A 55,682-nucleotide genomic window follows, 5' to 3' on the forward strand; every position below is an offset into this window, starting at 1 on the left:
GCGAGCCCCAGTTCTGGTGATGGGGTTGTAGTTAAAGGAGGAGAGAGCGCCTTGATCGTCGATGTTGTAGTAGAGGAATTTCTTGGTTGAACTGCGTTTGCCATTGCTGCCGGCAAGGTTGAGGTTTGGCGCAACGGTGGCAAGGTTGAGGTTGATGTTGAATTCTGTTTGTTGCTTGGATTCATCAAGTGTCTGATCAAGTGTGACTAGTTTGCTGGCAGCAGAAATGTCTTGTTTGGTTAATGCTGTGAGTTGCGAACTGGAGAGATTGTTGGCACTGAGTGTAAGAGAGGCAAGGGCCTTGATTTTGTTGAGCTTGACCTGGATATAGAGAATGAGATCTTCTGGTGCTGGAATGCTGGAGGTGTTGGTACCTGTTGCGCTGTTCAAGTTGGAGGCATCATTGCCGGCTACGTCTTGGATAGCGTTGGCGTCGTCACCATCGGTTGGGTCGCTGTAAGCAACAGTGACTGATTCTTCTTTGTAGATGGTGTTGGCGAGTGTGAGTTCAACAGTGGAACCGTAGATTGCTACAGAGGTGACAGCATTCGCGGTGCCATCGGTTGTGACGGCAAAGTCGGATGTGGCAGCAGTTGTGGAAGAGAGTTCCTCGTTGTAGGTGAGGATGATTTTGGTTCCGTCTGTTGATGTAGAAGCCGAGGTGAATGTTGGTGCTGTGTTGTCGTAAATGTCGTTTGTGAATGGATTAGCAAAGCCAACAACGCCGGAGGAGAGAGAGGCTGAAACGGAGGATGAATCACCGCCAGCGCTTGCAGCCCCCCAGGTAATAACGGAGCCGTCGTCTTTGAGAGCCGCGAAGGCGGGGCTACTGCCGAAGATTTTGCTGACGCCGGAGGTGAGTGAGGAGGCGACGGAGGATGAATCACCGCCGTAGTCTGAGTTGCCCCAAGTAATGACGGAGCCGTCGTCTTTGAGAGCAGCAAAAGCCCCGTCAATGCCCAAGATTTGGCTAACGCCAGAGGAGAGTGAGGAGGAAACGGAGGAGGAATCACCGCCGTAGTCTGAGGCACCCCATGTGATGACAGAGCCGTCTTCCTTGAGAGCAGCGAAGGCGCTAATAGTTGTAAAGATTTGGCTAACGCCAGAGGTGAGCGAGGAGGCGACGGAGGAGGAATCACCGCCACTATCTGACCATCCCCATGTGATGACAGAGCCGTCTTCCTTGAGAGCAGCGAAGGCTGTGTGGTGGGAGAAGATTTGGCTAACGCCAGAGGAAAGGTCGACGCCGGATAAATCAGCTCCGTAATCGGAGTCACCCCAGGTAATAACGGAGCCGTCGTCTTTGAGAGCCGCAAAGGCCATTCCGGCCGAGACGATCTGACTAACACCAGAGGAGATTGAGGAGGAAACGGAGGAGGAATCACCGCCATGGCTGGAGTTTCCCCATGTAATGACGGAGCCGTCGTCTTTCAGTGCTGCAAAGGCTCTGGAATTGGAGAAGATTTGGCTAACGCCAGATGAGAGGTCGACGCCGGATGAATCACCGCCGTAGTCTGAGGCACCCCATGTGATGACAGAGCCGTCTTCCTTGAGAGCCGCGAAGGCACTATTAGACGCAAAGATTTGGCTAACGCCAGAGGAGAGTGAGGAGGCGACGGAGGAGGAATCACCGCCGCTGCTCGAGGTGCCCCAGGTGACGACAGAACCGTCTTCCTTGAGAGCCGCATAGTCTGTGTAGGTGGAGGAGATTTGGCTAACGCCAGAGGAGAGTGAGGAGGAGACGGAGGAGGAATCACCGCCCCAGGGAGCGCCTCCCCAAGTAACAACGGAGCCGTCTTCCTTGAGAGCCGCAAAGCTTAAGTAATTGGAGAAGATTTGGCTAACGCCAGAGGAGAGTGAGGAGGCGACGGAGGATGAATCACCGCCGTAGTCTGAGTTGCCCCAAGTAATGACGGAGCCGTCTTCCTTGAGAGCCGCAAAGGCCCATGGATTCTTTGTTTCTTTATTTGTCCTTGTACTGCTCGCACTTGGGGCGATTGGTGTGTAAGTTCTGAACCCACCAAGTTGGTGATTCCAGGCCGCTTTTTGGTTGGTAGGGATCGGTAAATCTGGAGCTGATTTTGTTGCTTTTCTTTGGTTTGAGCCTGTGAGCTTCCACGACCTGCTGCCGTCTTTCAGTTGGCCAAGGGTTTGATCACTGGCCCAAATTTTTGCACCGCTGAGTTCTTCTAAAACACTGATGAAGTCTTGGTCTGCACCGGTTGAGCAACTCCAAAGGGCGATTGTGTTGAGTTGCCAGGATCCGAGCTGCTGCTGGGCTTGGAGCAGGGCCTTGGTGTTGATCGTTGTCTTGCCAACAAAAAGAGTTCCTGGCGCACCGTGGCTGACCCAATGCAGGGTGTGAATTGGTGTTCCGTTGGCTCTGCGTTCCGCTAGGGCGTCCCTGAGCGCGATTAGGGGGTCTTTGTGGCTATCAAGCCACAGGACCGGCACTTGGCTCGTGGCCAGCAGTTCGCGGATCTTGGGGCAAGTTCCATCGGCGACAACCAGCTCACTGAGAGCAATGCCGGTGGAGTTGACCATGCCTTTTTGCTGAATTTCTTGCTCACAGGTTCGATGGGATTGACTGGCTTGGCACGGATGGACAAGCCAACGCTGCAAGTGTCTGAAAGCAGACGAGTTGCCCTAGTTGAGAGAGTGCAGCGCTGATGGGCTTGGGTGCGGGAGATACGAGTAGGCGTGTCGATCAAGCGTTGGTGAGTAGCGGCTCGGCAGACTGTCGGAACTGAGTTCTGTGGTTGGTGAGGAGAAGCGGCGCTCAACCTGCTGATCAGCGCTGGCCCTGGTGGCCGCTGCTGCCGTTGTATCCGTACGGTCGCCGTGCCACTCACTTTGAAGAGCTGATCCCCGGGCAGGTCTGGAGCCTGGAGCAGCTTCAGGGTGTGTATTACGTGGCGGTGCCGATCCGGCTCACTGTGGTGAAGGTTCCCGGCGGTTTGATGCTGGTGAATCCCCTGCCACCTACGGGTGAGTTGCGAACGGCCATTGCTGAACTCGAGCAGCTGCATGGGCGGGTGCAAACGATCGTGTTGCCAACGGCTTCTGGCCTGGAGCACAAGCTGCCGCTCGCTCCATTGGCACGCGCTTTTCCTGATGCCGAAGTGTGGCTGAGCCCAGGTCAGTGGAGCTTCCCCGTGCAGCTTCCCCTTGGTTGGCTAGGCATTCCCTCCGGGCGCACAAGGGTCCTGCTCGACGATGGCGTGCCTCACGCTGACGTTTGTGCATGGATTTCACTTGGCCCCCTCGATCTCGGCGTAGGTCGTTTCCAAGAAATCAGCTGCTTCCATCGGCCGTCTGGGGCCTTGCTTGTCACCGATGCCCTTGTCGGGATTGCCGCTGAACCGCCGCTTGTGTTCAACAGCGACCCTGCGCCGTTGTTGTTCCATGCCCGTGAGCGGGGCGATCAAGCTCTGGACGACACGCCTGCCAATCGCCGTCGAGGCTGGGCTCGGCTTGTGCTGTTTGCCTCCTATCTGCGGCCTGAACCGCTGGAGGTTCCCGGCACGTTAGAGGTGCTTCGCCATGCGCTTCGGCCTGGATGTCGTTCGCCGCGTAGTCATTTCGGCATTTATCCCTTTGCTTGGAAACAGGGATGGGAGGAGGCTGCTGCTGCGCTGATGGGTGACCAGCTCCCCCGGCTGCAGGTGGCCCCGGTGCTGGAGAGGCTGGTCTTGCCTCGGGCTCGTCAGACCCTTATGGAGTGGCTAACCCGAGTGGAGCAGCAGGTTGGTTTGCGTTGGTTGGTTCCTGCTCACTATTCCGCCCCTCTGCATTTCAGTCCGGACGTTGTGGCGGAGCTGAAACAGCAACTGGAACAACGCCAGTGGGCTCCCAGTGCTGGCAACTGGCAGTTCCTCGGCAGCATCGACAAACGCCTACTTGAGCTTGGCGTAGTGCCTGAAAACCCCTGTTCAAGCCCTTAGCCCTGACTCAGGCGTTGAAGTCGTCATCGGGGTTGACTGCCATCTGATCATCAGCAAACAGGGTTTCCTCGAGTTCCTTGCGCTGCTCCATCTGGCGCAAGAAATAGCCCGTCATCATCGCTGATGCCAACAGATTGGCGAGGTTGTCGCGGTTGGCCGTGACCTTCACATCGAAATGCTCACCAGGGAGCATGCCCAGCAAACCCTGCACGTTGTGGCGAATGATGTCCTGAATATCGTTACTTGCTGATTTCGCGACCCGTTGAAGAACGTCTGGTGATTGATCCTGCAGGTACTGAATCAGTCCGTTGACGGGTTGGCCGTCTTGGCTGTCGGTGGTTAGGAACTCTGGATTAAACATTCCGCCCGCTCGCCGTCAAGACACTGACCCTAACGCAGCTTCCGGCGCAGGCCCCGCCTGCGCTTGGGGGGGGAACCGTATCGGACCGAACCGATTCAGGGGCCAATAACGCCATACCGCAGTGCCGATCACCCGATCCTGCGGCAGCGGTCCCCAGAGGTGGGAATCGAGGCTTGCATTGCGGTTGTCACCGAGAACCCAAAGGTCACCGTCTGGCACTGTCTGGGCGGGCATTGCATAGCCGATCGGTTCACTCAGCCAGGCCTCATGTACGCCAATCCCATTGCGGAACAGCACGCCATCGCGCACCTCCACCTGATCGCCAGGGCCAGCCACGACCCGTTTGATCAGGGCTGAGTTGGGGTCGTACCCCGCTTCAATCAACGGGTCGGGTACGGCAAACACCACGACACGGCCAATGGACAGCGCCTGATGCCTCTGGTGCGCCAGTTTGGGCCGGATCTTCTCCACCAGGATTCGATCCTGCAGTTCCAGCGTGGGCAGCATCGAACCGGAGGGGATCCATCGGGGCTCGATCACCAGCCAACGCAACATCAGTGCCAGAAGCACCCACAGCAGCACATCCCGCCAACCCTGCCTCTGGCTGGTCTTGCCTTCGCTTGCCATGGCCTCATGCTTGTACAACGAGGATCGCATCAGTGCTGTTCTCTTGCCCTGCTCCCAGGCGCTGCTTCTGCTGTGACCCGTCCTCTTGCCAATCTGCAGGCCGCCGTCGTGTTGCTGCAAGGCCTGCATCGCCAGGGGCTGGAACGGGTTGTGCTCTGTCCTGGCAGTCGTTCCGGTCCATTGGCCCTGGCGGCCGGTGGCCTCGTCCGGGCGGGTCTCCTCAAGCTCACGACAGCCCTGGACGAGCGGTCTGCTGCTTTTCTGGCTGTTGGCTCAGCCACCGCCAGCGGGCGGGCTACAGCGGTGATCACCACCTCAGGAACGGCGGTGGCCAACCTCTTGCCAGCCGCTGTGGAAGCCGATCGTTCCTCTCAGCCACTGCTGCTTTTAACCGCCGATCGCCCCATCCGCCTGAAGCACTGCGGTGCCAACCAGACGGTGAATCAGGAGCAGTTCCTCCAGCCCGTCTGCCGTTGGTGTGCGAGTGGCCCAGACGTCGGCCTGGATGCGGCATCCCCTCCGCAGTTGCTGCAGCTTGCCAAGCAGGCCTGGCACCAAGCGCACCACTGGCCTGGGCCCGTGCATCTCAATCTTCCATTTGAAGAGCCACTGCATCCCTCCGCCGAGCAGCAGGCTGCGTTTTGGAGCGACTGGTCCCCCGTGCAGGAGTCGATTGATTGCCTGGAGTCCCCACCGGCCGGCTCGGCATCCATGGCCGTCGCATCGCTGCCAGTGCCCCTCGCTCCTGAGCTTGAGCTGGACCCGGATCGTCCCGGTGTTGTTGTGGCCGGCCCTTGGCGCGGACTCGCGGATCAGCGGCCTGCGTTTGAAGCTGCGCTGCACCGCTGGCAGCAACGCAGCGGTTGGCCCGTGCTTGTCGATCCGCTGGCGGCGGTGCCCGCCACGTTGGCTGGACAGGTGCGCAGCTGGGATCTGTTGCTTCCTGATCAACTGCCACTCCCCGCTGGGGTTGCAGTCAATGAGCTGCAGCTGTTGCGGCTTGGCCCAATGCCAGCCAGCCGGCGCTTGGAGGCCTGGTTGCAACGCTGCACCGGCCCCCACCTGTTGATTACTGAGGGCGAGGAGCGATCCCTTGATCCTCTCCAGTGCGCTTGCCAGTGGAGTGGTGGCTTGGCGCGTTGGCCGCAGATCCAGTTGAAGGCCAACGAAGCCTGTTTGCCGTTCCCGCCTGTGGAGCCAGAGCCCGAGGCTGACAACGCCTGGTCTGCCCTTTGGCAGCAACGTGACCGCCGCATCGCGGCTTGGCTTGAGCAACGCCTTCCCGTCCGCGGCGGCATCAGCGAACCAGCCCTGATGTTTGCGTTGTCTCGCCTGCTGCCGCCTGGGCTGCCGTTGATGCTCGCCGCTAGCAGTCCCGTGCGGGATTGGCAGGCCTTCGCCGTTGCAGATCGAGATCTTCGTCCCTGCTTCAGTTTCCGGGGTGCATCCGGCATTGATGGCACCCTTTCGCTCGGTTTGGGCTTGGCGGCGGTGCTCGGTCGCAGCCTCTTGATCACGGGTGATCTCGCCTTGCTGCATGACAGCAATGGTTGGTTGCAGGCTGGTCAGGCTTCCGGTTCTGGTCCGCTGCTGATCCTGCTGATCGACAATGCTGGCGGTGGCATCTTTCAGCAGTTGCCCGTGCCAGCTGCACCGGCTGAAGCCTTTGAGCAGCTGTTTGCCATGCCGCAGCAGACCGATCCCCTTGCTCTCGCCGCCGCCCACGGCATTGCCACCAGGCAGATTGCCTGCCTGGATGACCTCGCCTCGGCCTTGGAATGGGGGTTGTCCCAATCGGGCCCTGCGCTGCTGAGGGTCTGCACCGATCGGCAGGGTGACGCTGCTTTGCGGACCGAGCTCCGCCGGGAGGTGCTGGAGATCACAATGGCTCCAGCATTGGAGTCCTCTTGATGAGCGCCCCTCAGCCCCGCCAGGTTTTGCCCGGTGACTCAGGCACGTTGTGGCAGCCCTGGGGTGACTACCAAGACATTCTTGTGGATCGCAGCGGCGATGGCATTGCCCGCGTGGCAATTAATCGACCCTTCCGCCGCAATGCCTTCCGACCCCGCACCGTGGTGGAACTGTGCGATGCCTTCACCCGCATTCGCGATGACAGCAGCATCGGTGTTGTGCTGTTCACCGGTGTTGGCCCGGCCGAGGATGGGGGCTATGCCTTCTGCGCTGGCGGCGATCAGAGCGTGCGCGGGGATGGGGGTTATGTCGATGAGGCGGGCATGCCGCGCCTCAATGTGCTTGATCTGCAGCGTCTGATCCGCAGCTTGCCCAAGGTGGTGATCGCGTTGGTGGCTGGCTACGCCATCGGCGGCGGCCAGGTGTTGCATCTGCTTTGTGATCTCAGCCTCGCTGCAGACAATGCCGTGTTCGGTCAGACCGGCCCACGGGTCGGCAGTTTTGATGGCGGTTTTGGTGCTGGTTACCTCGCCCGCGTGGTGGGCCAGCGCAAAGCTCGAGAAATCTGGTTTCTTTGCCGTCGTTACGGTGCCCAGGAAGCGCTGTCGATGGGCCTGGTGAACGCAGTGGTGCCCTTGTCGGCGCTGGAGCGAGAAGGTGTGCGCTGGGCGCGGCAGGTGCTGCAGCACAGTCCTACGGCGATTCGTTGCCTCAAGGCGGCGTTCAATGCCGAAACCGATGGCATGGCGGGTCTGCAGGAATTGGCCGGACAAGCCACCCACCTCTTCTATCGAACCGAGGAGGGGCAGGAGGGCCGCAATGCATTTTTGGAGAAGCGTGATCCTGACTTTTCTGACTCTCCTTGGCTGCCGTAGCTAGTACTGGGGCAGCTTGTTCCCTCCTTCGGATTCGTTGTGATGCTCCTACGCCTCACTGCCGCCGTCGCTGCTGTTGCACTCCTGGCTGGTCCGGCCGGCGCCACCAATACGTCACGCCCCAAGCGGCCTGCGGATCCGATTCCGCCGATGGCAGAACCCATTTCCCTGGAGGCCTCCTTGGCGCGGGTGCCAACCGACCTGCGTCAGCGCCTTGGCCTGCAGCTGGTGCTCGATCGCACCCATCGTCAGCTGCTGGTGCTTCGCGATGGTGAAATCCGTAGCCGCTATCCAGCGGCTGTGGGCACCGAAGGATGGGAGACGCCAGCTGGTCAGCATCGGGTTTTGGAGAAGGTGCGTCAACCGGTCTGGACCCATCCTGTGAATGGCAAGAAAATCGCTCCAGGGGAGAAGAATCCCTTGGGCTCCCGCTGGATTGGCTTCTATCGCGACTGCAAGGGCAGAAATGGCTGGGACGGTGAGCAATACCTTGATATCGATGGCTGCACCGTGGCCGGCTTCCATGGCACGCCTCACCGCTGGACGGTCGGTCGAGCCGTCTCCCACGGTTGCGTTCGTCTGTATGAAGAGAACGTCCAGGAAGTGTTTGAGCTTGTGCGGGTCGGTACGCCGGTGACGGTGCTGCCCTGAGCCGGACCCTGCCGGCCATTTCGGTTTCGGGTTTTGTGGTGATGACAACCTAAAGTCGCGGCGCCTTCTTGAGCTCCCACGACCATGCGCGTGCTTTTTGCTGCCGCCGAGTGCGCACCGATGGTCAAGGTGGGTGGCATGGGTGATGTGGTCGGTTCCCTGCCTCCGGCCTTGAGCGAGCTGGGCCATGACGTTCGCTTGATCATGCCCGGCTACAGCCGCCTCTGGAGCAAGCTCGAGATTCCGGCAGAACCCATCTGGCGAGCCCAGACGATGGGCACGGAGTTCGCTGTCTATGAAACCCGCCATCCCAGCAACGGCCTAACCATTTATCTGGTTGGCCATCCCGTGTTTGATCCGGAGCGCATTTATGGCGGCGAGGATGAAGATTGGCGCTTCACCTTCTTTGCCAGTGCCACGGCTGAATTTGCCTGGAACATGTGGAAGCCCCAGGTGCTGCATTGCCATGACTGGCACACCGGGATGATTCCGGTGTGGATGCATCAGGACCCCGAAATCAGCACGGTGTTCACCATCCACAACCTCAAATACCAGGGGCCTTGGCGCTGGAAGCTCGACCGCATCACCTGGTGCCCTTGGTACATGCAAGGGGATCACACCATGGCGGCGGCGCTGCTGTATGCCGATCGGGTCAACGCCGTTTCGCCTACCTATGCCCAGGAGATTCGAACCGCTGAATATGGCGAGCAGCTGGATGGCTTGCTCAACTACATCTCCGGCAAGCTCTGGGGAATCCTCAATGGCCTGGATCTAGAGGCCTGGGACCCAGCAACCGATCAGGCCCTGGCCGGTAATTTCAGTGCTGACGATCTCTCCGGGCGTGCCGCGAACAAGCGCGAGCTGCAGCAGCGCATGGGTCTGGATGTCAATCCAGACACCTTCCTGCTTGGCATGGTCAGTCGGCTCGTGGATCAGAAGGGCGTTGATCTGCTGCTCCAAGTGGCCGACCGTTTGCTCGCGTACACCGACACGCAGATCGTGGTGCTCGGCACCGGTGATCGAGGTCTGGAGTCGGGCCTGTGGCAATTGGCGTCGCGTTACCCGGGCCGGGTGGCCGTCTTCCTGACCTACGACGATGCCTTGTCGCGGTTGATCTATGCAGGCAGCGACGCTTTCCTGATGCCCAGCCGTTTCGAGCCCTGCGGGATTAGCCAGCTGATGGCCATGCGTTATGGCTGCGTTCCGGTAGTGCGCAAGGTTGGTGGCTTGGTTGATACCGTGCCGCCCCACGATCCAGGCCGAAACAGTGGCACGGGTTTCTGCTTCGATCGCTTTGATCCGGTTGATTTTTATACCGCCTTGGTGCGCGCCTGGGAGGCCTATCGCCATAAGGACAGCTGGAAGGATCTCCAGTTGCGTGGCATGAAGCAGGACTACAGCTGGTCCCGGTCTGCGCTCGAGTACGACCGGATGTACCGCGAGGTGTGTGGCATCAAGGAGCCCGGCCCGGATGCCTCGGAAGTGGAGCGTTTCTCCCAGGGCCAAGATGCCGATCCCTCACGTTGGCGTGAGGGTGAGAATGCCCCCACAGCGCAGGATGCGGCCATGGACAGTGAGCCGGCTCCGCGCAATCCGATCTCCCGCTTACTGGGACGTCATCGCAATTCGTGATCATGATGGTGGCCAGCTACATAAGAAGCCTGAATAAAACCGTCCTGGTGAGCCTGGCCGCTCTAGTGATGATTGGTTTATTGGTTCCTGCCGCACGTCGTATGAGCGAACGTCAAGTCAATGCAATCTCAAATGGTGCGTTCGGTGCGGCTATCGGATTGCTTGTTGGGATGGGAATTCAACGCAGGATGCGTTGACTGAATAGCGAGACTGGGGGCGGTTGGCTGGGTCCGACAGTATTGGTTAATCGCTTCAACTTTCCAGGCCTGTCAATCCATTCGCTGATTACTTTTGGATGGGGCTTTTCGAATCAGATTTTTTTATCAAAGGGCTTTTCGGCGTGATTGATGTAATAATCAGAGGCTTTTGATATTGATTATGCTTTTGCTGCGACGTTGGTTCCGTGAGTTTACAGAGTTCTTCTTCCAGAAGGGTAATGCGTTGAATTTGGCTATTGCTGTGGTGGTTGGCACGCAATTCCAGCAGATCGTTGATGCTTTAACAAAGGATCTGCTGATGCCTTTGTTGAATCCATTGATCCGTAATGGTGGCTGGGAAAAGTGGGTTCTGCCCTATGCCGGTGGAGAGTTGCTCATTGGTCAGGCAATGAATGTTTTGCTTAATTCACTGATTGTGGGTTGGGTGCTATTTATGATTGTTAAGGCAATCAATCGAGCTCAGCGACTCAGCGAAACCGGCTTGTCTCGTATGAATAGCCGTGAGATTGAAGAGAGCAAGGTCTGATCAGCAAGAATTTGAAACCGCTGCAAATATTTCCAAACGTAGTTAAATCGCTGCCACTGCCGGCCTGGACTATTGGACCGGCAGTGTGAACGAGGGGCAAGGCCAAAAGCAGATTGAGGCAGCCATGAAGTGATCAAGTCAGGCCGAGAAGAGGCGCTGATTTTGCCTGCCCTGATCAGTTCGATCTAACGCTTGTAGACGATTCAGTCGTCCAGGTAGGGGCGACTTCAGTCAATCAGGATCTCCTTCGGCACTCTGCGTTTGTCAGTCTTAACAACGATGGGATGCCAGGCGATCGGAAGCAGACAGCGCCCTCATATCGGCAGGTGCGCACATGTTCTGATTCGTCCTCAGCTGTTGGCGGTTCCATCCAAGGGATGCCTCGATCCCTAGGAGACGGTGCCAGTCATCGACCCCTCAACTTGACGGCGTGACGACGTCCGCTAACCAAGAGCATCACACTGGGTCCACCTCACCGATGCCGCTGAATGCCTGATCAGGCGCCCGCGCCGAATCGGGAGAACTCCTCCCTGCCGGTTCCTTACACCAATCCATGGACCACCCTGGGTGAGGACCTGCGCTCGGTGATCGCTGATCTGCGGCTTCGCTGCCAGGAAGTGTGGCGCCGCAACCGTGAGGGTGATCTCTACCGGCCGGAGATCTGGCCGCAAGATCTGGCGCCGTTGTTTTGGCCGTTGCTGCTCGCGCTTGCTCTGGTGGTGATTAGTGGGGGTGCGGTGGCCCTTGGTCGCTGGCTGCCCTCGCCGCCGGTGGGGGAGGCGCAGCCTGAGTTTGCCCAGACTCCAGAGCCCGCGCCCGCGTTGCCCTCTTTGCCAACGGAGTCGCCATGGCCAGAGCCCCAGCCTCGTCTCAGTGCGGATGAGACTCCTGATCAGCTCGATCCCCGTTCAGACACGAGTGCTCCGGTTGACAGCATTCAGGAGGAGGCGGCCGTTGCGGCAGCGGATCCTTTGCTCGCGCTGCTGTTGGAGTCCACCGATCCGCTCACCCCGGCAGAGGATGAAGCGGCCCTGTTAACGGCAGCCCTACCGCTGCCTGCACGGAATGCTGTGGCCCTCACCATCAGTGATGCTTGGCTCGATCTATCCCAGCAACGCCGTCAGCAGCTGGCTGACCTGTGGTGGGAACGGCTCGGATCAGAGGGGTATGCCGAATTGACGCTCGTCTCCAGCCAGGGCATTCAGCTTGGCCGCAACGCCCGAGTCGGCCAGGGGATGGTGGTCAACCAGCCATTCGGGCCGCCCCCGTCTGGCTGAAGACCTGAGAAGACTTGAATGGCTGACTCTCTTGTGCGACCTCAACGGAGGATCAGAAGATGCCGAGGGTCTTCTTCTTGCAGTAGCCAGCACCGATGTTCATCCAGCCTGAAGGACAGGCTTCGCCATGGGTGGGCGTCACTTCGTAATAGATCGGTGACACGCAGGTCGTGCCCAGAGTGTTCACATAGCCGAGAGGGCACTGGTCATGGCCAGGGGCCTTGGGGATTTCCTTCTGGGCTTGGGCCGCACCTGCCGTTAGCAAGGGAAGCGCGATGCAGCTGATCCAAACCAAGGGGCGATGCAGGGGCATGGTCGAGAGCGTTGCTGAAAAAGCTGTGCCGAACCTAGGCCGTTTTGGCGGCGCGATCAGTCCAACGGCATGCATTGCTGGGTTGCCCTCGTCGGGACTTGGTGTTGCTGGTGGGCAGCCATCCGATTGCCAGTCGCCTTGGTGGCAACCTCCCCATCCGCTGTGCAGGGGCAACGGCATGATCGGGGCAGTGCCGCAGCTCTGTTGTTGTGTTGAACCTTGGCCAGTTGGTGCCGCTCTGGGGGCATCCAGTGGGGGTGACCCCGGAAGGTTTGGCCGCTGTGCTCGCCCAAGCGTTGGGGCCTGTCTGTACGGACAGCCGGCGCTTGGAAGCCGGTGCACTGTTCGTTCCCTTGGTGGGGGAGCAGTTTGATGGGCATGCTTTTTTGGCCAATGCGGCTGAGCTCGGTGCCCAGGCGGCGCTGGTGGCGGCCGATGCCTCCTATCCCGTGCCAGCAGGTCTGTTGCACTGGCGTGTCGACGACACAACGCTGGCCTATCAGCAACTCGCAACCTTGCATCGACGTCAGCTCAGTGCTGCTGTGGTGGCAGTCACCGGTTCTGCGGGAAAAACCACAACCCGCGAACTCATTCGTGCTGCTTTGGCCCCGCTCGGCTCAGTCCAGGCCAGTGCAAGCAACAACAACAACGACATCGGCGTGCCGCTCACCTTGTTAGGCACCGATCCTTGCCACGCGGCAGTTGTGGTTGAGATGGGCATGCGTGGCCCTGGTGAAATCGAGCGGCTGTCCCGTTGCGCCGAACCTGATATTGCCGTGATTACCAACATCGGGACGGCGCACATCGGTCGGCTTGGTAGTCGTGAGGCGATTGCAGCCGCTAAATGCGAGATCACTGCATCGCTCAAGCCGGATGGCTTGGTGGTCATTCCCGCAGGAGACCCTCTGCTCGACACCGCACTGGCCGCTGTTTGGAGCGGCCGTGTGCATCGTGTTGGCCTGACAGGAGAAACATCTGCCACCGGCGTTGACGACCTGGCTGTTTTGGATGAAACCAGCGAGTTTCTCACTCTGGATCGGCATCGATACCGCATGCCTCTGGCGGGTCGCCATAACGCCCGGAACTGGTTGCTTGCCCGTGCAGTCGCCGATGCTCTTGGAGTCGATGCCGCCAAGCTTGCCGATCTGGTTGTTGAGGTGCCCGGTGGACGCAACCGTCGTCTCAGCCTTGGTGGCCTGACGGTGTTGGATGAGACCTACAACGCCTCTCCTGAGGCTGTGATCGCCGCTCTCGATTTGCTTGCTGAACAGCCCGGTCGGCGTTTTGCCGTGCTGGGAACCATGCTTGAACTCGGCAGCGAAAGTGTGTGCCTTCACCGTGCTGTGGTGGAGCGTGCTCGGCTGCTTGGATTGGATGGACTCGTGGCGGTGGCCAGCGGTGCGGAGGCTGCAGCGATGGTGGAGGCTGCGGCTGGGATGGAGAACTTTGCCGTTGTGGAGGCGCCTGAACAGGCCGCGGAGCCACTCGGCACTTGGCTTCGCTCCGGCGATTGCTTGTTGCTCAAGGCCAGTCGCGGGGTGGCTCTGGAGCGGTTGCTGCCAGCTCTGGAGTTACTCGCGCTTTGATGTGAGTGAGCACACTGTGGGCCCAGCCGGCGGCATGGGCTGCCGGAGCAAGCACGAATCGACCCTCGCTCACCCAAGACTGGAGTCGAGGATGGGGCCCTTGTTCACCAGGCACCACCACGCTGTAGTCGCCCGCTTCGAGCAAGGGCAGATCATTGGGGGAGTCGCCCAGGGCGAGCACGTGCACCTCGGCTTGGTTGAGTCGCTGTTTCAGTGCTGCCAGCGCCGCTCCCTTGCTGGTTCCGGCCTGGAGCAGATGACTCATCCGGTTGCCTTGCACCACGGTGAGTCCGAGTTGGATCGCTTCCTGTTCGACCGTCTCCCGCAGTGGCGCTGGGGGGTTGAGAAAGGGAACACTCCAGCGTCGCCGTTGAGCCAGCAGCACAGCCTCACCGCGCAGTCCTGTGAGCTCAGTCACCTGGTCTGAGCTCAGATCCTCCAGAGCCGCTAAGGGGTGGCCCACCTGATTGGAAAGGGCATGGAGCTTGTGGCGCAGTTCAGCATGCGGCCGTCCTAGGCCCTGCTCCCAAGCTTCAGCGCCGATTCCTCCATGGATGGCTCCTCCGTTTTCGACGATGAAGGGCCCATCCAAGTTCGCGTCAATTCGAAACCGCTCCACCTCTTCCGCGGTTTTACTGGTGCAGGGGATCACGACGATGCCCACTTGCTTCAGCCAGGCAAGGGTGGGTTTAGCGGCGTCCCAGCAATAGTGGTGATCGAGCAGGGTGCCGTCTAGATCTGTCACCACCCAGATCGACCCTTCATGCACAGCGTCGTTCACGGCGTCGTTCACAACAGCCTTGTTCAGCATGGTTGGAGCCAGTGCACAGAGAAGGGGGCGATGGTGAGGCGGTTCGGCACTGCGGCCGAGTCCTGGAGACGATCGCACCATTGGTCATGTTTGGCGAGGGTGCGGAGGTTGAGGTCAATGCGGTTGCGGCTGAGATTGTGCACCGCCCAAAGGGTCTCATCGCCTGTGCCACGACGGATGATGACGCGATCGGGCGATGCGCCACTGAGGCATTGCAGTGCTGCTTCCGGGTGGAAGGCCCCCAGCCTCGACCGAACCGTCATACAGCGTTTCAAGGCGTTGAGGTTGTGGTTGGCATCACTATCGGGATCGTTCAACCGCCGTTCCAAAGCCTCGGCGTTGAAGCGTTCACGATTGAGGTCGCGGCGATGGCCGCTTTTGCGGAAGCTCGCCTCGTCGTTGCCTGAGGCCAGCAGGGTGGGCAGATAAAAAGCCGGTACCCCTGGTAGGGCCATCACCAGCAGTTGACTGAGTAGGAAACGTTCGCGTTGGTGCCGCGTCGGATCTCGCCCGGCATCGGCCATGGCGGCCCACCAGCTGATGTTCACTTCATAGGGTTGCTCGCGCCCATCACTGAGCCTGCGGTGACTGATCAGGCCGCCCCGCCGTTCGCACTGTTCCAGCATCCGTTCCAGCCGTTCCTGATCCATCAACCCCTCCAGCGGCCGCAGGCCAATGCCGTCATGGCTGGCGCTGAAGTTCAGCAGCGTCGTTTGCTGGGGTAAGCACGGCCAGCGATTGAGCCAGACGTTGAGGAGATCGCTGCGCTCCCGCAGGATGGCGTCGAGCAGAAGTGGTGGTAGGGGGAAGTTGTAGGCGAGATGCGCTTCATCGCCGGGGGTCAGGTAGGAGAGATTCTCCTTCTCGGGCACATTCGTCTCGGTCACCACCACACCCTGTGGGTGCATGGTGTCCAGCAGGGCACGCAGCAGCTTCACCAGCAGGTGGGCTTGGGGGTGGTGAATGCAGCTGCTGCCCGCTTCCTTCCACACGTAGCCAACCGCGTCTAAACGCAGCCAACCCACTCCATGGGCCACCATCTTGGCCAGCAGTGCCGTGAACCCCAGCAGCACCACCTCGCTGTTCCAATCCACATCCACTTGGTCGGGGCCAAACGTGGTCCAAACCGGCCGCATGCCGTCCTCGGTTTGCAGGGGTGTGAATAGAGCAGAACTGCGGGGCCGTACAACTTGCTCCCAGCCGGCTTGGGGATCAGGTGCCAGTACACAGCTCAGTCCCGGCTCCCGGCGTTGCCGGAATTGCTGCACCCATGGATGCGCTGCTGACACATGGTTGAGAACAAGGTCAGCCATCAACGTTCGCCCTTGGGCCAGGGCTTGCAGATCGTCCCAGTCGCCGAGATGGTCGGCCATGCGCTCATGGCTGGCGACGGCAAAACCGCCGTCGCTACTCGACTTCAGGAATGGGAGCACATGCACCACCCTGGCGAGCAGTCCAAGATGGCCGTTCAGCAAGTGAGTCAGGCTCACCAGCGCCGGTTCGTCCCCCTTGCGCACGGCATCGCCGTAGGTGATCAGCACCGAGGTGGAGCTATCCCAGCGTGAGTCGTGCCTGTTGTTGTCTGTGCCGGTCTGCGCAAATTGCAGCAATTGCGACGCCAGGAATTCGATTTGCTCCCGATTCTCTGCAGGTCGCCACCGCTCGAGCAGTGCAGCCAACCGCTCCTGCCCCTCTTTCTGCAATGCCTCTGCTCCCACGGATGAAACGCCAGGGTGCGCGGTGTCGATCCAGTCATGTTGTCGCACTGATCACGGAATGGATTTTCAACAGGGCCTGATCACCACCGTTCACGACTACAACCTTGCTCTGGAGGATCCCGTCCTGCTGCGACAGGGCCTACTCCAGCGTCCAACGACCATCCTGATTCCCTGTCTGATGGAGGAATTCAGGCGTCCAGCTCTGGCCTTGATCCGATCGGTGCTGCGCGAGCTGGAGGGCTTGCATCAACTCGTGATCGCTCTATCGGCGAGTACGGCGGAGGAGGTGAAAGAAGCGGAATCGTTTTTCTCACAGATGCCCTTTCCTGTGCATGTGCACTGGACCAATGCTCCGGCGGTTATGGAGTTGCTGCAGGGCTTCACCAACCAAGGACTCGATTTGCTCGGTACACCCGGTAAGGGTTGGGCGGTGTGGCAGGGCCTCGGTGTGGCCACCCGCAGCGCCGAGGTGGTGGCCCTCTTTGACGCCGACATCCGCACCTTCACCCCGGCCTATCCGCGCCGGATGCTGCTGCCGCTCTTGTTCCCCTCCAGTGGGGTGGCTTACGTGAAAGCCTTTTACAGCCGACTTTCCCTGGAGAGCCATGCTCTCCAGGGGCGTGGCACGCGTCTGTTTGTGGGCCCTCTTTTATCGGCACTGTCGCAGTTGCTTGGAGACAGCCCTTTTCTTCGCTATCTGCAGGCGTTTCGTTATCCGCTCGCTGGCGAATTCGCCTTTACGCGCGATCTTGCTGTCAATCTGCGCATTCCCTGTGATTGGGGATTGGAAATTGGTCTGCTCTCGGAAGTGCACCGCCATGTGGCCCTGAGTCGCATTGCCCAGGTGGATCTCGGCCTGTTTGATCACAAACACAAGAGCCTTGGCAGTTCACCGCGCGAAGGTCTGCAGCGCATGTGCTCGGAAATTCTCACCAGTGTTCTCCGTGGTCTGATGGAGCATCAAGGCCGCACCATTCCTGCTGAACAGGTGGCCACCCTTGAGGTGTTGTTCCGTCGTGTTGGAGAAGACAGAATTCGTCAGTTTGCTCTCGATTCTGCGGTCAATAACCTCCCATACAACCGCCATTACGAAGAACTTGCTGTTCAGGATTTTGCTAAATTGATTCGTCCTGGGGTTGAGCAATTTCAGAAGGATCCACTCACAATTCAACTGCCCAGTTGGTCGCGATTGCTCAGTTGCGCATCCAGCCTGCAAGACGATCTGGCAGAGGCTGGTCTCGACCGCTGCGGCGCTGGTGGTGGATCGTCAAGTCTCGACCTTTCTGCTCTCGGTTCAGGTGCGTCAGCAGAAACACTGCTTCAGGCGGCCCGTTGATAAAGCGGGTAGCTCTCGCAGCGAATCAGGTCGATGGCGTGGGGATGGTCGTGGATATGACGCACTGATTCCATCGCCAAGACCCTGGCTTCATAGGCGTCACTGGCGTAATAGCAGCGCTCGAGAGGGGTGCTGTCGGCGTCGCGATAGCGCACCGTGTACCGCTTGTGTGGAGTCATGGCCTTGGCAGCGACGCCCTTAAACTCACACATGCCTGGTTCATTGCCATCCAAGCGTGTGTGAAAACAATCTGATAATTGCTGGTGTTGATCTTGGCTCCTTTCTGGAAGCGATGATTTAGCTCCAGTTCTCCTTGATCAATTGCTTGGCTCGGCCTAACGCTAAAGAATTGTCTGGAACGTTTTTGGTAATGGTGGAGCCGGCACCGATCGTCACGTTGGACCCGATGGTGACCGGGGCTACCAGTACAGAATTGGCTCCGGTTTTGCTGCCATCGCCAAGGATGGTCTGATGTTTATTCACGCCGTCATAGTTGGCTGTGATGGTGCCTGCTCCCACATTCACGCCGCTGCCGAGTTGGGCATCGCCGATATAGCTGAGATGATTCACTTTGCTGCCTGAATTCAAGCGGCTCTTCTTCACTTCAACGAAATTGCCGATGCGGCAGTTGTCGCCGATGTCCGATCCGGGGCGGAGATGGGAATAGGGGCCGACGGCCACGTCATCTCCCACCTGCGTGTCGCGCACCACCGACATCAGCACGCTGACTTGGTTTCCGAGGGTGGTGTTTTCTAGGAGGGATCCTGGTCCGATCCTGCAGCCCGCACCGATTGTGCAGCGTCCGCGCAGGTGGGTCTGCGGTTCGATCACCACGTCGGTTCCGAAGCTGCAGTGCTCACTCAGGGTGCAGCTGCTCGGATCGGTGAAGGTGACTCCCTCATTCATCCAATACTCCCGTAGCCGCTCTTGCAGCACGGCTTCGCACTGGGCCAACTGCTTGCGGTTGTTGATGCCGTTCACCTCATCGGGATCCGCCACTTCCACGTGCATGGCGGTGTCGAGCATGGCCACCGTGTCGGTGAGGTAGAGCTCTCCTTGATCGTTGTCGGTGCTCAGTTTGGGCAGCATCGCAGCCAGGGTTGTCCAGTTGAAGCAGTAGATGCCTGCATTGGTGAGATTGTTGGCTTGCTGCTCTGTGCTGCAGTCGCGATGTTCGATGATTCCACTGACACGCCCCGAGGCATCCGCAAACACGCGTCCGTAGCCAGTGGGGTCGTCCAGGCGGGCAGTGAGCAGGGTCACATCGGCGCCACTACTGCGATGGGTGTTGACCAATTGATCGATCGTTTCGGCGCGCAGAAGGGGCACGTCTCCGTTGAGCACCAGCAGTTCGCCGTTGAAGTCCTTGAGAGCCGGCAACAGCTGTTGCACGGCATGGCCGGTTCCATTCTGTGGTTGCTGCAAAACGAATTCCAACCCGTCCAGTTGGCTCAGTTGCTCTTCCACGCGCTCGGCCTGATGGCCAACGATGAGCAGTTTCCGGTCTGGGCTGAGGTTGCGAGCACTGGCCAGGACCCGCTCCACCAACGTCGCACCCGCGAGTGGTTGGAGCACTTTGGGCAGGGCGCTCTTCATGCGGGTGCCTTTTCCGGCGGCCAGAACGGCGACGGCGAGCATGCTGGGCAGGGGAATCGGTGGCCGGAATCTACCGGGATTGCCGCTCAAGAAACGATTCGGTGGTTCAGCGGCCGATCAGGCTGCAGCTCGGGCGGCGAATGAGTTCATGGGCCCGGGTTCGGGTGCAGTCCATTGGATTGAGCACAGTGCTCAGTCGTTGGTCGTCGCGCAGCGCTTCCAGCACCAGCAAACTTCCATAAAACACAATCTGGAAGGTCCAGGAGTCGAAGCCGGAGAGTGTGAAGGTCATGGCCAGGCTTGGGTGGTTGATGGTTTCACCATCGCCTTTGCTTGTTCAAGCCTCCTTGATCGACGTCCTGCCTGGATGTGATCCTGCACACAGCGCTGCTGTGACGGAGTGGATGGCGTCGATTTGCCTTGATCACCAACGCGACTTTGCTGCGCTTCAGGAGGATGAGTCGCTGCAGTCTTAATGACGGAATGTCTAGTAGCTAAACGTTTTGTTCAGGTCCTCTTGGTTGTCTGTTCCTCGCCAGAGGTTGTTCGCTTCGTCTTGCCGGCATGCCCTTCCCGTTCGTTGTTTCATCCACATCTCACAGGCTTCCTGGGCATGTCTCCAGTTGGAATATTGTGTCTTGTCCATCTCTTCTGAACTGCAGCTTGTCAACACCAGAAGGGCCACTGCAAGGGATGGATTGAGCCTCTTCAAGGTGCATCTCCCCGCTTGGTTACAAGCTACTCAAGCTGTTGTTTGCTTGGCTGAGCGTCTGTCTAGAGAGTGCATCATCCACAGATCGGAGATGGGCGCTTCGGGGAATGGACATGCAGCGACCGTCACGTTGCGATGCTCCAGGGCGCTCAGGCAGCAGAAATAATAATTGTGCACCTCCTGTACCTGGCTGGTCGGTGGCTCGTCGCGTCGATGCCGTCAGCCAAGGCTTGGCCTATTCGGTCAAACCCTTATGGGGGCAAAGCGACGGCATGGTCTTCTCTGTTCACATTGAGAATCATTCTCAATGTTGTGTTGTTGCTTTGATTTGGTTGACTTTTGCAGACAGCGGCTGCATTAATAGAAATGTTGGGGATTTAATTTCATGCTGACTGGTGCAGACCTTCTGGCGAAGGTGAAAGATCTGGGCGATGTCTCCAAGAGTGACTTGGCAACGGCTTGTGGTTACGTCTCTGAGAAAAAGGGGGGTGGTCAGCGAGTCAACTTCACTGCGTTCTACGAAGCGCTGCTCAACGCCAAAGGCATTGATCTTGGTGGTGGCACGGCTGGTGTGGGCAAAGGTGGCCGCAAGCTCTCTTACAAAGCAACCGTTCAAGGCAATGGCAACCTGCTGATCGGCAAGGCCTACACGGCCATGCTCGACCTGCAAGTTGGCGACGAGTTTGAAATCAAGCTGGGCCGTAAGCAGATTCGTCTCGTTCCTGTCGGCGGTGCTGACGAAGACGAAGAGTGATTCTTCGCGTTGCTTAAGCAGTGAGCGGGGGGCTGATCAGGCTCCCCGCTTTTTTAATGCGTGCTCCGATGAAGATGGGGCGTGGTTGCCTGGCTGTTGGGAGAAACAGCAATCAGCTAGAGGACAAACCCACACCTGTTGCCAGTAAAGGTTCTGTTGAAGTTGGCGACGTCCAGGTTGAAGCCTCTTTGGAAGGCGTTGTACTTGTAGGTGGACTGATGCTGAAACCACTGCTGATACTTGCTGAGAATGTCGCTGCCATTGCGAACAGAGAGATTCCCCTTGATTGCAAGCTTTTCTGAGGCATTCAGCGATGTCAATCAACTGATTTGAGGGTGTCGTAAGGCTGTGGTGTTGCTGCAAGGGCACCATTGCGAACCAGCCTTCACCTGGTATGGGTCATGAAACCTTTCAGCTCCAGTGTGCTGTGCGTTGAGGCTGTGACCTCGATCTAAGTCCCCGCTTGCGGTCGGGTGAAGGGCGCCCAGCGTCTCTGCCAGCTGCTGGTGCTTTCCCAATGGCACGCCTGCTGTTCAGCCTGGCGTCGTTGATGGATCAGCAGGGCGGTGTCTTGGCCGGTGGGATCGCGATAAGCAATGGCAGCACGAGTGTTTAGGTGTTCTTCCTCCATCAGGCTGAGTGATTGCCAACCGGGCCCATGCTTGGCCAGCGGACTGGTCGCTGCCTGTCGTTCCGCCAAAGTGCCGGAGCTCCACTCCTGGCGTTGCCCTGGTGCCGGGAGAAGCGAGCGCAGCTCCAGTCCGGCTCGGCGCAGGCTGGCTCGCACAGCGGCGGCTCTGGAATAGGTGAGCAATCGCCCTCCCTGCGCCAGTTGTGCCGCTAGTGCCGCCAGAAACTCTTCACTCCAGAGTTGCGGACAACGACCTGGAGAGAACGCATCCATCAAAATCAGATCCATCCCTAACCCCTTCGGTAGTTGCTTCAGCTGGGTTCTGGCATCACCCCAGAGCATGCGGCCACCGGCACCGCAACTGGCATCAGTCCAGTGCCCGTGATCCCGCAAAGCCTCTAAACGCTGGAGCACGTGGGCGGGCCAAAGTGTTGAGAACCCTTGGTGCTGGAGGGCCAGGGTCAGGGGTCTGGGATCGAGCTCGAGTCCCCACCACTGCAGATCGGGTGCACCCTGCAAAGGCAGTTCTGCCATCAGGGCCGCGCTGTTGTATCCCAGGCCGACACACACATCCAGCACCCGCAGGGGTGTGCCCGATCGAAATCGCCTGACCTGCGCAGGGGCCACAAATTTTGCCTTCGCTTCGGCGAGCGCTCCAGCTGAGCTGTGGAAGGCTTCGTCAAAGCAGCTGCTGTGAAGGCTGAGGCTTCCATCACTTGTGCAGAGGCTGGTGAGCGCTCCTAACGGATGCTGCCTTCCCCCAGGGTCAGCGACGTAACCGCTCAAGTTCATCCCAAAAGGTGGGGTAGCTGACGGCAGCTGCTTCACTGCGGGCCAAACTTGAATCGCCCTCGGCCATCATCGCGGCGATGGCCAGACTCATCGCCACGCGGTGGTCGGTCTCGCTGTCCAGCTCTGCTCCATGCAGGCTCTTGCCGCCCCGGATGGTCAGACCGTCGTCGTGCTCTTCAATGTCGGCACCCATCAGTTTGAGCTGACGCGCCATCACCGCCAGCCGGTCCGTTTCTTTCACCCGCAGTTCCGCGGCGCCGCTGATTCGACTCTCGCCATCGCAGAAACAGGCTGCAACGCTGAGAATTGGCACTTCATCCACCAGGCGGGGCATGATCTCTTCCCCGAAGCTGAACGGCTTCAGCGGACCATGGCTCACCCTGAGATCGCCCACCGGTTCGCCAGCAACATCGCGGCGGTTGAGCACATCGATGCAGGCTCCCATCTGCGCCAGTACTTCAAGGATGCCGGTTCGGGTTGGATTCAGTCCCACATTTTCAACCGTGAGGTCAGCGCCGGGTACGAGCGCTCCTGCCACCAGCCAGAACGCCGCCGAGCTGATGTCTCCGGGGACGACCACCTGCTGACCGCTGAGGGACGCACCGGGTCTGACGCTGATGTGGCGACCCATTTCGCCACCCACCTCGAGGTTGGCGCCGAAGGCCTTCAACATCCTTTCGCTGTGGTCACGGGAGTGGGCTGGCTCGATCACGGTGGTTGGCCCATCGGCTGTCAACGCTGCCAACAGCAAGGCTGACTTCACCTGGGCACTGGCAACAGGTGTGCCCACAACGGCGCCGCGAAGTTTGCGGCCCTGCACCGCCAGAGGTGCCAGGTTGCCACCATCGCGGCCTCGCACCTCTGCTCCCATCAGCGCCAGCGGTTGGCCAACCCGCTGCATCGGGCGTCTGCGCAGGGAATCATCACCGCTGAGCACGAAATGGCGTCCGTCACGCCCCGCCAGCAGCCCCAGCATCAGTCGCATCGTGGTACCGGAGTTGCCACAGTCGAGCACCGAATCAGGCTCTTGCAGGCCATCAAGGCCCACGCCTTGAACGGTGATCACTTGTCCGTTTGCGATCGGGGTGATCTCTGCTCCCATAGCGCGCAGACAGGCTGCTGTGCTGATCGGATCCTCCGCCGGCAACAGACCCTCGATGGTGGTGGTGCCCTCGGCGATGGCGCCGAACAGCAGGGCTCGGTGGGAGATCGATTTATCACCAGGCACGCGTACCTGTCCGCTCAGACCGCCTCCCGCTTTCAGTTCCCGCGGAGCGCCACTCGTTCCGGACACGTTCAATCAGTCGCCTTTGAATGCCGTCGATCCTATGGGTCAGGTCTGCAGCTCAGCGCTCAAACCTGGTGCTCACAATGTTCATCGTCACGAGCACCACTCCCACCCCGGTGAACACGATGCCGCGCAGTGTCATGTCGGCTCGACGCATATCCCATCCCACCAAGCGCACCAGGCAAAGACCCAACATCACAAGCGCCGTCAGCCTTAAGGGCCGATCTCGGAACAGCAGACTGAGTCCATACAGGATCAACGCTTCGACAGACCAGAGCAAGGTGAGCCAGTTCAGGCTCGTTTGCATCTGAGCCAGCATCACCACCAGCGCGATGCTGAGTGGAGCGGCGATCAGTCTCTGGGGATGCTTGGCGGCGAGCCCGCCCAGTGCGTCGATCCAGCCGAAGCACCAGGGGGTGACCTCCTGGCTGGTGGTGTCCCCTTGGCTGGAGGTCCAACCTGTTGTTGAGACGCTGGCCGCGGCGAGCACCATCAGGCAGGGGCCGCCGACTGTCATCACTGAGAGTGCAGGTTGCAGTCCCGCCAGGGGGATCAGCGCGGCAAGGAAGAGAACAACCCCGTGCGCTTTCTGGCGGGGCCAGTGTTGTGAAGGGGGGCAGCGCCAGGCGGCGAGGGCCAGCAATGCCAGTACACACACCTGGGCAACAGCGTCCAGGCGGATGCTGACCAGCACAACGGTGCCCAGTACGGCCAAATCGCCAGCGCTCTGCCGGAGACTTCTCCACAGTCGCCACCCATCCAGGCCGATGCGGTGTCCGCTTTGGCGGATGAGGATCAGTGCACCAATGAAGCTGCTGTCAATCGCGACCGGTAGCCACGGATTGAACGGCTGCCCTGCCAAGCGGGACAAGACGAAGCAGATCAGAGCGGCCCAGCTCAGACTTAGAAACACTCCGACTTCACCGCGAAAGCCGCGGCTGGCCAGAGTCTTTGCTGCAGCGAGACAGCTCACAGCCAGCAGCAGCCACCACAGTGAGGCAAGACCGATGGCAGGCCATGCCAGTGCTTCGCGCATCACCACCACTGTGAGCACCAGGCTGAGGCCGCTGAGCACCAGTCCGATGCTGCGCGTGGCAATCAGCCTGTCTTGCAGGCGCTGCCCTCCCATGGCCATCCCACTGCTCAAGATCAGTAGAGGCAGTGCGGTCGTTCCCAGAGCAGTCGTCGTCCAGGGATCGGAGAGGAGCCCATCGGCTGAGTAGATCCAGCCCAGCACGGCCACGCTCACCACGCTCACGCGCAGGGCGCGAAGTGGTTGTGGCTGTCCGGAAAGGCGGAGTGACGCCAGCAGAAATGCTGTCAGCACCCAGATGCCAACCTCGGTCGGTAGCAGAAGAGGGATGGCCACCGCTGGAATGACGACGGCCACAACCGCCACAGTTCGCTTCAACCAGAGCGACGTGTTGCATTGACTGAGCCGGTACACCAGCCTCTGTTGCCAGAGACCAAGTAGCAGGATCAGAGGAAGATCTGCAACGGTCGCAAGATCAGCTTCCAGAGGCAGCAGTAACGCCAGTGCGCTGCTGAGCAGCAGCAGGCCACAGCCTCCGTTTCGGATCAAGATCCGATCCTTCCGTCGACAGGCATCCCAGACAAAGCCAGTGCAGACGATGGTGATCAGGCAGATCAGGAACAGATCGGTGTTGAGCGGAGCCAAGATCTGACCAAGACCTGCGATCGCAAGCACCAGTGCAGCGCACCAGTTCAGGCGCATGAGATCCACCTCCTCCCTCCTGCCGCAGAGCACGACCAAGCCCATGGCTCCGAAGGCGCTGAGCAGCATGCCTACACCGGGCCAAAGGCCAGGAATCGGTGCTTGGCCGAGGAGGAGCGCCAGTCCCAGCCAGGTGATCAGCACACTGGCAGCTCGCCAAGCTGGAGAACGCTTGAGGTGGTCGGGGGGGGCAAGATGCAACAGAGGCAGTTCGAAACCCGCCAGTAACAGGGCGATCGCACCAGCCAGGGAGGGAGTGACCTGGCGCTGTAGCCATAGTTCGCCGGCGATGAAGCTCACGGCGATCAACACACGGGTTGGACCATGACGCCCTGCCCGACTCCAGTTGCCGAATGCACTAATCACACCCACCAGACCCATGGTTGTGATGGAGGGTGCGGCCACGATGCTCGGCACCATGGCGATGACCACATGAGACGCTGCCATCCAGGGCGAGGCAGTGATGGCCGCCAGCAGCAGATTGGCGCCGATCGCCGCACCCATCAGGCCGATCGCCACCAGGATTGATTCGTTCCAGGCCAGACCCAGTGCTGGCCAGCTGCTTGAGGCTGCTGCTGCAAACAGCTGCAGGCCACCGGCACCGCTGCGCAGCCATACGGCGAGCGGGTGGAAGCGTTGCCCACGTTGGATGACAAACGAGGGTGCTGCCATCACCACGCAGACCAGTTCCAGCAGCAGAAAGCGTTGGAACGGTTGCAGCATTAACAGGCTGCTGATGCCTACGAACGAGACACCGGAAACGATGGCCAGCACGCCGATCAACCCTGTCCAATTCTTGAGCAGATTTCTCTCAAGGCGTTGCCAGCGCTTGCGGCTCTCGTCGCCTTGATTGGCAGTTGTTGTTCTTCGTGATGGTGTGGTTGCAGATGGGCTTGGCTTAGCTGGTGCCCGCGACGCCGGAGCCGTCACAGGCTTGGCTGGTTGACTGGACTGGGTCAGGGCATTGGCGCGTGCTGCTGGCGGCTTGTCTGCCTGCTTCAACGGTGTCTCTAAGGCCTCAAGACGCCTCTGGAGAGTGGTCAGACGTCTGGATTGATGCCAAATCAGGCCGCTGAGGATGAGGAGCAGAACGCTGAAAAACACCTCCTTTGCACCGAGAAGGCCGACTAGAGCAACAACAAGACCGATCGCTTCCATGGCCTGTCCCTGGTGCAATGCAGATGGGAATTCTCATTTTCTAGCCGTTTCTTCTTTTTGGCTCGTTCTTGATAAGTTTTGCAGTTGTTTGGTGAGATCTCTTGATCACTTTTAGGCCAGTGTTGGCGATTAACTCGCTGTCATTGTTGTTGACTGCACACCCACTGCACTCCATTTAGCTCCCTCTCATATTGGACACTACTCAAGTCAAAGTCATATTATTTTTTAAGGGCTTCAGTGGACCATAAATGTGGGCCTTGAAGCCATCGCACGTGGCTTGTCAATCGGCAGAACTGTTGGTTTTGAATCGGGAAAGCGACCGATTCCGCTAGTCATCGCTGGTGAATCTCTATGCATCAAAAAAGCGCATTTTGCAGAGAGTTGATGATTCATCAGATGATCACAATTCGACTACCAAGTTCCTTGATCAAATCCAGCGCTATCTGACTGGTATTGTATTGGGATGATCCGATTTCTCTGTGCTGGATAGATAGAGATGCTTCAAAGCGTAGAGATGGAGCAGCCAGATCACCACATTGCTTGACAAGAGGTCACTGGTTGCTCCCGGCATATCGTATGCTTTTGATGATGTAAGAAATGACTCGCTCGCTTGTGCTTGTTATGCCAAGAGAACGTAGCCGTGATTGAGTGCTTGTCGATGAAGAATGCAAGAATCGGATTCGATAAAAGGGCTTGTATGGACTTTAAGGATTGCCCAAAAATAAAACGAATAGAGCAGATCACGCGACTGACGGACTGGTGTATTCACCGAGTTAGCAATCTCAGCCTAGACGAAAATAATCAAGGTGCTCAAGCGCTTACAGATGAATTCTATGAGTTATTGACCGAGCAGCATCAAGCCTCTCAGGTGCTTTGGATGAAAATCGAAAAGCTCTAGATGTGTATCATCGGTCACACCATTCATGATCAAATGATTCTTCGTCATTGATTTGAATCTGCTGAAATACATGTAGCAAACTAGGGCTTTTGATACGATCGCTTACTGTTAAAAGAGCTCAAATGCTAAGGCTCCAGGAAGTTGAGCCTGCTGTTGCCGATAAGGGCTATTTCCTCTTGATCAACAAAGGGATTGTTCGTTTAGCTCTTCACAATAAATTTTCAGATGAGTCGAGTACTGTTGGCTTTTATGCAGAAAATAAGTTAAGCATATCACCACTCTTTTATGAGGAATTTGACGTCAGGGTTGAGGCCTTAACGTATTGCGAGCTTGCTTTATGTGTTTCTGATCAGGAGCGTGATCTTGGCCCGAATTGCAATTGCCACCTTAATTCATTTGGCAATTGGCCTTTGATCATGAATATGATAGTGACATCTAAATCGACTTCTTTAAGGATTGAGCGTTTGATTTGTACTCTTACATCACGATTTGGCTTTAGGAGGAAAGAGGAATATTTTTTACCATTTTTGTTAAGTCACGAAAAAATCTCAAATTTGTTGGGGTGCACGCGATCTACCGTAACTCGCTACATGCTTGCATTGAGAGAGCATCGTTGTTTGGATGTATCTGCGAATGGTGAAGGCCTGATTGTGTCTGAAGAGCTGATGAATCGGCATAGCCGGTTCTGTAGTCAATTGATTGATTAATTAGTTACTCACGACCACATTTGCATTTATTGCCTTTCCATTTGGAACATTTGGATCGTTTGCAGCCCTTTTTCTTCTGGCTTGACGGTTGAAGGTTGGTTCTTTTTGCCCCCTGGCCTGCCGATGTTGGGTCTGTCTGCGCGATACCAAGCCCATCAGAAATCGGCACGAGTCGCTTCGCTTTGCTATTGACTCTCATTATAGATGGTCGATATCGCACAAGAGTGCGCTTTGTTACTTGACGCCTCACTTATTGGCCATCATTATTGATGTGGTATCAAATGATTCGCGCGAAAGTTGCTTATGACAGACATTGCCTTCCCATCCACCACTGGTCAGCAATTGATCACGGGTCCAAATGGACGGTATGCTGCTGAGCCAATGAGTGAGAGCCTTGTTTCTGCTCTACAGCAGCATCTGAATCTTGAGCTCCAAGCGTCAATGGCTTATTTCGCCATGTCCATTTGGTGTGCTGAACATGAGCTTTCAGGCTTTTACAAGTTTTTTGCTGAAGAGTCAGTTGATGAGAAGTTGCATGCAGTGCAATTCTCTGAATATTTGATTGCGAGAGGCCAGTCTACTGCCCTTGATTCCCTGGACAGACCAAGGCAGGCCTGGGACTCTCTGGAGGAATTAGTGAATAATGCATTTAAAATTGAGTCGGATACCACAAGTTCGATTCAACATGTGTACGAAATTGCAGAAAGGGAAAGCGATACACGAACAACTGTGTTCCTCGATCCCCTAGTTGAAAAGCAAACTCAGTCTGAAGACCAATATGCCTATATCTCCGGACGTGTTCGTTTTGCCAAGAATGACCCGACTGGGCTGTTGATTATCGACGGAGAGATTCGCGCTGGTCAAACTCAGAGAACAGCCTAAGGCTGCTTCGTTTTTGCTTTTCGTTTTCAAACAGTTTTTCTAGGTTGATTTTACTGCTGTCCTCAACAAGACAGTTGCCAAGGATTTCTTGGTTAATTTTAAGCAGCTCGTTGGCCAACCTAGATCTTAGTTTGTTGTTGTGGCACAAACTATGCCTTGTTGCAAGCTTTTCCTGATACCAAATCAGGTGGTTATAGTTGTTTTTGTGCATTGTCTGAATGACCAGTCTGAATGGCTATGTATTTAGTGAGAGATATCGTGCACTTTTAGAAGGAAATAGGGCTTGAATCGATCAGCTCAGGCGATAGCTTGATTTCCTGTTTGCTCGCACTGGTCACGATCATGTCGCCATTGCGTAATTTCGACATCAGCCGAGTCGATGTCACTCTTGTTGAGCCGATTAATTCACCGATTCGTTCATGGGTTAAACGGAAAGGCAGATTGCACCATTCGCCATAGCGTTTGCCCAATCTGCTCACAAGCAAGCTCAACAAGGCATGCAGGCGATGCTCGGCTTGGCCGAGATGCCTGATCCGCAAGAGTTGAAGGGTCCATTCATTCACTGAGTCGTAACCCGTGTTGGATGGAACGTTTGACTTGGTTTCAAAGCGCAGGTCCGTTAGCGCTTCGACGCAGACTCCTTCGCTGCAGAGGCAGTCTGTTCTGAGTTGGTCCCCTGTTTGCAGGAAGGCCAGGGTCATGCCCTCGGTTTCCTCGCATGGGCAATACACCCGTGCGATCCCTTCCAACACATTCAGTTTCATGCAATCTGAATGGTCATCGCTATTGATCAGGACCGTTTGGCCTGAGGGAATCCTGATCGATGAACTGGGGTCATCGGGTAAAAATCGGAAGCTCACGTCGAGAAACCGTTAAAGCTATTGAGAATCCATTGCAATATACACGAAGTGGGCCGCTCTCGCGAGCGATTCTCAATATCAATGTCTTGTTGCGGCGGCCTTTGTGCTCAATTGGCGGCCTTGCTGCGTTTTTTGCGACATGCTGGCCTGTCAAAGCCCTCTACGACTAGGGACTTTGCTGAGAGACTGGCTGTCTGGGGCTTTGTGTGGGTTGTCTCACAAGCATCAGGCCTACCAGGACCTGCACTCCCAGGAGCACCAAGCAGGCTTTGATCAATCGGTGCATAGGAGCTGTGGTGCGTCCAGCTCCATCGAAACGTTGCCCAATCCGGGCTTCGTATCAAATGCGCCTCTGGAGGCGGTCAATTGAAACGAGGTGTTGTTAAGCCTTGAAACCCACCCTGTTGTTTTTGTTCTAACCAGGGTTCAACTCAATGATTATCTTCTGCGCAGCGCTTAATGCGCTTTTGTGTGAGGACCTTCATGAAACTCTTCCAGCAATTGCTGGTTGCTCCTGCTGCCTTGGGCCTTTTGGCTCCTTTGGCTGCAAACGCCAGCGACCTGAACATCAACGGTGTGTCTGACTACGTCGCTTCCGGCGAGCAGGTCACCAGCATCACCCAGTTTTCGGATGTGTATCCGACTGACTGGGCCTACCAGGCTCTGTCGAACCTGATCGAGCGCTACGGCTGCGTCGCCGGCTACCCGAACGGCACCTACCGCGGCAACCGTGCGATGACCCGCTTTGAAGCGGCCGCACTACTGAATGCTTGCCTCGACCGGATCACTGAAGTGACCGACGAACTGAAGCGCCTGATGAAGGAGTTCGAGCGTGAACTCGCCATCCTCAAGGGCCGCGTTGACGGTCTGGAAGCCCGCGTGGGCGAACTGGAAGCCACTCAGTTCTCCACCACCACCAAGTTGACTGGTAAGGCTGAACTGACCATGGGCGCCACCGCTTACGGTGGTGATGAGACTGACTATCTCTACTCCAATGTTTACGACGATGATGACAATGTCATCTACAAGAACGGCAAGCCTGCCAAGGGTGACTACCTCGGCACCAATGCTTTCAGCTTCTCTTACCGCACAACCCTGAACCTGAATACCAGCTTCACGGGTAAGGATCTGCTCTACACCCGCCTCAGAACGGGTAATTTTGGTGAGAACGCTTTTTCTGGTAAGGGCTACACCAAGAAGCAAACCCAGATTGAAGCATCCAAGAGCAGCGACAACTACCTGAAAGTCGACAAACTCTGGTACGAGTTCCCGATCGGTAGTGATTTCAGGGCTTACGTTGGTCCCCTGATCGAAAACTACTACATGCTTGCCGCTACCCCTAGCGTCTACAGGCATGTGCTCAAGCAGTTCAAACTGGGGGGCTATTACGGCGCTTATGGTGCAAGCACTTCACCCGGTGCTGGTATTAACTGGATCAGCAATCGGAACTCCAACTTCAGTGATCCCAAGCTGAAGATCAGTGCCAACTATGTCGCCAAAAACGGCATGAAGGGCAATGCTCGTGATGGTGGCGGCATCATGACCGACACCAGCAAAGGTAAGTTCCTCAGCCAGATTGCCTATGGCAATGCGCAATGGCAGATCTCTGCCGCTTATGCCTATTCTCAGGCAGGCATGACTGTGGGTGGTGCTGGCACACCTCTGGGCGCCTCGTCTAAGGGCTTCGACGATGCCAATCAGTTCAACCTGAATGCCTTTTGGCAGCCCTCTGAAAGTGGTTGGATCCCCAGCATCAGTGCTGGTTGGAGCATCACTGGCTTCAACAACCCAGATTTAGTCTGCAACAGCGACTACTCAAAAGACGCTAGGGGTTGTATCTACACCAAAGCAGAGTATGACGCTTTGGCTAAGGCTGACAGAAAGGACACCCGCCGTACCCAATCGCAGGGTTGGCTCGTGGGCCTGAACTGGAAGGATGCCTTCATGCAGGGCAACCGTCTTGGCTTCGCCGTTGGCGAGCCTCAGTGGAAAACTGCTCAGGAAGACGGTACTCCTGATGATGGCAATATGGCCTTTGAACTCTATTACGACTTCAAGGTCACGGATAACATTTCCATCACACCTGCCATCTTCTACCTCAGTCGTCCCTTCGGCGAAAAGACTGGTTCAGGTCCCGAATATGGTGGAACCGGTGCAGACACCTTCAGCACCTTTGGTGGTCTTGTTCAAACCACCTTCAAGTTCTGATCTTTGGATCTGATTCAAGAGGGGGGAGAGGCATTGCCTCTCCTTTTTTTTGTGTTTACTCGTTGTCATTAAAAAAGGGGACGTTGCCGCCCCCTCTTCTCGCTCAAAAATGTTGTCTTACCAGCAGTTTTCTCCTTCCCCGATCGGGATGCAAACTCCTTCATCCTCTGCTGCAGCTTCAGTTTTCTTGAGCTTTGCATCTTTCGTTGCTTCCGCATCGAGATCTTGATCAGTGGTCCATTCCTGATAACCACCTTCGAGTTCGCTGCTGAGTAAATCGGCGTTAGCGGGGGCGCCAGTCGCCATCAGAGCAGATGCTGCAATTAAAAGGCCAAGCGCAGTCTTGTTTGGCATTAGAACCAAAGTTTCAAATTCAATTCTAATCGATCTTCTCTCTGGTGCCGAGTTATCAATGTTGCTTTTAACTCACCCTCCAAGGGTTCGGAGAATGTTGGCATGTGCCAAGAAAATTCTGTCTAGTGCGTCTGATCGTCCTCTCTCGGCAAGTAGATAGCGTGCTCCTGATTCTAGATTAAATAGATTCATTCGCATTTCATGGCTTGCCATGTAGCTTTCGATCCAACCAACGCAGGCGTAGCGTGTTCCCGCGCTCACTTGTCTAACACTGTGCAAGTAGCAACTTGGGTAAATGAAGACGTGACCTTCCTTTAACTTGTATGTATTCGTTTCGGTTGTGTCGAGGATCTCGAGTTCTCCCCCCTCGTACGCTTGCTCGTTGCTTAGGCTCACTGTATAGGAAATATCTGCCCTGCCAGTTGTCATAAAGGCATTGTCCACATGCTGTCCGTAGCCACCATCTTTGGTTGTTTTACTGATCAGTGTGTGATGCAATTTCTTCGGCAAGCAAAAGCTTTTGATCGCCATCTGTTTTTTCAGCCTGTTGTGGACCTCGGCAATGATCGAGGTGGCAAGAGGATCTGATGGCGGCAGTTGTCGATTTTTCTTGATGGTCTTGGCGTGACTTCCCGCGGTTTGCTTGCCATCGACCCATTGGCCATCCTCAAGATGTTCAAGCTTTTGGCGAATGCCTTCGCATTCCTTGGCAGTGAAGATCTCGATTTGTAGACTGTCCACTTATGGTTCGTGCTTTTTGTACGCTTGCAATGTGCTTAATGATTCGTTTTTTGCTCGGATCGTGGCTTTGATGGTAACATCCTCCCCCGATTTTTCGATGAATCGCTGCCTGACGGGTTTTTTCGCATTGCTGATGCCGGCCGCGCTCGCAATCCCCTCCGCATCCGCTGAAGAAGTGCGTGTTTATTCCGGTCGCCACTACAACACTGATCGCCAGGTCTTCAAGGCTTTTTCTGATCAGACGGGAATTAAGGTTCGTCTGTTGGAGAGCAAGGGAGCCTCTCTTGTCGAGCGTTTACGCCGAGAGGGGTCTAACTCCAAAGCGGATGTGATCCTTCTTGTTGATGCAGCTCGGATTAATAACGCCGCCAAAGCTGGTTTGTTCGCTCCAATTAATTCTGCTGCGTTGAGGCGTGACGTTCCTGCTCGTTATCGCGACCCCAGTGGGCGTTGGTTTGGCGTCTCAAGACGACTGCGCGTGATGGTGGTTAACTCCAAGATCGTGCCAATGTCCAAGTTGAAGACTTATGCAGATTTGTCAAAACCTTTTCTGAAGAACAAGGTTTGTTTGCGTAATCGACAGAATGTATATAACCAGTCTCTCGTTGCTGATCAGATTGCCCTGCGTGGTGTCAATGCAACGAAGGCCTGGCTGAAAGGCATGATTTCTAATGTTTCCCAGCCCTATTTCCCTGGTGATATCTCCTTGGTCCGTGCTGTTGCTCAAGGGCAGTGTGGAATAGGCATCGTCAATCACTATTACGTCTCCCGCATGTTGGCTGGCGTTAATGGAAAGAAGGACCAGGGATTGGCGAACAGCGTTAAAGTATTCATCCCCGATCCGGCCCACGTTAATGTTAGCGCGGCTGCGGTTGCTAAGTACTCGAAAAACAAGAAAAATGCAATCCGATTGGTCGAGTTTTTGGCCTCTCCAAAAGGGAGCGCCTTGTTAGCTCTGCCAACGTATGAGCATCCAGTGTCTGTCAATAATACCTCTGGCTATGTCACCCGTTTCGGTGCTTTCACGCCTGATTCGGTCACCATCTCCCAATTGAGTAAGTATCAGCCAATGGCGATCCGTTTAATGGCAGAAGCAGGCTGGAAATAATTCTCAGCCCCTAGGCGCTGATGTTGGCCTTTTCGATCAAGGTTTCCATCACATAGCCAAACAGTTCTGGGTCTGGATCTTGGCCGTTAAGGTCGCTCAGGCCCAGTTCTTCTAGCCTCTCACTCACACGGTTCTCAAGATCTTGGGGCCTGTGCAGAGGCTCTCCCCATTCATGATTTTTTTCGGGCCCAATCTTGGTGGTCGCGTCGATCGCCATACGTCCACCTAGGCCGAGCTTCTCGCTAGCGAAATCAAGGCTGTCAAACGGTGTGTTTTCCAGCACGAAGAGATCACGCTGCGGATCCACCTGTCCTGCGATGGCCCAAACCACTTGGCGTGGATCTCGAACATTGATCTGGCGATCGACTACCACCACAAACTTGGTGTAGGTGAATTGGGGCAGTGCACTCCAGAAAGCCATGGCAGCTCTTTTGGCCTGTCCGGGATAGGCCTTGTCGATGGAGATCACTGCCAGCTTGTAGCTCAGAGCCTCCATCGGCAGGAAGAAGTCTTTGATTTCGGGTATCTGTTGGCGCAAGATCGGTGTGTAAATCCGATTCAGGGCGATGGCCAGCATCGCTTCCTCCTTCGGCGGTCGGCCGCTGAAGGTGGTGAGCATGATCGGATTCCTTCGCTGCGTGATGCAGTGGAAGCGCACCAACGGTGAATCTTCGACATTGCCGTAGAAGCCCATGTGGTCACCGAACGGTCCATCTGGCATCACCTCCCCAGGGGTGATGGTTCCCTCCAGCACAATTTCGCTGTGGCTGGGCACCGACAGATCAAGGGTTTTGCAGCGTGACAAGAGCACGCCTTCACCGGCATAAAGGCCTGCAAACAGCCATTCGCTCAATTGCACCGGAATCGGTGTGGCTGCAGCCATCACCAAGAGTGGATGCACGCCGATCGCCACCGCGACTTCCAGCTTTTTGCCCATCGCCGCGGCTTTGCGCAGGTGACGCGCCCCACCTCGCACGCTTAGCCAGTGCACCGTCATCGTTGTGGAGGACTGCTTTTGCAGCCGGTACACCCCCACATTGGGCACCCCGGTTTCTGGATCTTTGGTGATCACCAGTCCAAGGGTGACGACACCACCAGCGTCGCCAGGCCACGGACGAATCAGGGGTAATGCATCGAGATTGACCTCGTCTCCTTTCCAGACCTGTTGGCGGCAGGGAGGGGTGAGATCGCGATCCGGTACGGCCTTAATCAGATCCCAGAACACCTTGGCGAAGGCTTTTGTCTCTTCAATCCCCTTTGGAGGTTTGGGTTGCTGTAACAGGGCGAGACGGCTTCCTAGCTCCTCCAGCTGTTCGGCCCGCTCCAGACCCATGCTCCACACCACCCGCTCCACCGTGCCCAACAGGTTGACGGCGACCGGCATCGAGGAGCCGATCACGTTTTCAAACAGCAGAGCCGGTCCGCCCATCCCCAGCACGCGATCAGCGATGGCGGCGAGCTCGAGATCGGGATCCACCGGAGCGCTCACTCGGCGAAGCTGACCTTTGGCTTCCAGCAGCTTCAGGAAGCCGCGCAGATCACGGGTCGCCGGACCGGAGCGAAACAAGGCCATAGAGCGAATCGTTGCTGGACTGGCGGTCTGGTTACTGTGACGCACGCCGACCCTCCAACGTGGCCATGAAGCTCAGCTATTTCCATGTCGCTGCGGACGTGCCGGACTGCGACCCCTCGGTGCAAGCCGCCGACAAGGCTGATGCTGCGGTGGTGATTGATGTGCTCCGGGCTACCACCACGATCGCCTGGGCTCTCCACAACGGTGCTGAGGCTGTTCAGACCTTTAGTGATCTCGATGAACTTCGGTCTACGGCCCAGCGCTGGCCTGAGCAGCACCGGCTGCTTGTCGGTGAACGGGGAGGCAAGACCTTGGAAGGCTTCGATCTTGGCAATTCACCTGTTGCGGTGACTCCCGATGTTGTGCAAGGCAAGCGGCTGTTCATGAGTACCACCAACGGAACTCGCTCGCTCCAGAAGGTGCGTGATCTGGCCAGGGTGTTTACGGCAGCCCTGCCCAATCGTCGTGCTGTTGCAGAGCGTTTGCAGCAGGAGACTCTCGATCAGGTTTGGATCGTGGGTAGTGGCTGGGAGGGCGCCTATTCGCTTGAGGATTCCCTTGCTGCTGGCGCGCTTGCATCGGCCTTGATCGCGCAAGGCGCCGTCGCCGCAAACGATGAGATGCAGGCTGCCATTGTGCTTTGGGAGCGCTGGCAGGCACAGCCTGAAACCTGTCTGCGCCAGGCCACCCATGGGCAGCGGTTGATTCGCATCGGCAATCATGACGCCGACTTTCGCTGTTGTTCCGGTTTGGATCAGCTGAGTGTGGTGCCCACCCAGGTGGAGCGCGGGGTGTTGCGAGCCATCGATCTTGCTGATTCAGCCACTTGATCCCCCTAAAGTTTGTTCTTTTAAAGCCCTCCCGTGAGTGACTTTCTGGCAGCCGCCGTGCAACTCACAAGCACTTCGGATCCGGAGAGCAATTTCACCGCTGCCGAGGAGCAGATTGAACTGGCTGCCCGCCGTGGCGCCGAATTGGTTGGTCTTCCTGAGAACTTCGCCTTTATGGGCGATGACGCCGCTCGGCTTGATCTGGCTCCGGCCTTAGCCGAACAAAGCAGCCGCTTCCTGGTCACCATGGCCAGGCGCTATCAGGTGGTGATCCTCGGAGGAGGCTTTCCCGTTCCCACTGGCGATGGAAGCCACACTCTCAACCGGGCGGAGCTCGTCGGACGTGACGGCCAGCTTTTGGCCCGCTACGACAAGATTCACCTTTTTGATGTTGATCTTCCCGATGGCATCACCTATCGGGAGTCGACCACGGTCACCCCTGGACGGGAGCTCCCTCCTGTGGTGGATGTACCGGGTTTGTGCAAGGTGGGGGTGTCCATTTGCTACGACGTGCGCTTCCCTGAGCTCTATCGCCATCTGATTGGTGCAGGAGCTGAGGTGTTGATGATCCCCGCTGCATTCACGGCCTATACCGGCAAGGATCATTGGCAAGTTTTGCTCCAGGCCAGGGCGATCGAGAACACTGCCTTTGTGGTGGCACCCGCCCAGACAGGCATTCATTACGGCCGTCGCCAGACCCACGGCCATGCCATGGTGATCGACCCCTGGGGCACTGTTCTCGCCGATGCCGGTGGCGTGCCTGGAGCGGCGATCGCGCCTGTGGATACTGGCCATCTGCAGCACATCCGCGGCCAGATGCCAAGCCTTCAGCATCGCCAGCCCGCCCTGTTCTGAACCCCCATGGTTTCGGCGCAGTCTCGACGTCTTGCTCTGCTGGCTGCCGTGTGCCTGCAGCTCGGTGCATTGCTCTCAGCCCTGCCGGCTCGAGCGGCCAGCGCCCTGGCGGCTTGGGCGCTGACCAGTGAAGGCGTCCTTCAGCTGCGCACCGCTACCGGAGCACGATTAGAGGCTTTCTTTGAAGCGGGAGATCGCCAACGCGGCCCGCGCGTTTGGATTGATTTTCCAGGGGAGCTGAGTCGGCCCAGAAAGCTACGCGGTAGTGGACCGGTTCGGCAGATCCGCTTGGGCAAGCCCAATCCAGGCGCGACGCGTCTGGTGCTCGAATTTCAACCTGGCACCGAGCTCGATCCCGGACGCCTCAAGCTTGTCGGCACGGCGAAGGATCGTTGGACCATGACCTTTGAGGGGCTGGCCACGCGTGGTTTGCGTCCGATTGGCGAGGGAGATCTCACCCGTAGCAGTGGGCAGTGGAGTCCTGGCATCAGGATTCAACCCACGAAAACCCCCGTGGATCCTTCTGGTCTGCCGGATGTGCCCCGCGGTCGTTATCGCGTCGTGATCGATCCAGGTCATGGGGGGCCCGATCCTGGTGCCGTTGGTATCAGGGGGCTGAGAGAGACCGATGTGGTGCTGGATGTGTCGCTGCAGGTCGCCCAGTTGCTTGAGGCCAAGGGTGTGCAAGTGGTGATGACACGAACAGCCGAAGTCGATGTTGACCTCCCGCCCAGGGTTGCCCTGGCCAACCGCGTTGGCGCTACAGCGTTTGTCAGTATTCACGCCAATGCCATCAGCATGTCCCGCCCTGAGGTGAACGGGATTGAAACCTTCTATTTCTCTGATCCCCGTTCGGCACGGCTGGCTGCACACGTGCAACAGCAGGTGCTGAATGTGTCTCCTGGCAGTCCCAACCGTGGCGTGCGTCGTGGTCGCTTTTTTGTGATCCGTCGCACCACCATGCCTTCAATCCTCGTTGAAACAGGTTTTGTGACCGGACGCTTGGATTCTCCCCGGCTTGCCAATCAGGGGCACCGTCGCCGTCTGTCCCTGGCGATTGCCACAGGAATTCTTGAGTATCTGCGGGGGCTGCGATGAGCGTTTGTCTTGGCCTTTTTGACAGTGGTGTGGGCGGTCTGACCGTTCTGCGCAGCATCCTTCACCGCCATGGCCCTTTGCCCACCGTGTATCTCGGTGACACGGCCCGTGTGCCGTACGGCAGTCGTTCTCCCTCTGAGATTCGCTCGATCGCCGCCGAAGTGGTGGCGTGGTTGAAAGTGCAGAAGGTGTCCACGGTTGTGATGGCCTGCAACACCACCAATGCTCTCGCCCGTGATGTGGCTGAAGGACAGGCCGGGGTGCCGGTGGTGGGCCTGATCGGTGCCGCTGCTGCCATGGTTCGCGAGTCTCGGGTTGGGGTGCTGGCGACCCCCGCCACCGTTGCTTCAGGGGCATACCGCGAAAGCATCGAGGCTCTCAACCCAGGAACAATGGTGGTGCAACAGGCCTGCCCACGCTTTGTTCCCCTGATCGAGGCTGGAGATCTATCGAGTCCGGAGCTGCGCCAGTCGGCGATCAACTACCTCGCTCCGCTGCTGGAGGCTTCGGTTGAGTCTGTGATTCTCGGCTGCACCCACTACCCCTTATTGGAGCCGCTGTTGCGCAGCCTGTTGCCTCCTGATGTACGGCTGATTGATCCGGCGGAGGCTGTCGCTCGCCAACTCGATGCCCTGCTCGGGGCCCCAGCTCCGGGTCGTCCGGATTTCCCCCTATCACTGGGCCAAACGCGTCTCTGTGTGACAGCCGATCCAGACGGTTTTGCTCTTCGTGCCACCCCTTGGCTGGGGGGGCGCCCTCGGGTTGAGGCTGTCACGCTGCGATGAGCGGCCTGCGCCTTCTAGGATCGCCACACCGAGGGGATCCATGGCCACCGTCACTGAGCTTTTGCAGCCGGTCGAGCTCGATCTCGAAACTCTGCTCAGTGATCTGCGCAGCCTGATCGGGGCTGGTCACCCGATTCTGCAGGCGGCAGCAGAGCATCTCTTTAGTGCTGGTGGAAAGAAGATCCGCCCCGGGATTGTTCTGCTCATTTCCCGGGCGCTGTCGACGGAAGGGGATCTCACAGCTCGGCATCGTCGGCTGGCCGAGATCACTGAAATGATCCATACGGCCTCCCTCGTTCACGATGATGTCGTGGACGAAGCGGCGACGCGTCGTGGTGTGGCCACTGTGCACAGCCGCTTCAACCATCGTGTGGCGGTCCTCGCAGGCGACTTCTTGTTCGCACAGGCCAGCTGGCACCTCGCCAATCTCGACGATCTCGAGGTGGTGAAGCTGCTCAGCCGCGTGATCATGGACCTTGCCGACGGCGAGGTGAAGCAGGGCCTCTTCCGCTACGACACTGGCCAATCCTTCGAGACTTACCTCGAGAAGAGCTACTGCAAGACGGCCTCTCTGATTGCGAACAGTGCACGTGCCGCTGGGGTCCTCAGTGACCAGACCCCCCAGCAACTCGATCAGCTTTATCGATTCGGCCGCCAGCTCGGTCTTGCCTTTCAGGTGGTTGACGACATCCTTGATTTCACAGGCAGCGAGCAGCAGCTCGGCAAGCCCGCCGCCAGTGATTTAGCCAGCGGCCTTCTCACGGCTCCAGCTCTCTATGCCTTGGAAGAGCAACCCGTCCTGGCTGGACTGATCGAACGTGAATTCAGCGGTGAAGGTGACCTCGAACAGGCCCTCGACTTGGTGCGCGCTTCTGATGCCATTCCCCGCAGCCGTGCCCTCGCCGAAACCTTCGCCCGTGAGGCCCGTGAATCGCTGCAATGGCTTCCTGATTCACCCTCGCGCCGCGCCTTGCTGGAGCTGCCTGAGTTTGTGCTCAGTCGCCTTTACTGAGTCTTCAACGCCGTTAGGACATCGTTCAGGCTTGCGATCGTCTGCCAGGCCCCATCCTTCGGAAGGATGCCGCAATCCAGGTTGCTGCTATCTGGGTTCAGCACCCAGACATGGCACCCAGCGGCTAGAGCTGCATGCGTGCCGGCTGCAGAATCCTCGAAAGCCCAGCAGCTCGCGGCCTCGACGTCCAGCCGTTGGGCTGCCAGTAGAAAAGGATCAGGCGCCGGTTTGCCGGCCTCCAGGTTGGGATCATCCCCGAGCACCCGGGTGGTGATTTGATTGATCCAGGGATGGCCAGCGGTCTTGTAGGCGACAGACTCATGGGCACTGCTGGTCACGAGTGCCATCGGCATTTGGTGTTTGGCACACCAGCTCACAAGCTCTTCTGCACCGGCGTTTGGCTTCGCTGTCGGCAGCAGTTTTCGGGCGATGGGCTGCTGAATCGCGAGTAGTTCGTCGCTGCCAATCGACGCATCCAACCAACGCACCACCTGGTCGGCGCAGTCGCGACGGCGGCGTCCGCGCAACGCCAGCAGTTGGGCTTGCCTTAGCTGGGTGCCGAAATGGGCGGCAGCGGCTTCCCACGCTTGGCCATGCAGAGGTTCGGTGTTGAGCAAGAGCCCATCGAGATCAAACAGGCAGGCCTGGGGCAGCGTCTTCAATCCAGGCTTGTGTTGAGTGCTGTTCACGTGGGCTGTTGCAACCAGCTGCATGTGGCGCAGAAGCCGCCGATCACGGCCTCGGCTGAGATGGACATCAGATCAGCTCCTTCCTGGCCGCTCCGTCTCCGCAGGCCTGTGTTCGCCAAGTTTGTTGGTGACCTCCAGTTCAGACAACAAAGTCAGGCACCTCTGGCAACGCTTGGCAACGACAGCACTTCCATCCTTGGGAGCTCTGGATAACCTTCCCGAGTGAGTGCTTGCAGGCCACGGGCGATGAGTGAAGCTTCCACGATCGAATCAGTGCTGCATGAACAGCGCGTGTTTGCCCCTCCTACCGATCTTGCCTCCAAGGCCAGTATCGGCAGCATGGAGGCCTATCGGGCTCTGGCAGACGCTGCTGCGCAGGATCCCGATCGCTTCTGGGGAAATGCGGCACGCAAAGAGCTGCACTGGTTTGAGCCTTTTCACACCGTGCTCGATTGGAGTGATGCCCCGTTTGCCAAGTGGTTCGATGGTGGCAAGACCAACCTCGCCTACAACTGTCTCGATCGGCATGTCGATGGCCCCAAGGCCGACAAGACGGCGTTGATCTGGGAGGGGGAGCCTGGTGACGTGCGCCGGTTTACCTATCGCGAGCTGCATGCAGAGGTGTGTCGTGCCGCCAATGCCCTGAAAGGGATGGGCCTTGGCAAGGGTGATCTTGTGGCTCTCTATATGCCAATGATCCCCGAGGCTGCCATCGCCATGTTGGCCTGCGCCCGGATCGGAGCCCCTCACTCGGTGGTGTTTGGGGGCTTTTCCGCCGAAGCCCTTCGTGATCGTCTCATCGATGGTGAGGCCAAAGCGGTGATCACTGCAGATGGTGGATTCCGCAAAGACAAAGCTGTTGCGCTCAAGCCAGCGGTGGATGCGGCCTTGGCCGATGGTGCCTGTCCAAGCGTGCAGTCTGTGCTTGTGGTGCAGCGCACCAAGGATGCAGTGACCATGGCCGAGGGCCGTGATGTTTGGTGGCATGACGTCGTACCTAGTCAGGCCAGTGATTGCCCGGCCGAACCGATGGAGAGCGAAGACCGTCTGTTTGTGCTTTACACCTCTGGCTCCACAGGAAAACCAAAGGGAGTGGTGCACACCACTGCCGGCTACAACCTCTGGGCTCACCTCACCTTCCAGTGGATCTTCGACATCAAAGACGACGACGTCTTCTGGTGCACAGCGGATGTGGGCTGGATCACCGGCCACAGTTACATCGTCTACGGCCCTCTCTCCAATGGCGCCACCAGCGTGATGTATGAGGGGGCTCCGCGTCCTTCCAAGCCGGGAGCCTTCTGGGAGCTGATTCAGAAGCACGGCATCACCATCTTCTACACGGCCCCAACAGCGATCCGTGCCTTCATGAAGAGTGGCCGATCCGTGCCTGATCAGTACGACATGCGCAGCCTGCGCTTGCTTGGCACCGTCGGCGAGCCGATCAATCCCGAGGCCTGGATGTGGTACCGCGACGTGATTGGCGGCCATCGCTGTCCAATCGTTGACACCTGGTGGCAGACCGAAACCGGCGGCGTGATGATTAGTCCACTGCCTGGGGCCACTCCCACCAAGCCGGGATCGGCCACGCTTCCTTTACCTGGCATTCAGGCCGATGTGGTGGATGCCGAAGGCAACAGCGTTGGTGCTGATCAGGGTGGGTACCTGGTCGTTCGTCAGCCCTGGCCAGGGATGATGCGCACTGTGCATGGCAATCCGAAGCGCTTCCGTGAGAGCTACTGGGAGCATCTCAGCCTTGCCGACGGCAGCCGCATCTATTTCGCCGGTGATGGGGCCCGTCGCGACAGTGATGGCTACTTCTGGGTCATGGGCCGGGTGGATGACGTGATCAATGTCTCTGGTCACCGCCTGGGCACGATGGAGATTGAATCCGCTCTGGTCAGCCATCCTGCCGTTGCTGAAGCCGCTGTGGTGGGAAGGCCTGATGATCTCAAGGGCGAGGCCATCGTGGCTTTCGTCACCCTTGAGCTGGGGCGTGAAGGATCTGACGCGCTTGTGGCTGAGCTGAGGGCCCATGTGGGCCAGGAGATCGGTCCGATCGCCAGGCCCGATGAGATCCGCTGCAGTGATGCTCTCCCCAAAACTCGCAGCGGAAAGATCATGCGACGGATTCTTCGGGCTCTCGCCGCCGGAGAAGAAGTGAGTGGAGACACCAGCACCCTGGAGGATCGCTCGGTTCTCGATCGTCTCCGGGCCTGAAGCCTGCAAGGAACAACGTCTGGGATCAGAGGCCGGGAATCTCTGGTCCCATCAGGGCCGGGTCGGGCCATCCTCCTTCGCCGAGCAGGGCATCGCCAATCAGCTGTAGAAGGCTTTTGCCTTGCTTCAGCTCTGTTTTCGCAGACCACTCAATTTCATTGAGCTCCTCGTTCGTTAAGCCCAGGGCGGCCACCAGTTCTCGGTAAGCCGATCGTTCGCCTGCGTTGATGTCTTGTGTGTCTTCGGGGTTGCGTGACACGCCTGCCACCAGGCAGGCAATACGGGCCGCTAGGCAGCGTTCTCCCTCGCTGCTGAGCTGGTCCGCCAGGTGCGCCAGTGTGGGTAGGTTGGCATTGCCGCTCTCTGTGGCTGCCTGAAGCCCAAGGCGTTGGGGAAGCTCCTCAATCATCTTGGCTTCGTCGTCGGAGATGGCCCCGTCGCTCAGGGCAATCACCTGGGCAATCTGAAGCAGGGCAATATCACTTGTGCTCGCCATCACGGCATGTCTGCGATCTCTCAGTCAGCTTATGCGGGGTGAATCGGTTGGATTGCGTGGTTCACCGGGGCTTCTTTTGGTTTCACCAGACCTTCTCCTGTCAGCCCGTCATCATGCTTCCATCAGCCGTCCTCAACCATGAAGGGCAAGTCTCACGTCAGCGATCGCTATCACCACCAGGGCATCCCGACGACGGCGTGCCGCCTTGGCGAGCACGACAGTTCCACCTTTCAGATGTACAGCTCGGGAGGGGAGGATCCGGCTGGATTTCGGATTCAGTATCACCGCTTCGAGCCAGGTAGCAGCCTTCACCCTTTGATTCAGACCGTTCCGCACGTTGCCTTCAAGGTCGACAATCTCGATACTGCGATTGAAGGTGAGCACTTGCTGCTCGATCCTTATGAGCCATTTGAGGGGTTCAAGGTGGCCATGATCGAAGACGATGGTGCCCCAATCGAGCTGATTGAAACGGACCTGAGCGAGGAAGAGATCTGGGGCGAAGCAAAGGCCAATTCGGTGATTTATCCAGAAGCGGTGGTGCCCATCTGCGCCCAGGACGCAATCAGCTGCTGAAGCTGTTCCACCTGTTGTAGCCGTTGCTGGCCCTCAGCCCAGTCTCCAAGGAGCTGTCGCCTCAGCCCTGCGCTAGCCGGTGTGAGGTGATCACCGGCTAGCTGGAGTGTTTCGCTCGCATCATGCGGACGTGACCGCAGCGCTGTCAGCAAACTGCTGCTCTGATCGAGTTCGTCATCCTTGAAACGCACCACCAAATTGGTGGGTTGGTGATAGTGGCGCTCGATCAGTCGCAGCGTTTCCTGCGGACTGGGGCTGAATTCCGTTTTCAGGCCAAGCCTGGTTTCTACGGCGCCGAGCAGGGGAATGGACTGATCGGCGGTGAAATTGTTGAAGCTCAGCGCCACCATGGCCTTGCTGCTTCGGCCGCCATCAGGGGCGAGCAAGTGAAGTTTGCAGCCCAGGCTGTGACCAAGCCGAAGCGATGGATCCAGGCGAGTGCCAAGTCTGTTCAGCAACTGGCGCCGACATTGACGCAGGCTGTCCCAGGCCTGTCTGGCCTGAAGCTGATGGTCCAGCCCAGGCACATAGCTCCAGGCATGGACGGCCAGATTGCGTGAGGCCAGCCCTTCCAGCAACCGGCGATAACTGATCTGCGGTGTGGCGGCCAGATAACTCCCCCCGATGAAATCCACCACGGCGCTGGGTCGGGAGGGCCACAGGCACCAGCAGTCATCCAGCCGGCGCCAAGTGCTCATGCCTTGGTGTGCAGCGACTGCACAATCTGCTGGGCCTGGCGCACATGGGCGGGACCATCGAGCAGGTTGTTGAACACATGACGGATCACGCCGTCCCCATCAATGACATAGGTGACGCGAGAGGGCAGCAGGCCTAGGGTCTTGGGCACTCCGAAGGCGCGGCGCAGGCTCTGATCAGCGTCGCTTAGCAGCGGGAAAGGCAGCTTGTAGCGCTCGGCGAAACGACGATGGCTGATGGCATCGTCGCCACTGACACCCCACACCTGCGCACCGAGTGTCTGCATCTCGCCATGGGAATCCCGGAAGCCGCAAGCTTCTGCGGTGCAGCCTGGAGTGTCGTCTTTCGGATAGAAGAACAGCACCAGGATGGTTCCGTTGCGATCCCCGATGTTGCAGATGTTGCCGTCTTGATCCTCACGGCTGATCGAGGGGGCGCGGTCACCAACAGTGAGAGGCATCTCTTGGGCCTAAACATCGAGACCGCACCCTAGGAATTGGTTGCGAAGGGCGGAGAATGGGAGCAGCTGGGCGATGCATGCGCATGGAGAATCAGTCGGTTCCTGGTCAACTCGACCTGCTGGCCTTCACGGGCGATCCCTCATCCGCTCAGTCCTTGCCAGATCCGCAGCCCGAGACGGTGTCAGCTCCGTTGGCTGAAGGGCAGCCAGAGGCGAACGTGGGGCGGGATCAGGATTCAACACCCGAGACGGTGCCTGCAACTGAACACGATCCGGCGCAGGGCCAGAGCCAAACCACAACAGTGCCCAGCACTCTGCTGATCCTCGATACGGAAACCACGGGCCTCAACCCAGACAGCGATCACTGTGTTGAAGTTGGCGCCATCCTTTTTGACGTCTCAAGCCGGCAGGTGTTGGCACAGCTCTCGTTCTTGTTGCCGGTGCAGGCCAATGCTGCGGAGCCGATCAACCGCATTCCCGCGTTTGTCACCAGCGTGGCTCAGCCCTGGGCAGCGGCACTCCAGTATTTCCAGACCCTGGTTGATGCAGCAGATGTTCTCGTAGCTCACAACGCAGCCTTCGACCGTCAGTGGTTCGGTCGCGGCCACCTGCCGCCGATTTCGAAGCCCTGGTTATGCAGCATGGAGGAGATGCGATGGCCTGCAGACCGTCAGCTTCGCCCCCGGCCATCCGTGCGCGATCTGGCCCTGGCGTATGACATTCCTGTGTGGGCAGCCCATCGGGCCCTCACCGATTGCATCTATCTCGCTGACGTCTTTCGACGCTGTGACGATCTTGAACAACGCTTGGTCCACGGCCTGGAGCCTCGCAGTTTGTTCAAAGCTCAGGTGAGCTACGACGAGCGCCATCTCGCCCGAGACGCTGGTTTCCGCTGGAATGACCCGGTGGCGGGTGCTTGGACGCGTCGACTCAGTGCCAGGGAAGCTGAGGCTCTGAGCTTTGCGGTGCAGAAACTCGACACGACGCTACCGATGGCCTCCTGATCACAGGATTTGCTTTATCAGTTGGAAACCTCCCCGCAGGTTTCGTGCGCTTGCCCATCCAGTCTTCAGGCTGGTGGTATGGCTGCGCTTCCACGCAAAATCCATCGGCTCCGCAAGCCTGCCCAGCATCAAGCTGTGCAGATTGATCTGCCCCGTATGCGCCTGCAGGCATGGCAGCGCGTGCGCACCTGGGCGCGGCTCATCCGTGAAGCCGAGCAGCTTTGGCATGTTGATGTCAGGGAACTGAAGCGTCTTGGTGCTTTGGAGTTATCTCAGCTCCTCGGTGAAATCCCACCATCGCAACGCCTGCGCGTGAATCGATGGTTGAAAGGTTATGCCGCATCCACACGACTCCATTGCAGTGATGAGGAGTCGTCAGGGGCTGAAACGCATCGAGGCGGGTAAAGGCACGGTTAATGGCTGGCACTAAATAATAGCCAGCTCTTAAATTATTCCTAACGACTGTCGTTCTTTACTTTCGCTATTCATTGGTGGCCTATTTCTCTTAAGGCCTGCTATGAGCTTCGCTAAGAAGACTCTGATTTTTTCTTCCCTGCTTGCTCTGGGTGCCGGTATGGCTGCTTCGGCGGCTCCCCGTCTGAATGGCGCCGGCGCAACATTTCCCGCCAAAATGTATCAGCGCTGGTTCGCTGAGCTGGCTAAGTCTGGTGGCCCTAAGGTCAACTACCAGGCAGTAGGTTCCGGTTCCGGACGTAAAGCATTCATTGATCAGACTGTCAATTTCGGTGCATCTGATGACCCGATGAAGGTCACCGATATGGCGAAAGTCAAGCGCGGTGTGGTTCAGATCCCGATGGTTGGCGGCACGATCGCATTTGGTTACAACTATCCCGGCTGCAATCTCAAGCTCACTCAGGAGCAGGCCGTCAAAGTTGCCATGGGGCAAATCAATAACTGGAAGCAGGTGGGATGTAAGCCCGGGAAAATGGTTTGGGTGCACCGTTCCGATGGCTCCGGTACCACCAAGGCTTTCACGAACTCCATGCAGGCCTTCTCTAAGACCTGGACCCTCGGCACTGGTAAGTCGGTGAAGTGGCCCTCGGGTGTGGGTGCCAAGGGCAACTCGGGCGTTGCCGGTGTGATTAAAAACACCAAGGGTGCGATCGGTTACGTCAACCAGTCGTATATCAAAGGCAGTGTGGTTGCTGCGGCTGTCCAGAACAAGTCTGGTGAATACGTCAAGCCCAGTTTTGCTTCCGGAGCCAAGGCATTGAATGGCATCAAGCTTGATGCCAACCTCGCCGGCAAGAACCCAAACCCGACGGCCAAGGGTGCTTACCCGATCGCCACTCTGACTTGGGTGCTGGCTTACAAGACCGGCAATGGCTCGAATACCGCCGCGATCAGGAAGGCCTTCAACTTCATGTTGAGCGACCAAGCGCAAGCGAAGGCTGACGACCTCGGTTTTGTCCCTCTCAAGGGCGCCATCCTCAGCAAGGCCCGTGCTGCTGTGAACAAAATCAGCAAGTGATCTTGGCCTGGGTCCGTCTTTCGAGGCGGGCCTGCATCCATGATCGTTTGGCCTCATTGTTCACTCCCTTGGATGTTTCATCGCTGGGGGGATGAGGCCTTTTTTCTTTGAAGGCATCACCTTAATCAGCTGTTAAGGTGATGCTCTCCTTCCCTTTGCCTAAAAGGTTCAAAGGGGTGATTAACTTCAGTCGAAGTTGAATTCAACGACGTGGTTGCAACACCTTCACGACCCGGCGTTCTCTCCCAAAAGACAACGCCTCAGATGTTGCAATCTGGAGTTTCGAAAAAAAATCAGGTTCATCTGACTGCCGGCAGCTCTATTCCTTTGTTGAGGAACAGCCTCTGGATCGTTGCCAATGGCATGGTCAAACTTGGTGCCGTGACTGAACAGGGCGATGAGTTGCTCCTCGGTCTTGTTGGTCCGAACGAGCCGTTTGGTGAGCCGCTGAGCATGGTGGAAGCCTATGAGGCCATCACACTCACCGATTGCGATCTGATTTGCCTCACGCTCGAGGAGATCGCCCAGTCTTCAGATCTGTCGATGCTGATGGTGAATGCGGTGGCTGCACGTGTGCGTCAGACAGAGTTCATGCTTTCTCTCCTCGGTTTGAGGCGGGTGGAAGATCGCGTGCGTGCCTTCCTCGAGCTGATGGCCCAGGACTACGGGCAGCCTTGCGATCAAGGCCTTCGCGTTGGACTGCGACTTACCCATCAGGAGATCGCAAGTGCCCTCAGTACGACACGAGTGACCGTGACGCGCGTTGTTGGTCAGCTCCGTGATCAGGGCTGGTTGACGCTTGATGCGCAGCGGCATCTGGTGATCACCCATCTGCCGCAGCGCTGATCAACCGTCAGCGGTTCAGCTCCTTTTTGTTGGTTCAGGAAGCGGCAATTCTCAAAAAAAACGCCCCTCACACGAGGAGCGCTTGCCAGATGAGATTGGAACCGAATCGGAGCGGCGGGATTTGAACCCACGACCCCCACTACCCCAAAGTGGTGCGCTACCAAGCTGCGCTACGCCCCGGCAGAACGAAGTTATCACAAGGCATGTCGCCCTCTGTTCCTTCGGCGAATCCGCCGCAGCAAACGTTGGGTAAGAAGGTCGCGAGGGTCGCTGCTGTAACCCCATAGGCGTAGCTGTCGTGCCAGCTGACGTAGCTCCCGAAGGCTCATCGAAGCGAGTTGGAGCTCGGGAAGTGTTCGCCAGGCTCGTGTGGTCATCGGCATGGCAGTCCCGCCTTTGCGGATGTCGATCGACAGAGTCCCTTCGGCGAGCCACTCCGGTATCAGCACCATCAGAACGGCAATCAGCCCATACAGCTCAACCAGTCCCTTCGGAAGGGGATGCAGCTGACGTCGCTGTCGGGGGTCTGGTGGAGCCGACACGGACTGTGTAAACAGCAAAACAGGTGCTTCACCATGGCAGTAACACAGCCGCTTGAGGCGCTGTGGTGGTCAGATCTGAAGGGAGTCTCCGCCTTCGACGCTTGGGCTGCGCCATAGAAGTGGTGGCGCATCGGAGCGACTGGGGCGGAGGCTGAAGGCAAGGCCGATCACCACCAGAAGGGTCAGCAGGATGGCGGTCAACACCACCCAGTCAGGCCAAGCGGGTTTCATGCCAGCGCGATCGGACTGTTGTCCCCACGCAGCACGCAGTGACTAATCGACCAGTCGTAGTACTTCCAGACGCTGGCAGGCAGTTTGTAGGCGCAACCATCGAACTGCTCCAGAAGCACGCCGCTCGGCATGGCGGAGCAATAAGGACGACTTCCTGGTTTGGCTAGGTATTGCTGGTGATACGACTCTGCGGCGAAGAAGGGCTGATCGGCCTTGATCTCCGTTGTGATTGCTCCGAGTCCCCTGTCGTTCAGCCCCTTTTGGTAAGCAGCCTGACTGGCCAGGGCCAGCTGCAGCTGTCGCGCTGTTGTCGTGTAGATCGCCGAGCGGTACTGACTGCCACGGTCGTTGCCTTGTCGGTCCCCTTGGGTGGGGTCGTGGCATTCCCAGAACAGCTTGAGCAGATCACTGAAATCGAGAGCAGGCGTGCTCCAGACCACGCGCACCACCTCGGTGTGGCCGCTACGGCCGCTGCACACCTCGTCGTAGCTGGGGTTGGGGCTGTGACCTCCTGCGTATCCAACAGCGGTCGTCACCACGCCAGGAAGGCGCCAAAAGCCTTTTTCCGCTCCCCAGAAACAGCCGCAGCCGAAGACCACTTCCTCCTGGTCGTCCATCAGCGGGGCATTCAACGACGTGCTCAGCACGGCATGTCGCAGCGGTTCTGCGTTGGGACGCTGAGAAGCTTCGCCGGTCAACCAAGAAGGCAGCATCGAGGCATCGTGAACTGACTCCAGGTTAGGAATCCTGAGCAGGCTGCAGCTGAATGTGATTCAGCAGGGTGGTGACAAAGGCGAAGAGCAGAAAAGGAAGGCTGAGCACCAGAATCAGGCCAACGCCAACCAGGGCAAAGATGGGGCGACTGGAACCCATCAAGCCCAGCCCCGCCGCCAGGCTGACGAAAATAACCGCCATCCAGGCGAGAACCTGGGCATAGATGTCACCGAAGGTGAGGGTGCAACGCACCGCGTATTGGTTGGCGGTGGACATGGTGATGCAACCCTGAAACGGCCTCTTCAGCTAAGCCAGGAATCCGCTATCAGGCCACCGCTTCGAGACGTTCCGAAGCCTGTTCCCGTTCCCAGAGACGTTTATAAAGACCCTCTTCTTGGACCAAGTCGCGGTGATGACCTTGCTGGACCAGGGTTCCTTGTTCGATCACGAGAATCCGATCGCAGGCAGCAGCAGCAGACAGTTGATGGCTGATCATCACGATCGTTCGTTCACGCTGATTGCGGATCGATGCCAAGATCGCTGCGGCAGTGTTGTTGTCCACGCTGGCGAGGGCGTCATCGAGGACCAGCACTGGCGATGTCATCAGCAGGGCTCTTCCTAAGGCGGTGCGTTGGCGCTGGCCGCCACTCAACGTGATTCCACGTTCGCCCACCAGCGTGTCAAAGCCATCGGGGAAGCCGCGGACATCATCCAGCAGGCGAGCCTGCTCGGCAGCCGCCTCCACTCGTGCTGTGTTGGCTTCCGGATCGCCATATCGGAGGTTGTCCGCAAGGCTGCTGGTGAAGAGATACCCCTCCTGGGGCACCAGGGCGATCTGCTGGCGTAGATCGCTGAGTCGCATTGTTGTTAGATCACAGTCATCGAGGAACAGCTGACCCCCGCTCACGTTCACCATGCGACCCAGGGCCCGGGCCAGGGTTGTTTTGCCGCAGCCAACAGGACCCACCACTGCCACCAACTCACCCGGCTCAATCACGAAGGAGAGCTTGGAAAGCGTGTCGCGATCGCTGTCCTCGTAGCGAATGGAAAGTTGTCGGGCTTCGATCCTGCCGAGCACAGGAGTCGACAGTGTTTGAGGTACTTCTGGGTCTGCAATCACCGGTGTGCGCTGGAGGAGTTCCTCAACACGCTCAAGACTCACTTGGCCTGTTTGGAAGGTGTTGAGGGTGAAGCCGAGCAGAGCCGTGGGAAAGACCAGGCGCTCTACATAAAGGATCAGTGCCACCAGGCCACCGATGCTGAGCGTGCCCGCTTCCAGTTGTCCGCTTCCCAGGGCCAGCAGCAAGAGCAGAGAAATAGACGAGATGCCCTCTAAGAGCGGGAACAGCGTGCTTCGCGTACGGGCCAGCCGAATCGCAGCATCGCGGTAGTTGTCGTTTCGAGCTTCGAAGGCTTGTTGCTCTTGGGCTTCCTGGCCGTAGATCTTGATAGCGGCGATGCCAGAGAGGTCTTCTTGGATCAGCTCGCTCAGGCCGGCCAGTTGTTCCTGCTGGCGGCGCTGCTGGCGCATCATCCGCCCTCCAAACAGGCGCACAGTGCCAAGCATCACTGGGTAGAGCGCGATCGCCGCCACGGTGAGTCCAGGATCGATCGCCAGCATCGCCGGGAGGGTGAATGCATAAGCCAGGCCGGTGTTCGTCAGGCTCAGCACGGCACAGCCCAGAAGTCGACGCACGTTTTCCACGTCGCTTGTGGCTCGGCTGATCACCTCTCCGCTGCCTGTTTCCTGCACCCAGCCAGGGTCCTGCCGAAGCATGTGGTCGAACAACCGCTGGCGAAGTTCCACTTCCACCTGCCGGCCAACGCCGAACACCAGCTGCCTGGAAATCAGACGCACCACACCCATCGAGCTCGCCAGCACGACAATCCAGCCGGCCTGACGAAGAACATCGTTAATGGCAAAGCCGTCTTGTAGGTCGTCGATCACCCTCCTCACCTCAAGGGGGATGGTCACGCTCAGCATGTTGACGACCACCAAGGCCACGGCCCCGAGCAGAACCGTGCGCCGATGCGGGCGAAGGTAGCGACCGATCAGATCGAGACGGAAGGCTGCCATCCGTGGGTGAGCGCAGGCAACAACCTAGGCACCGACCCCTGCGGCAAGTGTGGGGCTTGGCCGTTGGCCTAAAGGTTGCGCGTCGGAACCGCTGAAGAGGGCCTGAATCGAGATTTGATGCGCTTCTGGCCAGACGCCATCTTTTAAGGGATATTGGATGGGTCCCCATCACCCGGCCCGGCGTGCTCAGCACCCGGGTTTTTTTCTGTCCACTCATGCCGAATCCATCCGTCTCCTGGCCACAACTGTTGGAACATCTCCTGCAGGGGGGCTCGCTTCGTGAAGACGAAGCCACAGCCTTGATGGAGGCCTGGCTCTCGGAAGCGCTCACACCGGTTCAGACCGGTGCCTTCCTTGTGGCGCTCCGAGCACGGCCTGTGAATGGCACAGAACTTGCGGCCATGGCCCGGGTCTTGCGTCAGGCCTGCCCGTTGCCCTGTGCGAGGCCCAATCTGTTGATGGTGGATACCTGCGGCACCGGTGGTGATGGCGCAGACACCTTCAATATTTCCACTGCGGTGGCTTTGACCGCGGCGGCCTGTGGTGCGGTGGTGGCCAAGCACGGCAATCGCAGCGCCAGCGGCAAGGTGGGATCAGCCGATGTGCTTGAGGGGTTGGGGCTTGACCTGAAGGCTGCTGCCGCCCGGGTGGTGGATGTTCTCCCCAAGGCTGGGGTCACCTTTTTGTTCGCACCTGCCTGGCACCCCGCCCTGGTCAATCTGGCTCCCCTTCGGCGCAGTCTTGGTGTGCGCACAGTGTTCAACCTGCTGGGGCCCCTGGTGAATCCGCTCCAGCCCGATGGCCAGGTTCTGGGCGTTGCCCGCCCCGACCTGCTGGATCCGATGGCGGAAGCTTTGCAGCGTCTGGGTCAGCAGCGAGCCGTTGTGGTGCATGGTGCCGGCGGCCTGGATGAGGCGTCCTTGGCGGGTCCGAATGATCTGCGCATCATCGAGGCCGGCCAGCTCCGTTCCGAGTCGATCACCCCCGCTGATCTGGGCTTGCAGGAGGCGCCGCTATCCGACCTGAAGGGGGGTGATCTTGAGATGAACAAGACGATCCTCCGTGATCTTCTCCAGGGTCGTGGCACTGCAGCGCAGCGGGATGTGGTGGCCTTCAACACTGCTTTGGTGCTCTGGGTTGCTGGTGTTCAAACCGATCTCCGTGCTGGTGCCCAGCAAGCTCTGGCCTGCCTAGAGGAAGGTCGTGCTTGGCAGCGGCTTGAGACCCTCAGCCAGGGGTTGCGCGGCGGCGAGGAACAATAAGAAGACGAACTGTTGTTCCCAGGGTCTGCTTGCCCATGACTTTTGCCACCTCCAAGGCCCCGGCAGTGCTTGTGCTGGCGGATGGCACGGTGTTCCAGGGGCTGGCGTGTGGTCGGCGCGGCAGCGTCGTTGGTGAGGTGGTGTTCAACACCGGCATGACCGGTTACCAGGAAGTGATGACTGATCCCAGCTACTCCGGTCAGCTGGTCACGTTCACCTACCCGGAGCTCGGCAACACGGGGGTGAATGATCAGGATCAGGAGGCTGACCAGCCCCATGCCCTGGGGCTGATTGCTCGTCAGCTGGCTCCGCTCGCTAGCAATTGGCGCTGTAGTCAGAGCCTGCCCGATTGGCTTGATCATCACGGGGTGATCGGTATCCATGGAATCGACACCCGTGCCTTGGTCCGTCACCTGCGCGATGCAGGAGCGATGAATGGGGTGATCAGTTCGGATGGACGTTCGCCTCAGGCTCTGCTCGAAGACCTCAGGTCGGCCCCATCCATGCAGGGCCTAAACCTGGCCGATCGTGTCAGCACAACAGAGGCCTACACCTGGACCAGTCGCTGTGCCGCTGCGTTCGACCAGCGACTCCAGCCTCGCCCCGAGAGTCCTTTTCGCGTTGTGGCGATTGATTTCGGTATTAAACGCGCCATCCTTGATCGCCTCGTGGGCCACGGTTGCGAGGTGATCGTTCTGCCTGCATCCACGACCCTGGATGAGGTGATCCGCCATCAGCCCGAGGGTGTGTTTCTCTCCAATGGACCGGGTGACCCCTCTGCTGTGACCGGAGGTATCGCCCTGGCCAAAGGACTACTGCAGCACAAGAACCTGCCGTTATTCGGGATCTGCCTGGGTCATCAAATTCTCGGCCTGGCGCTGGGGGGGACCACCTTCAAGCTGGCGTTTGGTCATCGCGGCCTCAATCACCCCTGCGGCACCACGGGTCAGGTGGAGATCACGAGTCAGAACCATGGTTTTGCCCTTGATGCCCAGTCATTACCTACCGACAGCGTTGTGGTGACCCACCTCAATCTCAACGACCAGACCGTGGCAGCCATGGCCCATGCCCATCAGCCGGTGTTCGGTGTGCAGTACCACCCTGAGGCCAGCCCTGGTCCCCACGATGCGGACCATCATTTCGCGCGATTTGTTGAGCTGATGGCAGAACGTCGCTGACGGTGGTCCTCCCGCTGCAAGCTCCCTACACTTCGGCACAACGCGCCTGAGGGGGACTGTTTCCATTACTGAACTGCAGCGACTCACCGTTTCTCTCCGCGGTGGCTTCGAGCAGCGTGACAACTGCCTGTTGTTTCACTTCACCGGCCAGTTGGATGCGTATTCCGAGAAGCAATTTCTGACCTACGTCAGTGATGTGCTTAAGGCCAATACCTCTTCATTGGTGATCGATCTCAGCAAGATCGATTTTCTTGATTCCTCCGGACTCGGAGCGATGGTGCAACTGGCCAAGCAGTGCAACGACGCCAAACGCAGCTTTCTTGTGGTGGGCAATGCCCGGGTGGCCCAGACCGTCAAGCTGGTTCGCCTGGAGGAGTTCCTCCATCTCGTTCCCGATTTGGATAGTGCTCTCAGCAAGTTGGCGGCTTGACCGATTGGATTCGATCACAGCAGGGCCGCGGTGGTGCTGCTGAGCTTGGACCTTTACAACTTGCTTGGTTAGGAGATGCTGTTTGGGAGCTGCATCAACGTCTGCGCCATTGCCGCCATCCCGGTCGCTCAGATGATTTGCACCGGGCCGTGGTGGCGGAGGTGAAAGCAGACGCCCAGGCTTCGGTTTTAGACACTCTCGATCCTTTTCTCTCCGATCAGGAAAGGGATCTTGTCCGTCGTGGCCGCAATCGGGCTGGTCGTGGCCCTCGCCGGGGAGAAGGATCTGTGTATGGACGGGCCACGGGATTTGAGACAATGGTTGGCTGGCTCTTTTTGCAGAATCCGGCCCGGCTTGCCGAGCTGTTGGATCGACTGGAGGAGACCGAAAACGACCTGTCATAGCCCTCTGT

The 55,682-nt window shown here is 58.2% G+C and carries 57 protein-coding genes and 1 tRNA gene; 32 read left to right on the top strand and 26 right to left on the bottom strand.

What is annotated here, in order from left to right:
- Positions 1-2,544: DUF4347 domain-containing protein (locus DXY10_RS07375; protein WP_136989110.1), on the bottom strand; the 2,544-nt coding region annotated here is incomplete at its 3' end.
- 215 nt (positions 2,545-2,759) lie between these two features.
- Between DXY10_RS07375 and DXY10_RS07380 the strand changes: the two genes are divergently transcribed.
- Entirely contained in the window at positions 2,760-3,944 is a 1,185-nt protein-coding gene (locus tag DXY10_RS07380) for a DUF4336 domain-containing protein (RefSeq protein WP_115017966.1), read from the top strand.
- A 7-nt stretch (positions 3,945-3,951) separates the two neighbouring features.
- Here the strand turns inward: DXY10_RS07380 and DXY10_RS07385 are convergent, their stop codons facing one another.
- Positions 3,952-4,305, bottom strand: a complete 354-nt coding sequence (locus tag DXY10_RS07385) for a DUF760 domain-containing protein (RefSeq protein ID WP_115017968.1) — start codon at positions 4,303-4,305, stop codon at positions 3,952-3,954.
- A gap of 15 nt (positions 4,306-4,320) precedes the next feature.
- Positions 4,321-4,932, bottom strand: a complete 612-nt coding sequence (lepB, locus tag DXY10_RS07390; RefSeq protein ID WP_115017970.1) for a signal peptidase I — start codon at positions 4,930-4,932, stop codon at positions 4,321-4,323.
- A gap of 111 nt (positions 4,933-5,043) precedes the next feature.
- On the opposite strand from lepB, the gene menD reads away from it, so the two are divergent.
- The 7 genes from menD (at position 5,044) to DXY10_RS07425 (ending at position 12,022) form a co-directional block, all read left to right on the top strand.
- Positions 5,044-6,843: a 2-succinyl-5-enolpyruvyl-6-hydroxy-3-cyclohexene-1-carboxylic-acid synthase gene (gene menD, locus DXY10_RS07395; protein WP_371411135.1), complete on the top strand. Its 1,800-nt coding sequence runs from the start codon at positions 5,044-5,046 to the stop codon at positions 6,841-6,843.
- On the top strand, positions 6,843-7,718 hold the full coding sequence (gene menB, locus DXY10_RS07400) for a 1,4-dihydroxy-2-naphthoyl-CoA synthase (protein ID WP_115017974.1): 876 nt from the start codon (positions 6,843-6,845) through the stop codon (positions 7,716-7,718). The genes menD and menB overlap by 1 nt, the downstream gene beginning before the upstream one ends.
- Positions 7,719-7,760: 42 nt before the next feature.
- On the top strand, positions 7,761-8,369 hold the full coding sequence (locus DXY10_RS07405) for a L,D-transpeptidase (RefSeq protein WP_115017977.1): 609 nt from the start codon (positions 7,761-7,763) through the stop codon (positions 8,367-8,369).
- 84 nt (positions 8,370-8,453) lie between these two features.
- Positions 8,454-10,001 carry a glycogen synthase GlgA gene (glgA, locus tag DXY10_RS07410; RefSeq protein WP_115017979.1) on the top strand — a complete coding sequence of 516 codons (1,548 nt, stop codon included), beginning with the start codon at positions 8,454-8,456 and terminating at the stop codon, positions 9,999-10,001.
- 2 nt (positions 10,002-10,003) lie between these two features.
- On the top strand, positions 10,004-10,198 hold the full coding sequence (locus DXY10_RS07415; protein ID WP_115017982.1) for a hypothetical protein: 195 nt from the start codon (positions 10,004-10,006) through the stop codon (positions 10,196-10,198).
- A gap of 181 nt (positions 10,199-10,379) precedes the next feature.
- Complete coding sequence (locus DXY10_RS07420) at positions 10,380-10,745, top strand: MscL family protein (RefSeq protein WP_115017984.1); 366 nt, start codon at positions 10,380-10,382, stop codon at positions 10,743-10,745.
- A gap of 488 nt (positions 10,746-11,233) precedes the next feature.
- Entirely contained in the window at positions 11,234-12,022 is a 789-nt protein-coding gene (locus tag DXY10_RS07425; RefSeq protein ID WP_115017986.1) for a hypothetical protein, read from the top strand.
- A gap of 52 nt (positions 12,023-12,074) precedes the next feature.
- Here the strand turns inward: DXY10_RS07425 and DXY10_RS07430 are convergent, their stop codons facing one another.
- Positions 12,075-12,335 carry a hypothetical protein gene (locus tag DXY10_RS07430; RefSeq protein WP_115018242.1) on the bottom strand — a complete coding sequence of 87 codons (261 nt, stop codon included), beginning with the start codon at positions 12,333-12,335 and terminating at the stop codon, positions 12,075-12,077.
- Between the two features lie 227 nt (positions 12,336-12,562).
- Here DXY10_RS07430 and murF point away from each other — a divergent pair, with 227 nt between their 5' ends.
- Entirely contained in the window at positions 12,563-13,921 is a 1,359-nt protein-coding gene (gene murF / locus DXY10_RS07435) for a UDP-N-acetylmuramoyl-tripeptide--D-alanyl-D-alanine ligase (RefSeq protein ID WP_244282036.1), read from the top strand.
- On the opposite strand, the gene DXY10_RS07440 is transcribed toward murF, so the two are convergent.
- A complete protein-coding gene (locus DXY10_RS07440; protein WP_115017992.1) occupies positions 13,857-14,732 on the bottom strand; it encodes an HAD-IIB family hydrolase in 876 nt (291 codons plus the stop codon). The two genes, murF and DXY10_RS07440, sit on opposite strands and share 65 nt — an antisense overlap.
- Positions 14,726-16,435: an alpha-amylase family glycosyl hydrolase gene (locus tag DXY10_RS07445; RefSeq protein ID WP_115018244.1), complete on the bottom strand. Its 1,710-nt coding sequence runs from the start codon at positions 16,433-16,435 to the stop codon at positions 14,726-14,728. Before DXY10_RS07445 ends, DXY10_RS07440 begins: the two co-directional genes overlap by 7 nt.
- 73 nt (positions 16,436-16,508) lie before the next feature.
- Here DXY10_RS07445 and DXY10_RS07450 point away from each other — a divergent pair, with 73 nt between their 5' ends.
- Positions 16,509-17,786, top strand: a complete 1,278-nt coding sequence (locus DXY10_RS07450) for a glycosyl transferase (RefSeq protein WP_244282048.1) — start codon at positions 16,509-16,511, stop codon at positions 17,784-17,786.
- Here the strand turns inward: DXY10_RS07450 and DXY10_RS07455 are convergent.
- The 3 genes from DXY10_RS07455 to DXY10_RS07465 all read right to left on the bottom strand — a co-directional run bounded on the left by DXY10_RS07455 (position 17,771) and on the right by DXY10_RS07465 (position 19,674).
- Complete coding sequence (locus DXY10_RS07455; RefSeq protein ID WP_115018247.1) at positions 17,771-17,965, bottom strand: hypothetical protein; 195 nt, start codon at positions 17,963-17,965, stop codon at positions 17,771-17,773. The two genes, DXY10_RS07450 and DXY10_RS07455, sit on opposite strands and share 16 nt — an antisense overlap.
- A 118-nt stretch (positions 17,966-18,083) precedes the next feature.
- Positions 18,084-19,424: a bifunctional UDP-N-acetylglucosamine diphosphorylase/glucosamine-1-phosphate N-acetyltransferase GlmU gene (glmU, locus tag DXY10_RS07460; protein ID WP_115018250.1), complete on the bottom strand. Its 1,341-nt coding sequence runs from the start codon at positions 19,422-19,424 to the stop codon at positions 18,084-18,086.
- A gap of 64 nt (positions 19,425-19,488) precedes the next feature.
- Positions 19,489-19,674: a hypothetical protein gene (locus DXY10_RS07465; protein WP_115017995.1), complete on the bottom strand. Its 186-nt coding sequence runs from the start codon at positions 19,672-19,674 to the stop codon at positions 19,489-19,491.
- A gap of 617 nt (positions 19,675-20,291) precedes the next feature.
- Between DXY10_RS07465 and DXY10_RS14270 the strand changes: the two genes are divergently transcribed.
- The 3 genes from DXY10_RS14270 to DXY10_RS07480 all read left to right on the top strand — a co-directional run bounded on the left by DXY10_RS14270 (position 20,292) and on the right by DXY10_RS07480 (position 21,150).
- A complete protein-coding gene (locus DXY10_RS14270) occupies positions 20,292-20,486 on the top strand; it encodes a hypothetical protein (RefSeq protein ID WP_136989112.1) in 195 nt (64 codons plus the stop codon).
- On the top strand, positions 20,480-20,848 hold the full coding sequence (locus tag DXY10_RS07475) for an AbrB family transcriptional regulator (RefSeq protein ID WP_115018000.1): 369 nt from the start codon (positions 20,480-20,482) through the stop codon (positions 20,846-20,848). The genes DXY10_RS14270 and DXY10_RS07475 overlap by 7 nt, the downstream gene beginning before the upstream one ends.
- A gap of 68 nt (positions 20,849-20,916) precedes the next feature.
- Positions 20,917-21,150 (top strand): hypothetical protein, encoded by a 234-nt coding sequence (locus DXY10_RS07480; protein WP_136989113.1) that lies wholly within the window; start codon positions 20,917-20,919, stop codon positions 21,148-21,150.
- A gap of 149 nt (positions 21,151-21,299) precedes the next feature.
- Here the strand turns inward: DXY10_RS07480 and DXY10_RS07485 are convergent, their stop codons facing one another.
- The 3 genes from DXY10_RS07485 to DXY10_RS07495 are packed head-to-tail and all read right to left on the bottom strand — an operon-like array spanning position 21,300 to position 26,452.
- The gene (locus DXY10_RS07485; RefSeq protein WP_244282059.1) at positions 21,300-22,265 is read right to left on the bottom strand and encodes an MnmC family methyltransferase; all 966 of its coding nucleotides are present in this window, start codon (positions 22,263-22,265) and stop codon (positions 21,300-21,302) included.
- Entirely contained in the window at positions 22,246-23,565 is a 1,320-nt protein-coding gene (gene aroA / locus DXY10_RS07490) for a 3-phosphoshikimate 1-carboxyvinyltransferase (protein WP_371411136.1), read from the bottom strand. The genes DXY10_RS07485 and aroA overlap by 20 nt, the downstream gene beginning before the upstream one ends.
- Positions 23,566-23,617: 52 nt before the next feature.
- Positions 23,618-26,452, bottom strand: coding sequence for a DUF2339 domain-containing protein (locus tag DXY10_RS07495; protein WP_115018012.1), 2,835 nt, complete (start codon positions 26,450-26,452; stop codon positions 23,618-23,620).
- A 1,020-nt stretch (positions 26,453-27,472) separates the two neighbouring features.
- Here DXY10_RS07495 and DXY10_RS07505 point away from each other — a divergent pair.
- Entirely contained in the window at positions 27,473-28,057 is a 585-nt protein-coding gene (locus tag DXY10_RS07505; protein ID WP_115018017.1) for a helix-turn-helix domain-containing protein, read from the top strand.
- 381 nt (positions 28,058-28,438) lie between these two features.
- Positions 28,439-28,939 carry a ferritin gene (locus tag DXY10_RS07515; RefSeq protein ID WP_115018023.1) on the top strand — a complete coding sequence of 167 codons (501 nt, stop codon included), beginning with the start codon at positions 28,439-28,441 and terminating at the stop codon, positions 28,937-28,939.
- 266 nt (positions 28,940-29,205) lie between these two features.
- Here the strand turns inward: DXY10_RS07515 and DXY10_RS07520 are convergent, their stop codons facing one another.
- The gene (locus tag DXY10_RS07520; RefSeq protein WP_115018026.1) at positions 29,206-29,799 is read right to left on the bottom strand and encodes a Crp/Fnr family transcriptional regulator; all 594 of its coding nucleotides are present in this window, start codon (positions 29,797-29,799) and stop codon (positions 29,206-29,208) included.
- Between the two features lie 483 nt (positions 29,800-30,282).
- Between DXY10_RS07520 and DXY10_RS07525 the strand changes: the two genes are divergently transcribed.
- Positions 30,283-32,007, top strand: coding sequence for an iron uptake porin (locus tag DXY10_RS07525; RefSeq protein WP_115018028.1), 1,725 nt, complete (start codon positions 30,283-30,285; stop codon positions 32,005-32,007).
- A gap of 117 nt (positions 32,008-32,124) precedes the next feature.
- On the opposite strand, the gene DXY10_RS07530 is transcribed toward DXY10_RS07525, so the two are convergent.
- A complete protein-coding gene (locus DXY10_RS07530; RefSeq protein ID WP_244282061.1) occupies positions 32,125-32,313 on the bottom strand; it encodes a hypothetical protein in 189 nt (62 codons plus the stop codon).
- A 120-nt stretch (positions 32,314-32,433) separates the two neighbouring features.
- Complete coding sequence (locus tag DXY10_RS07535) at positions 32,434-33,102, bottom strand: Fe2+-dependent dioxygenase (protein WP_115018034.1); 669 nt, start codon at positions 33,100-33,102, stop codon at positions 32,434-32,436.
- A gap of 133 nt (positions 33,103-33,235) precedes the next feature.
- Here DXY10_RS07535 and DXY10_RS07540 point away from each other — a divergent pair, with 133 nt between their 5' ends.
- On the top strand, positions 33,236-34,210 hold the full coding sequence (locus DXY10_RS07540; protein ID WP_244282083.1) for an extracellular solute-binding protein: 975 nt from the start codon (positions 33,236-33,238) through the stop codon (positions 34,208-34,210).
- A 10-nt stretch (positions 34,211-34,220) separates the two neighbouring features.
- Here the strand turns inward: DXY10_RS07540 and DXY10_RS07545 are convergent, their stop codons facing one another.
- The gene (locus DXY10_RS07545; RefSeq protein WP_115018040.1) at positions 34,221-35,783 is read right to left on the bottom strand and encodes a UbiD family decarboxylase; all 1,563 of its coding nucleotides are present in this window, start codon (positions 35,781-35,783) and stop codon (positions 34,221-34,223) included.
- Between the two features lie 65 nt (positions 35,784-35,848).
- On the opposite strand from DXY10_RS07545, the gene DXY10_RS07550 reads away from it, so the two are divergent.
- The 5 genes from DXY10_RS07550 to sds are packed head-to-tail and all read left to right on the top strand — an operon-like array spanning position 35,849 to position 40,363.
- The gene (locus tag DXY10_RS07550; protein WP_115018042.1) at positions 35,849-36,613 is read left to right on the top strand and encodes a 2-phosphosulfolactate phosphatase family protein; all 765 of its coding nucleotides are present in this window, start codon (positions 35,849-35,851) and stop codon (positions 36,611-36,613) included.
- A gap of 33 nt (positions 36,614-36,646) precedes the next feature.
- Positions 36,647-37,468, top strand: coding sequence for a carbon-nitrogen hydrolase family protein (locus DXY10_RS07555; protein ID WP_115018045.1), 822 nt, complete (start codon positions 36,647-36,649; stop codon positions 37,466-37,468).
- A gap of 6 nt (positions 37,469-37,474) precedes the next feature.
- Positions 37,475-38,566: an N-acetylmuramoyl-L-alanine amidase gene (locus DXY10_RS07560; protein ID WP_115018048.1), complete on the top strand. Its 1,092-nt coding sequence runs from the start codon at positions 37,475-37,477 to the stop codon at positions 38,564-38,566.
- Positions 38,563-39,351, top strand: coding sequence for a glutamate racemase (gene murI / locus DXY10_RS07565; RefSeq protein WP_115018050.1), 789 nt, complete (start codon positions 38,563-38,565; stop codon positions 39,349-39,351). Before DXY10_RS07560 ends, murI begins: the two co-directional genes overlap by 4 nt.
- Positions 39,352-39,391: 40 nt before the next feature.
- Positions 39,392-40,363 (top strand): solanesyl diphosphate synthase, encoded by a 972-nt coding sequence (gene sds / locus DXY10_RS07570; RefSeq protein WP_115018054.1) that lies wholly within the window; start codon positions 39,392-39,394, stop codon positions 40,361-40,363.
- On the opposite strand, the gene DXY10_RS07575 is transcribed toward sds, so the two are convergent.
- The gene (locus DXY10_RS07575) at positions 40,357-41,076 is read right to left on the bottom strand and encodes an HAD family phosphatase (protein WP_115018056.1); all 720 of its coding nucleotides are present in this window, start codon (positions 41,074-41,076) and stop codon (positions 40,357-40,359) included. The two genes, sds and DXY10_RS07575, sit on opposite strands and share 7 nt — an antisense overlap.
- Positions 41,077-41,298: 222 nt before the next feature.
- On the opposite strand from DXY10_RS07575, the gene acs reads away from it, so the two are divergent.
- Positions 41,299-43,269 carry an acetate--CoA ligase gene (gene acs, locus DXY10_RS07585; RefSeq protein WP_115018062.1) on the top strand — a complete coding sequence of 657 codons (1,971 nt, stop codon included), beginning with the start codon at positions 41,299-41,301 and terminating at the stop codon, positions 43,267-43,269.
- Positions 43,270-43,294: 25 nt separating this feature from the next.
- Here acs and DXY10_RS07590 read toward each other — a convergent pair whose 3' ends face one another.
- Entirely contained in the window at positions 43,295-43,765 is a 471-nt protein-coding gene (locus DXY10_RS07590; protein WP_115018064.1) for a TerB family tellurite resistance protein, read from the bottom strand.
- A gap of 138 nt (positions 43,766-43,903) precedes the next feature.
- Between DXY10_RS07590 and DXY10_RS07595 the strand changes: the two genes are divergently transcribed.
- Entirely contained in the window at positions 43,904-44,338 is a 435-nt protein-coding gene (locus DXY10_RS07595; RefSeq protein WP_115018066.1) for a VOC family protein, read from the top strand.
- Here DXY10_RS07595 and DXY10_RS07600 read toward each other — a convergent pair.
- Together DXY10_RS07600 and DXY10_RS07605 are read right to left on the bottom strand one after the other, a co-directional pair.
- Positions 44,287-45,036, bottom strand: coding sequence for a DUF1350 family protein (locus DXY10_RS07600; RefSeq protein WP_115018079.1), 750 nt, complete (start codon positions 45,034-45,036; stop codon positions 44,287-44,289). The genes DXY10_RS07595 and DXY10_RS07600 overlap by 52 nt on opposite strands.
- The gene (locus DXY10_RS07605) at positions 45,033-45,494 is read right to left on the bottom strand and encodes a peroxiredoxin (protein WP_115018082.1); all 462 of its coding nucleotides are present in this window, start codon (positions 45,492-45,494) and stop codon (positions 45,033-45,035) included. Before DXY10_RS07605 ends, DXY10_RS07600 begins: the two co-directional genes overlap by 4 nt.
- 83 nt (positions 45,495-45,577) lie before the next feature.
- Here DXY10_RS07605 and DXY10_RS07610 point away from each other — a divergent pair, with 83 nt between their 5' ends.
- From DXY10_RS07610 to DXY10_RS07625, 4 genes are all read left to right on the top strand, one after another.
- Positions 45,578-46,498, top strand: a complete 921-nt coding sequence (locus tag DXY10_RS07610) for a 3'-5' exonuclease (RefSeq protein WP_115018252.1) — start codon at positions 45,578-45,580, stop codon at positions 46,496-46,498.
- 78 nt (positions 46,499-46,576) lie between these two features.
- Positions 46,577-46,903 carry a hypothetical protein gene (locus DXY10_RS07615; RefSeq protein WP_371411133.1) on the top strand — a complete coding sequence of 109 codons (327 nt, stop codon included), beginning with the start codon at positions 46,577-46,579 and terminating at the stop codon, positions 46,901-46,903.
- Between the two features lie 112 nt (positions 46,904-47,015).
- The gene (gene pstS, locus DXY10_RS07620; protein WP_115018085.1) at positions 47,016-47,990 is read left to right on the top strand and encodes a phosphate ABC transporter substrate-binding protein PstS; all 975 of its coding nucleotides are present in this window, start codon (positions 47,016-47,018) and stop codon (positions 47,988-47,990) included.
- Between the two features lie 264 nt (positions 47,991-48,254).
- Positions 48,255-48,836, top strand: a complete 582-nt coding sequence (locus DXY10_RS07625; RefSeq protein WP_115018088.1) for a Crp/Fnr family transcriptional regulator — start codon at positions 48,255-48,257, stop codon at positions 48,834-48,836.
- Between the two features lie 106 nt (positions 48,837-48,942).
- On the opposite strand, the gene DXY10_RS07630 is transcribed toward DXY10_RS07625, so the two are convergent.
- The 6 genes from DXY10_RS07630 to DXY10_RS07650 all read right to left on the bottom strand — a co-directional run bounded on the left by DXY10_RS07630 (position 48,943) and on the right by DXY10_RS07650 (position 52,400).
- Positions 48,943-49,016, bottom strand: a tRNA-Pro gene (locus DXY10_RS07630).
- Positions 49,017-49,030: 14 nt separating this feature from the next.
- Positions 49,031-49,378 carry a hypothetical protein gene (locus tag DXY10_RS07635; RefSeq protein WP_115018091.1) on the bottom strand — a complete coding sequence of 116 codons (348 nt, stop codon included), beginning with the start codon at positions 49,376-49,378 and terminating at the stop codon, positions 49,031-49,033.
- A gap of 69 nt (positions 49,379-49,447) precedes the next feature.
- Positions 49,448-49,609: a hypothetical protein gene (locus DXY10_RS14570; RefSeq protein WP_170955743.1), complete on the bottom strand. Its 162-nt coding sequence runs from the start codon at positions 49,607-49,609 to the stop codon at positions 49,448-49,450.
- On the bottom strand, positions 49,606-50,322 hold the full coding sequence (gene msrA / locus DXY10_RS07640; protein WP_115018094.1) for a peptide-methionine (S)-S-oxide reductase MsrA: 717 nt from the start codon (positions 50,320-50,322) through the stop codon (positions 49,606-49,608). The genes DXY10_RS14570 and msrA overlap by 4 nt, the downstream gene beginning before the upstream one ends.
- A gap of 25 nt (positions 50,323-50,347) precedes the next feature.
- Positions 50,348-50,599 carry a hypothetical protein gene (locus DXY10_RS07645; protein WP_115018097.1) on the bottom strand — a complete coding sequence of 84 codons (252 nt, stop codon included), beginning with the start codon at positions 50,597-50,599 and terminating at the stop codon, positions 50,348-50,350.
- A gap of 49 nt (positions 50,600-50,648) precedes the next feature.
- A complete protein-coding gene (locus tag DXY10_RS07650; RefSeq protein WP_115018100.1) occupies positions 50,649-52,400 on the bottom strand; it encodes an ABC transporter ATP-binding protein in 1,752 nt (583 codons plus the stop codon).
- A 215-nt stretch (positions 52,401-52,615) separates the two neighbouring features.
- Here DXY10_RS07650 and trpD point away from each other — a divergent pair, with 215 nt between their 5' ends.
- From trpD to DXY10_RS07670, 4 genes are all read left to right on the top strand, one after another.
- Positions 52,616-53,662 (top strand): anthranilate phosphoribosyltransferase, encoded by a 1,047-nt coding sequence (gene trpD / locus DXY10_RS07655; protein WP_115018102.1) that lies wholly within the window; start codon positions 52,616-52,618, stop codon positions 53,660-53,662.
- A 35-nt stretch (positions 53,663-53,697) separates the two neighbouring features.
- Positions 53,698-54,840, top strand: a complete 1,143-nt coding sequence (carA, locus tag DXY10_RS07660; protein WP_115018105.1) for a glutamine-hydrolyzing carbamoyl-phosphate synthase small subunit — start codon at positions 53,698-53,700, stop codon at positions 54,838-54,840.
- Between the two features lie 73 nt (positions 54,841-54,913).
- Positions 54,914-55,270, top strand: a complete 357-nt coding sequence (locus tag DXY10_RS07665) for an STAS domain-containing protein (RefSeq protein ID WP_115018108.1) — start codon at positions 54,914-54,916, stop codon at positions 55,268-55,270.
- A complete protein-coding gene (locus DXY10_RS07670) occupies positions 55,267-55,674 on the top strand; it encodes a ribonuclease III domain-containing protein (RefSeq protein ID WP_115018111.1) in 408 nt (135 codons plus the stop codon). Before DXY10_RS07665 ends, DXY10_RS07670 begins: the two co-directional genes overlap by 4 nt.
- Positions 55,675-55,682 lie beyond the last annotated feature (8 nt).

This window comes from Synechococcus sp. UW140 (genome assembly GCF_900474295.1).
In the GTDB taxonomy this organism is placed as follows: domain Bacteria; phylum Cyanobacteriota; class Cyanobacteriia; order PCC-6307; family Cyanobiaceae; genus Synechococcus_C.

Excerpts from the sequence above, each read along its gene's own strand:
- DXY10_RS07385 (WP_115017968.1), bottom strand. The coding sequence starts at position 4,305 with ATGTTTAATCCAGAGTTCCTAACCACCGACAGCCAAGACGGCCAACCC.
- lepB (WP_115017970.1), bottom strand. The coding sequence starts at position 4,932 with ATGGCAAGCGAAGGCAAGACCAGCCAGAGGCAGGGTTGGCGGGATGTG.
- menB (WP_115017974.1), top strand. The coding sequence starts at position 6,843 with ATGAGCGCCCCTCAGCCCCGCCAGGTTTTGCCCGGTGACTCAGGCACG.
- DXY10_RS07405 (WP_115017977.1), top strand. The coding sequence starts at position 7,761 with ATGCTCCTACGCCTCACTGCCGCCGTCGCTGCTGTTGCACTCCTGGCT.
- glgA (WP_115017979.1), top strand. The coding sequence starts at position 8,454 with ATGCGCGTGCTTTTTGCTGCCGCCGAGTGCGCACCGATGGTCAAGGTG.
- DXY10_RS07415 (WP_115017982.1), top strand. The coding sequence starts at position 10,004 with ATGATGGTGGCCAGCTACATAAGAAGCCTGAATAAAACCGTCCTGGTG.
- DXY10_RS07420 (WP_115017984.1), top strand. The coding sequence starts at position 10,380 with ATGCTTTTGCTGCGACGTTGGTTCCGTGAGTTTACAGAGTTCTTCTTC.
- DXY10_RS07425 (WP_115017986.1), top strand. The coding sequence starts at position 11,234 with ATGCCTGATCAGGCGCCCGCGCCGAATCGGGAGAACTCCTCCCTGCCG.
- DXY10_RS07430 (WP_115018242.1), bottom strand. The coding sequence starts at position 12,335 with ATGCCCCTGCATCGCCCCTTGGTTTGGATCAGCTGCATCGCGCTTCCC.
- DXY10_RS07440 (WP_115017992.1), bottom strand. The coding sequence starts at position 14,732 with ATGCTGAACAAGGCTGTTGTGAACGACGCCGTGAACGACGCTGTGCAT.
- DXY10_RS07450 (WP_244282048.1), top strand. The coding sequence starts at position 16,509 with ATGGATTTTCAACAGGGCCTGATCACCACCGTTCACGACTACAACCTT.
- DXY10_RS07455 (WP_115018247.1), bottom strand. The coding sequence starts at position 17,965 with ATGACTCCACACAAGCGGTACACGGTGCGCTATCGCGACGCCGACAGC.
- glmU (WP_115018250.1), bottom strand. The coding sequence starts at position 19,424 with ATGCTCGCCGTCGCCGTTCTGGCCGCCGGAAAAGGCACCCGCATGAAG.
- DXY10_RS07465 (WP_115017995.1), bottom strand. The coding sequence starts at position 19,674 with ATGACCTTCACACTCTCCGGCTTCGACTCCTGGACCTTCCAGATTGTG.
- DXY10_RS07475 (WP_115018000.1), top strand. The coding sequence starts at position 20,480 with ATGCTGACTGGTGCAGACCTTCTGGCGAAGGTGAAAGATCTGGGCGAT.
- DXY10_RS07480 (WP_136989113.1), top strand. The coding sequence starts at position 20,917 with ATGAAGATGGGGCGTGGTTGCCTGGCTGTTGGGAGAAACAGCAATCAG.
- DXY10_RS07495 (WP_115018012.1), bottom strand. The coding sequence starts at position 26,452 with ATGGAAGCGATCGGTCTTGTTGTTGCTCTAGTCGGCCTTCTCGGTGCA.
- DXY10_RS07505 (WP_115018017.1), top strand. The coding sequence starts at position 27,473 with ATGCTAAGGCTCCAGGAAGTTGAGCCTGCTGTTGCCGATAAGGGCTAT.
- DXY10_RS07515 (WP_115018023.1), top strand. The coding sequence starts at position 28,439 with ATGAGTGAGAGCCTTGTTTCTGCTCTACAGCAGCATCTGAATCTTGAG.
- DXY10_RS07525 (WP_115018028.1), top strand. The coding sequence starts at position 30,283 with ATGAAACTCTTCCAGCAATTGCTGGTTGCTCCTGCTGCCTTGGGCCTT.
- DXY10_RS07530 (WP_244282061.1), bottom strand. The coding sequence starts at position 32,313 with ATGGCGACTGGCGCCCCCGCTAACGCCGATTTACTCAGCAGCGAACTC.
- DXY10_RS07540 (WP_244282083.1), top strand. The coding sequence starts at position 33,236 with ATGCCGGCCGCGCTCGCAATCCCCTCCGCATCCGCTGAAGAAGTGCGT.
- DXY10_RS07545 (WP_115018040.1), bottom strand. The coding sequence starts at position 35,783 with ATGGCCTTGTTTCGCTCCGGTCCGGCGACCCGTGATCTGCGCGGCTTC.
- DXY10_RS07550 (WP_115018042.1), top strand. The coding sequence starts at position 35,849 with ATGAAGCTCAGCTATTTCCATGTCGCTGCGGACGTGCCGGACTGCGAC.
- DXY10_RS07560 (WP_115018048.1), top strand. The coding sequence starts at position 37,475 with ATGGTTTCGGCGCAGTCTCGACGTCTTGCTCTGCTGGCTGCCGTGTGC.
- murI (WP_115018050.1), top strand. The coding sequence starts at position 38,563 with ATGAGCGTTTGTCTTGGCCTTTTTGACAGTGGTGTGGGCGGTCTGACC.
- sds (WP_115018054.1), top strand. The coding sequence starts at position 39,392 with ATGGCCACCGTCACTGAGCTTTTGCAGCCGGTCGAGCTCGATCTCGAA.
- DXY10_RS07575 (WP_115018056.1), bottom strand. The coding sequence starts at position 41,076 with ATGCAGCTGGTTGCAACAGCCCACGTGAACAGCACTCAACACAAGCCT.
- acs (WP_115018062.1), top strand. The coding sequence starts at position 41,299 with ATGAGTGAAGCTTCCACGATCGAATCAGTGCTGCATGAACAGCGCGTG.
- DXY10_RS07590 (WP_115018064.1), bottom strand. The coding sequence starts at position 43,765 with ATGGCGAGCACAAGTGATATTGCCCTGCTTCAGATTGCCCAGGTGATT.
- DXY10_RS07595 (WP_115018066.1), top strand. The coding sequence starts at position 43,904 with ATGAAGGGCAAGTCTCACGTCAGCGATCGCTATCACCACCAGGGCATC.
- DXY10_RS07600 (WP_115018079.1), bottom strand. The coding sequence starts at position 45,036 with ATGAGCACTTGGCGCCGGCTGGATGACTGCTGGTGCCTGTGGCCCTCC.
- DXY10_RS07605 (WP_115018082.1), bottom strand. The coding sequence starts at position 45,494 with ATGCCTCTCACTGTTGGTGACCGCGCCCCCTCGATCAGCCGTGAGGAT.
- DXY10_RS07610 (WP_115018252.1), top strand. The coding sequence starts at position 45,578 with ATGGAGAATCAGTCGGTTCCTGGTCAACTCGACCTGCTGGCCTTCACG.
- DXY10_RS07615 (WP_371411133.1), top strand. The coding sequence starts at position 46,577 with ATGGCTGCGCTTCCACGCAAAATCCATCGGCTCCGCAAGCCTGCCCAG.
- pstS (WP_115018085.1), top strand. The coding sequence starts at position 47,016 with ATGAGCTTCGCTAAGAAGACTCTGATTTTTTCTTCCCTGCTTGCTCTG.
- DXY10_RS07625 (WP_115018088.1), top strand. The coding sequence starts at position 48,255 with ATGTTGCAATCTGGAGTTTCGAAAAAAAATCAGGTTCATCTGACTGCC.
- DXY10_RS14570 (WP_170955743.1), bottom strand. The coding sequence starts at position 49,609 with ATGAAACCCGCTTGGCCTGACTGGGTGGTGTTGACCGCCATCCTGCTG.
- msrA (WP_115018094.1), bottom strand. The coding sequence starts at position 50,322 with ATGCTGCCTTCTTGGTTGACCGGCGAAGCTTCTCAGCGTCCCAACGCA.
- DXY10_RS07645 (WP_115018097.1), bottom strand. The coding sequence starts at position 50,599 with ATGTCCACCGCCAACCAATACGCGGTGCGTTGCACCCTCACCTTCGGT.
- DXY10_RS07650 (WP_115018100.1), bottom strand. The coding sequence starts at position 52,400 with ATGGCAGCCTTCCGTCTCGATCTGATCGGTCGCTACCTTCGCCCGCAT.
- trpD (WP_115018102.1), top strand. The coding sequence starts at position 52,616 with ATGCCGAATCCATCCGTCTCCTGGCCACAACTGTTGGAACATCTCCTG.
- carA (WP_115018105.1), top strand. The coding sequence starts at position 53,698 with ATGACTTTTGCCACCTCCAAGGCCCCGGCAGTGCTTGTGCTGGCGGAT.